This is a genomic window from Roseinatronobacter ekhonensis (genome assembly GCF_900499075.1).
Lineage (GTDB): Bacteria > Pseudomonadota > Alphaproteobacteria > Rhodobacterales > Rhodobacteraceae > Roseinatronobacter > Roseinatronobacter ekhonensis.
Genome location: NZ_UIHC01000006.1, coordinates 1 through 56146, shown reverse-complemented (window position 1 = coordinate 56146; position 56146 = coordinate 1). Strand labels below are relative to the sequence as shown.

Genomic DNA, 56146 nt, shown 5'->3' with positions numbered 1-56146 from the left:
AACGCACAGAGCGTTGTCGCGGTAGAGGCGATAACCGGCCAGAACATGCGCTGCGCGGCGCGTACATAGGATTGCATCGGCCCGTCACCGGCCGCGATACGCTTGTCGGCGTATTCGGTAACAACCACCGCGCCATCGACCAGAACCCCGACCGCAAGAATTAGCCCGAACATCACGATGTTCGATACGGCGACGCCCATCACACCCAGCAAGATGAAGCACAGCAGGAACGATGCCGGAATGGCAAAACCCACCAACAGCGCCGACCGGGTGCCAAGCGCCGCAAGCACCACGATCATAACCAGCACGATGGCGGTCAGAACGGACCCTTCCAACTGGCGCACCATCTCGTCAACCTGCACGGATTGGTCCAGCGCGGTGGTGATATGGACGGAATTGCGCAATTCCGCATCCCAGCTTGCCTGCTCTGCTTCGATCGCTGTGCGCACGGCCGCGACCGTGTCGATCGCGTTGAACCCCTTGCGCTTGACCACCTGAATGGCAAGGTTTTCCTCGCCGTTGAACCGCGCGGTCCCTTCACGATCGGCAAAGGTCATCCGAATTTCAGCCAGATCGCCCAGCGTCACAACCGAATCGCCGTTCACCTTGATCGGCAGGCGGTAGATATCGCGCGTATCTTCGAAGGTGGACGGCACCGTTACGGAAAACGCCCCGCTTGCGGTTTCAACCTGCCCTGCGGCGACAAGCTGGTTATTGGCCCCGACCGTCTGGATCAACTCTCCAGCTGTGACGTTATACGCCTCCAGCTTCAGTGGGTCGATCAGCACCTCGACCATTTCATCGCGCGACCCCGCGATCTCGGCCTCCAGCACGGAATCGAGCGCCTCTATCCGGGTTTGCAGGCTGCGCGTGGCCGTAAGCAGGGTCCGCTCGGACACGTCGCCCGACAATGCCACAATGACGATGGGAAATTCGGAGAAGTTGATTTCCGTTATGGTATAATTCTGCGCACCACTGGGAAATTGCGCTTCGGCGCGGGTCATCGCATCGCGAATATCCGCCATGGTTTCCGACTTGTTCCAGCCGAATTCAAACTCCAGCACCGCAGCGCCGATACCGTCGGCGGAAAACGCGCCCAGCTTTTTCAGCCCGTCCAGCCCAGCAAGCTCGGTTTCCATCGGCTTGACGATGGCATCCTCGGAATCGACCGCGTTAACGCCGGGAAACGGCACTGTAATGATGACGGCAGGCACCTCGATATCCGGCTCGCCCTCTTTGGGCAGACCAAAATAGGCGGCAGCACCGGCACCCAATGTCATGACAATCAGGGCAAGCACCATCCGCGCATGGGTCGCGGCCCATGAAACGATACCGATCATTGTGCAGCCCCCTCGGGCGCGTCCTGCCCGTCACGCCATGTCACATCGACCATGGCACCCTCTCGGGTAAATTCCTGGCCGACGATAATAGCGCCGATTTCTTCGGGCAGTCCCGCAAGCCAGATGCCATCGTCGGTATCGCGCAACACGGTGGCCGGCGAAAAGGTGACATGGCCCGCGTCATCAACCAGCCGCAAACCAAGTGCGCCCGCGTCATTCAGCGTCAGCGCAGAGGCGGGTATCAGATGCCCTTCGCGGCCATCCGCCTCTATCATGATGTCGGCGCTTTGCCCGTCGCGGATACTATTGTCGGGGTTGGGCACGGTAACTTCGACCCGGAAGGTGCGGGTCTGCGGGTCAGCAGACCGCGCAATGAAACTGACTTGTCCGAACACCTCTCGCCCACCTGCCAGACGCGCGCCTGCGCGCGCCCCCTCGCTCAGCCGCGCGACCTGCAATTCCGTGGCAAAGCCCACCATTTTCATGGGGTCAAGCTGGATCAGCGTGGCGCAGAGCGCACCGGGTTGCAAAAGGCTACCCAGTTCGGCCGTGTCGGTTTCCAGCAAACCGTCAAACGGCGCATGCATCACCAGCCGCGCCATGTCTTCTACTGCGCGGTCAAGTCCGGCCTGCGCGGCCTGCAGTGCCGCTTTTGCAGAGGCCACGCGCGTTTCGGGAGCAAAGCCACCCTCGCGCAGCCCTTCGGCGGCGCGGAAATTGATCTCAGCCTCTGCCAGACGGGCGCGCGCCTCGTCCAGCGCGGCACGGCGCACGCCGGGGGCAACCTCGCATAGCGGATCACCGGCTTCGACACTGGCGCCACGGCGCAGCGGTTCGGAGATAATCAGACCAGAGGTTTCGGCGCGCACTTCGACAGAACGGGGCGCTTCTGTCCGCCCGCGCAGGATAACACTGCTGTCGACCGATTGGGCGACCGACCGCATGGCAACGACTTTCACCCGTGGCTGTGCGCCCTCGTCTTCGGTCTGCGCGCTGGCTTCGGTGACAACACCGGCGAAGCTCAGCAAGGCCGAGCGCTCCATCACCAGCATGTAAACCATGGCAATAACGGTCAAAGCCGTGATCAGGGGAAAAATGCGCATCGCCGCCTCTTGGTGCTTATACAAGTCGCGTATATAGACCCGATACGCTAGACTGACCAGTTCAGATTTATTTTGCAGGTGCAGAAAATGCCGATTGTGCTTTTTCTTTGCGTGGATATTGCCTGCCGACGAAGGTTTGCGGGGCTTGGCAATCTACCCCGCTTCACGCTAAGACAGCGCAAGACCCCAGCCAAAGGTGCCCCCTGTGAGCAATCCTGAGAGTTTTATCGACGAAGTCAGCGAAGAGCTGCGGCGCGACCGGGCGGTTTATTACCTGCGGAAATACGGCTGGATCGCGCTGCTTGTCGTGGCGTTGATCGTGGGCGGAACCGCATGGAACGAATGGCGCAAGGCCAGCGCACAGGCCAGCGCAGAGGCGTTCGGCGAAGCGGTTCTTGGCGCATTGGAAAACAATGACACGGATGCACGCATCGCCGCCCTGTCCGAGATAGAGGCCACCGGTGCGCAACAAGGCGTGTTGCAACTGCTGCGCGCGGGCGAATTGCTGGAAACCGACCGCGCCGCCGCGCTGGATGCGTTTCAGGCCGCTGCCGAAGACACCAGCCTGCCAGACGCCTACCGCCAGCTTGCCGCGCTCAAGCGGGTTATGGCCGGTGAAGGGGCGCTGCCGCTGTCCGAACGCCAAACCGTGATCGCAGGGCTTGCCCAACCCGGCCAGCCTTTCCGTCCGCTTGCGTTGGAGCAAAGCGCGCTCTTGGCGCTGGAAGCCGGAGAGACGGAAAGAGCGATTGAAATATTGCAGGACTTGCTGGCACAATCAGACGTGTCGCAAGCGTTGCGCCAACGTGTTACGCAGCTATTGACCGGACTGGGTGCGGAAACCGGCGCGGCGTGACGCGCGCAAAGCGAATAGGAGCCTGAGGTGAGATTTTGGACATCCGCAACCTTGCTTGCCATGGCTCTGGCCATTGCCGCCTGCGACCGCGAATTTATCCTTGAGGGTGAACGCTTTCCGCTACGCGCCCCATTTGCCGAAGACGCGGGCGAGGCCGCGGCCAGCCGCGCAGAACCGATCCGCCTACCGGGCACGCAGGTCAACGCGGCATGGACGCACCGTCTGGGTACCCCGAACACGCGGATCGCGCATCCGGCCCTTGGCGGCGCATTGACGCAACAATGGGCGTCCGGCATTGGGCAAGGCGACGGACGCCGTCACCGCATTACCGCCGAACCCGTTGCGGCCAACGGGATTATCTACACCTTGGACAGCCGCGCACAGGTGACGGCAACAAACACCGCAGGCACCACCGTCTGGACGCGCGACCTGACACCAAGCGCCACGCGGAGCGCTGATGGCGCGTCGGGCGGCGGTTTGGCTTTTGCAAACGGGCGCGTATACGTCAGTTCTGCTTTCGGTAGCCTGACCGTGCTGAACGCCAGCAGTGGCGAGGTTGTCTGGTCCAAAGCCTTTGACGCGCCTGTCACAGCGCCTCCGACCATTGCGGGCGACCGCGTGTATGTGGTCGCGGCCGACAGCACCGCTTGGGCACTCGACACGCGCGACGGCAAAACAGACTGGCAATTGCCGGGCACACCTTCGGTGGCTTCGATGGTAGGCGGCGCGGCGCCCGCCGTTGCTGGTGATCTGGTGCTGTTTCCGACCCCTGCGGGAGAGTTGATCGCAGCGGAACGCGACACGGGCATGATTGCCTGGCGCACGAATATTGCCGGCACGCGTTTGGGCGTAGCTTATGCGCGGGTCAAAGACATCACGGGCGATCCGGTCATTTCGGGCGACCGCGTTTTCATCGGCAACCAGTCAGGCCGCGTCATGGCGCTGAGCCTGCGCGACGGCAGCCGCTTGTGGACCGCTGACGAAGCCGCATATGGCCCTGTCTGGCCTGTGGGCGGGTCGGTCTTTCTGATGTCGGACCGCAACCGCCTTGTGCGTCTGGATGCTGCAACGGGCGCGTTCATCTGGGGCCAGCCCTTGCCGTTGCATACAACAGATCGCGAAAGGAAGCGTGCAGAGATCTATGCGCATTTCGGCCCTCTTCTGGCGGGCGGGCGTCTGATTGTCGCGTCCAGCGACGGGATGATCCGAAGTTTTGACCCGGCCAATGGTGCGCTTGTGGAACAGATCGAGCTGCCCTCTGGCGCCACCAGCGCGCCGATCGTGGTCGGCGGCACGCTTTATGTTGTCTCTCGCAACGGTAGCCTGCTGGCCTATCGCTAAGGATTGGTCTATAGGCTGCGCGATCTGACAGGCCCCGCTTGGTGCGGGGCCCTTCTTCGTTTCTCTGGAGGGAAACATGAGCTTCACCCTCGCCATCATCGGGCGGCCCAATGTCGGCAAATCGACCCTGTTCAACCGGCTTGTCGGCAAACGGCTCGCCTTGGTCGATGACCAACCCGGCGTCACCCGCGACCTGCGCGAAGGCGCGGCGCGGCTGGGCGACCTGCGCTTTACGGTCGTTGATACCGCTGGGTTGGAAGATGCCACCGACGACAGCCTGCAAGGCCGGATGCGCCGCCTGACCGAACGCGCGGTAGAGATGGCCGATATCTGCCTGTTCCTGATCGACGCGCGCGCAGGCGTGACCGCCAGCGACGAAGGGCTGGCCGATATCCTGCGCAAGCGCGGCACGCATGTCATTCTGGGCGCGAACAAGGCCGAGGGGCGCGCGGGCGAAGCCGGGTTGCTGGACGCCTATGGGCTGGGTCTGGGCGAACCGCTGCGCCTGTCCGCCGAGCATGGCGAAGGGATGGACGAGCTTTACCACATTCTGCGCCCGCTTGCCGAAGGGTTCGAAGAACGCGCCGAGGCCGACGCCCCCGCCACGGATATTGACGTATCCGAGGACGGCGACGCCCCCGACCACACACCCAGCGCCGCCAAACCCTTGCAAGTGGCCGTGATCGGGCGGCCCAACGCGGGCAAATCCACGCTTATCAACAAAATTCTGGGCGAAGACCGGCTGCTGACCGGGCCAGAGGCCGGGATCACCCGCGATTCGATCTCTCTGACGCTGGATTGGATGGGCACGCCGACGCGGATTTTTGACACGGCTGGCATGCGCAAAAAGGCCCGGGTGGTCGATAAGGTCGAAAAGCTGTCCGTGGCCGACGGGTTACGCGCCGTGCGCTTTGCCGAAGTTGTGGTCGTGCTGCTGGATGCCGCTATCCCCTTCGAGTCGCAAGACCTGCGCATCGCCGATTTCGCCGAAACCGAAGGGCGCGCGGTGGTCGTGGCGGTGAACAAGTGGGATATCGAGGAAGAGAAACAGGACAAGCTGAAAGAGCTGCGCTACAAGTTTGAAAAGCTGTTGCCGCAGTTGCGGGGCGCGCCGATGGTGACAGTCTCTGCCAAAACCGGCAAGGGGCTGGACCGACTGCACGACGCCATCTTGCGCGCGCATGATATCTGGAACCGCCGTGTCGGCACTGCCAAGCTGAACCAATGGCTGGAAGCGATGGTCACGGCGCACCCGCCGCCCGCACCGGGCGGCAAGCGTATCAAGCTGCGCTACATGACACAGGCGAAAATCCGTCCGCCCGGTTTCGTGGTCATGTGCTCGCACCCCGAAGACCTGCCTGCCGCTTATACGCGCTATCTGGTCAACGGACTGCGGGAAGCGTTTGACATGCCCGGCACGCCGATCCGCATGTTCATGCGCAGCCAGAACGACAAGAACCCGTTCAAGGGCCGCAAGAAAGCGCCCCCGTCAAAGCTGCGCAAACATCTGGAAGGCCGGCGGGAGAGTTAGCGCCGTTACGGAGTGGGCAAGTCCACCCGCTCGACCCGTTGCAAGACCTGCGTCACGTCCAGATCATAGGCCGCGGCGCGCACCTGCATGTCGTGGAACGCGATCCAGCCGTCATCCTCCAGCCAGTAGCGCAGGAACATCTGCGCATCTTGCTGCGTGTTGGCAATATAGCGCCCCTCGACCAGTTGGTAGCTTACACCGTCACGGATATCTGTGCTGCACGCAACGTCGTGGCGCGTTTCAGCCTCGGTGCGCAAAACGTCCTGCGCCGCGTCGCGTTGCGCTTGGGTGAAGCGGTTGATCTCTGACCAGCTTTGCCCGCCATCGCTGGACATATACATCACATCGCCGCGCTGCATGGACCATGGCAGCGTCGGCGGCTCGACTGCCTCGCTCAACCAGTCGCCGGTTGAATCGGCGGAATGCCGTGTCACCGTGGGCGGTGCCCCGTTAAAGCTTTGCGTGGCTTCGATGACGACAGGCACCTCGGGGTTGCCGTCGACCAGCAGGCGCAGAAACAGCGCGTCGCAGTCATCGGCCTGAGCGGAAGACGCCAGCAAAAGCAAAGCGGCGGTGGCGTGTCGGATCATGGCAACTCTCCCTTTCCGAAAACGGTAGCGCAGCGCCCGATTCGCGGCAACGGCTAGGACGCGTCGCGCAGATACATCGGCCCGCCTGTCCAGCGCGGAAAGCCGAAGGCGTTGATCATCACCACGTCGATATCCGCCGCACGGGATGCGATCCCTTCACGCAGAATCGCCGCGCCCTCAGCTTGCATGACTGACAGGATGCGCGCCATGATGTCCTCTGCGGTAAAAGGCCGTCGCGCGATGCCTTTGCGCGCGGACTCCGCTGCGATCACACGCTCGACCTCTGGGTCGGGCACGGGTTTTCCGGTGGTGTAGTCATACCAACCGCGTCCCGCCTTGCGGCCAAACCGGCCCGCTTCGCATAAAATATCGGGAATGCGGACGTAGTCTGCCGGGCGCTTGCCCTCTGCGGCGCGGCGCTTGCGCATGGCCCAGGCAATATCCAGCCCCGCCAGATCCTGCATCTGGTAAATGCCCATCGGAAAACCGAAATCGACCATGGCGGCGTCAACCTCCCATGGCGTAGCGCCCGCTTCCAGCATGTGTTCGCACGCGGCGCGATAGGCCGACATGATCCGGTTGGCGATGAACCCGTCGCACACACCGGCGAAGACCATGATCTTGCCCAAGGCTTTGGCCAGCGCGGCACCGGTCGCAAGCGCCGTGTCGGACACCCCATCGGGCACGACAATTTCCAGTAATTTCATCACATGCGCGGGCGAGAAGAAATGCAACCCCACCAGCCGCGACGGGTCGGACATGGTCGCCGCCAAGGCGTTCACATCCAGATAAGAGGTGTTGGTGGCCAGCACACACTCCGGCGGCGTGACGGATTCCAACTGCGCCAGAACCGCTTTCTTGACATCGAAATCCTCGAACACGGCTTCGATGACAAGCTGGGCATCGGCCAAGGCGGTCGGGTCATGCGTGGCGGTGAACTGCGCCACAAGTGCGGCATGGCGGTCGGGAGCAATCACCCCGCGCGACAGACTGTCTTGCAGAATGCCGGTCACGCGGTCCTGTGCGGCCTGCGCGGCGTCTGCCGTCTGTTCCAGCAACGTCACGCGCAGCCCCGCCAGCAGACACGCGCTTGCAATCCCAGCACCCATGGTGCCGCCGCCGACCACGCCCACGCGTTCGGGCGCAGGCACGGCCACCCCTTTCAGCCGGTCCAGCCGCGCGGCACCGCGTTCGGCAAAGAACACATGCGCCAGCGCCTTGGATTGCGGATCGTCGCGCAGGCGCAAAAAGGCTTCGCGCTCGGCCGCCATGGCCTCGGGCGCGGGCAGGGTCAGCGCGCGGCGCAGAGCGGCCACGGCCTCTATTGGCGAGTGCTGGCCGCGCGCACGTTTCGTCAACCTGTCGGCCAACGCGTCGAATGCCGCAGGGTCGGGGTTTTGAACGGGTCGTGCCAACACCGGGCCGGGGTCGCGACGCTTGGCGACAGTTGCCGCGAATTGCACAGCAGCTTCGAGGGCATCCCCGTCGGCCAGATGGTCGATCAGGCCCCACTCTGCCGCCTGCGCGGCGGCGACCGGCTTGCCGCCCGCGACCATCTGCAATGCCTGCGTGGCTGGAACAATCCGTGGCAGCCGCACGGTGCCACCAGCGCCGGGAATCAAGCCCAATGTGACCTCTGGCAAGCCCAGCTTCGCGCCACGCGCCGCCACCCGGTAACGGCACGCCAAGGCAAGCTCCAACCCGCCGCCCAGCGCGGTTCCGTGGATGGCTGCCACCCAAGGCACGCGCGCGCCCTCTATCTGGGCCAGCACATCGGGCAGATGCGGCGGTTCCGGCGGCTTGCCGAATTCGCGTATATCGGCCCCCGCAACAAAGCTACGCCCCGCGCAGTGCAACACCACAGCGCGCAGCCCGTCCATCGCGTTGGTCTGCGCCACAGCGTCCGCGAGCCCTTCGCGCTGCGCCTGTCCAAGTGCGTTCACCGGCGGGTTATCCAGCGTGACGCGGGCGATATCCCCTTCGCGGGCAATCGAAATGCTCATGGCGCGTCCTGTATCATGGCGTTGGTCAAGGGGCTGTCGGGGTCTTCCAAGGCGGCAATCACGTTGAAATGGTGCAACGCGCCGTCAACCACCAGCTTGGTGTGCGGCCATGCCTCTCGAATCAGCGCAGACTGACGCAGGAATTCTGGGCGCTCGTGCCCGCCGACCCACGCCGTCAGGCGGGTGCCATCGCGTGGGGTCAGAAGCGCAGGGCTTTCGTTGCACGCCGTTTGGTCTGTCAGTTGCAAAATGTCGTTCATACGCGTGTACAGCAAGGGGCGCAGATCGTGCAGGCCAGAGATAGAGACAGCCTGCCGCGCCACATCCGGCATATCGGAACACAGCATCCGCGCCACCAGATGACCGCCCGCCGAGTGCCCCGCCAGCCGCACCGGGCCCGGCACCTCTGCGCGGGCCGCAGAAATCGCACGCGCGATCTGCCCGGTCATCTCAGGCAGCCCCGCCTCTGGCGCAAGCGTATAGCTGGGCAACGCCATCGCCCAACCGCGCGCCACCGCGCCATGGGCCAGATGCGACCATGTGGTTTTATCAAAAGCCTTCCAGTAGCCGCCATGCACGAATACGCACAGACCTTTCGGCGCAGTATCGGGCAAGAAAAGGTCGAAGCGTTCGCGCGGGCCTGTGCCATAGGGCAGATCCAGCCGCGCAGTCGCTTGCGTGCGATACTCCAAGGCCCGCGCCTGCCATGCTGCCGGATACGCGGACCCATCGGGAATATGAGCGCCATTCTCGAACGCGGCGTCCCAGTCGATAATCTCTGTCATATACTGCCTCCCCAAGCTATACAGCAGCATATATTTCAAACTTAAAACATCAAGCCCCAAGCCTTTGCACATGCCGGTCAAACTCGGCCCGCGCGCGCGCCCAAACACCGGTGTCGATACCATCCAGCGTTTCAAGATGAGGCAAAAGCTGGGCCGCGAAATCCTCTGACGCCTCTATCGGCAAAAGCGAGGGCAAGTTGTCGATTGCCATCACGTCCAGCACAGGCGCGCCATGCACGCGCAGCACCGGGCGGGTCCAGTCGGTCGCACGGTCGTACACCTTGACGGGAGAGAAATCGGATGACGGATCACAGGCGATATCGCCAATCACCCGCAGCGCACGCGGCGCGGCGACGGCGGATTGCGGGACAAATACCGGCGTGCCCGGCACGGCAAGGATACAGTTCAGGAACACCTCATGCGCAAGAACTTCGGGAAAGGGGCCGCCGGTCGCGGTCTCTGCCTTGTCCCAAGCCGTGACCGGCGCGCCCACAGCCGCGCAAAGATCCACGGCACCTCGCCCCACGCGGCCCAGCGCCCCGATGACCAGAACACTCGGCACCTCCAACCCGTGCAATGCCTGCGCCACGGCATGGACCATGGCATGCTTGTCGGCAAAGCGCGCAACCGGCGCGCAGACACCGCCGCGTGCTTGCGCGGCAAATGCCAGCAGCGACACCGCCGCCCCCGCGAACCCGGCCCAGTAGCCAAACGCGGCAACGCGGCGGCCCTGCGGATCGGTCAGGTATTCCAGATCATACAGCGTGCCGCCGCCCTTGCGGAACCGTTGCAACAGCGCTTGCCCCGCTGGCTGGCCCTTATAGGCGTGGCCAAACATGATATGGCGGTGGCGCAGCGCGTTGCCATCCTCGGGCAGTTCTTTCAGCCCGAAAATGATCGCATCGTCGGGCGCATCGGGCCAGGTGGCATAGTCCGCGCGCGTTGCACCTGCTTTCAAGAACGGCTCGAGAGGAAGCGCGCGTTGCGGACTGTCTTCCATGGTCACGCGAAACCCTTTGGCACGCAGCGCAGCAACCCCGTCGGGCAAGATGCCAACGCGTTCCTCCTGCGGGCGCGTTTCCGCGCGTATCCAAAGATGTGTCATAGTGCCCCCGTGGCGTTGCAGTTTAGTTTGCCTAGCGCGCCCGACACGCTGCCGCAAGCTGGCAAGCTCTTGGTAACACTTTCACGCTAGAGTCGGGTCAAGCGGCCAAGAAAGGACATCTCATGCAAATGGCACTTGGCGAATCGGGCGGTGCGCTTGTGATCGAACTGCGCGAAACCCGGCTGGACGCTGCCGTAGCCATCCGGTTCAAGGATGCGATTCGCAGCGCAACCGTTCATCCCGGAAATCCGGTCATTCTGGACCTGAAAAGGGTCGAATTCATGGATAGCAGCGGTCTTGGCGCGATTGTGGGGGCAATGAAGCTGCTGGGCCCCGAGCGTCCGCTGGAAATAGCCGCGCTGTCGCCTGGTGTGCGCAAGGTATTTCGGCTGACCCGCATGGATACGGTCTTTCGCATCCATCCCGAATCGCCCCAAGCGCAAACCCTTCCTGCCGCCGAATAGCGCGGTGCCAAAGCCGCAAGGGGTTTGCTTCACTTCAGGCACGGGCCACCAAGCACAGGAGCGGACCGCAGAGATGACCTATCGCAACGCCGCCAGTCCAACGGTCTTTACCGCGTGTTGCCACAGCTCTCTGGACGATGTGCGCGCGCTGCTGCTTCAGGTGGATGGTTTCTTGCGCGCCGCGCAAACGCCAGCCGACTGGATCGAGGACATGAACATAATTCTGGCAGAGGTTCTATCGAACATAGCGCGCCACGGGTATTGCGACGATACAGGCAGAATAGATCTGGAAATACGGCTGGCCGATAACGAGTTGCGCTGCCGCGTCAGCGACACAGGGCGCCCGTTCGATCCGAATGCTGTCGGCCACGCGACGCCAGAGCCAGAACTTCTGCGAGAGGGCGGATATGGCTGGTTCCTGATCCGCAGCTTGGCGCGCGCGCTGACCTACCGCCGCGCCATGGGAACAAACAACTTGACCTTTTGGGTTCCGGTCGCGTGCAAGCACCCTTTGGCGGACTTGGTCGGCTGACATCTTTAAGCCTGACCACCGAGCGCGCCTTGCGCCCGAACCTGTCAATTCATCTCGATTTGCAGCGGGTACCGCCCGTTGTTGAACTCGCCGAAAAGCTCATACAGATCCGGGTGGTCGACAGGTTCCCCGGACTCGTCGGGCAACAGGTTCTGCTCTGACACATAGGCAACGTAAAAGCTGTCCTCATTCTCTGCCAGCAGATGATAGAACGGCTGATCCTTGCTGGGACGGCTGTCCTCGGGGATCGCGTGATACCAATCTTCGGTGTTGGCGAATTTCGGGTCGACATCAAAAATCACCCCGCGAAACGGGTGCTTTTTATGCCGGACCACCTGGCCAAGGTGATATTTCGCCCAAGTTTTTTCCATACGTGCCTCTTCGGGCAGACCTAACGCAAGATTAACACAAGAGTCCATGCCACGCGCCCGGTTTCGCAGAAACAGTTTGTGACCCGCACCGTGACAAAAGACGCGTGCAAATCCGTGTTTAACACCTGCGCGGGCAAGCTTGCGAAATATTATTACGCAAACAGGGCAGTTTGGCGCATTGCAAGACCGCTGACCCATGATACAACGCAGCGTGAACCGCTTGAATTAGTCCAAGCACGCGTATCGTCAATGACAGAGGAGCTCTCATGACCAATGTAGTTATCGTTTCCGCAGCCCGCACGGCTGTCGGGTCTTTTGGCGGCGCGTTCGCCAACACCCCCGCGCATGACCTTGGCGCCGCGATCCTTGACGCCGTGGTGGCGCGCGCAGGCATCGATAAGGCAGAGGTTTCGGAAACCATTCTTGGCCAAGTGCTGACCGCCGGACAGGGCCAGAACCCCGCGCGGCAAGCCCATATCAACGCGGGCCTGCCGATCGAGTCGGCGGCGTGGTCGATCAACCAAGTCTGCGGGTCGGGCCTGCGGGCAGTCGCACTCGGTGCACAGCACATCATGCTGGGCGATTCGGGTATCGTGCTGGCGGGCGGTCAGGAAAACATGACGCTCTCACCCCACTGCGCCCACATGCGCGCGGGCACCAAGATGGGCGACATGAAAATGATCGACACCATGATCAAGGACGGGTTGTGGGACGCATTCAACGGCTACCACATGGGACAGACTGCTGAAAACGTTGCCGAAAAATGGCAGATCAGCCGTGACGAGCAGGATAATTTCGCAGTGGCCAGCCAGAACAAGGCCGAGGTCGCCCAGAATGCTGGTAAGTTCAAAGACGAAATCGCGCCCTTCACCGTGAAGACGCGCAAGGGCGATATCGTTGTGGAAAACGACGAATACATCCGCCATGGCGCGACGATTGAATCCCTGCAAAAGCTGCGCCCGGCCTTCACCAAGGACGGGTCCGTCACCGCCGCCAACGCCTCTGGCCTGAACGATGGCGCGGCTGCCGTCATGCTGATGAGCGCGGAAGAAGCCGAAAAACGCGGCCTGACCCCGCTGGCCCGCATTGCCAGCTACGCCACTGCCGGTCTGGACCCGTCGATTATGGGCGTCGGCCCTATCCACGCCAGCCGCAAGGCGCTGGAAAAGGCCGGTTGGAAGCCCGAGGATCTGGACCTGATCGAGGCCAATGAGGCGTTCGCCGCGCAAGCCTGCGCCGTGAACAAGGATATGGGCTGGGATCCGGCGAAAGTGAACGTGAATGGCGGCGCAATCGCTATCGGCCACCCCATCGGCGCTTCTGGCTGCCGCATCCTGAACACCCTGCTGTTCGAAATGCAGCGCTCGGACGCGAAAAAGGGTCTGGCGACCCTGTGCATCGGCGGCGGCATGGGTGTGGCAATGTGCCTCGAACGCTAAAGCGAATTGGGGTGCGCAATAATCTTGCGCACCCGTCGCTTGTTCGTTACCAGATATTACTGACTCAAAAGAACCTTAGGAGGGGGACAGCATGGCTAGAGTGGCATTGGTCACAGGCGGATCGCGCGGGATTGGCGCAGCGATTTCCAAGGAATTGAAGGACAAAGGCTACACCGTTGCCGCAACCTATGCGGGCAATGACGAGGCCGCGGCGAAGTTCACCGCCGAAACTGGCATCAAGACCTACAAGTGGAACGCCGCGGATTATGACGCTTCCAAGGCGGGCATCGCGCAGGTCGAAGCCGACCTTGGCCCCATCGACATCGTAGTGGCGAATGCGGGCATTACCCGTGACGCGCCGTTCCACAAGATGACGCCGGAACAGTGGCGCGAAGTGATCGACACCAACCTGACCGGCGTGTTCAACACGGTTCACCCCATCTGGCCTGGCATGCGCGAGCGTAAATTCGGCCGTGTCGTGGTCATCAGTTCGATCAACGGGCAGAAGGGCCAGTTTGCACAGGTCAACTATGCCGCCACCAAAGCAGGCGATCTGGGCATTGTGAAGTCGCTAGCGCAAGAGGGCGCGCGCTTCAACATTACCGCGAACGCAGTCTGCCCCGGCTATATTGCGACAGAAATGGTCATGGCCGTGCCTGAAAAGGTGCGCGAATCGATCATTGCCGGCATCCCCGCGGGCCGCTTGGGCGAGCCCGAAGAAATCGCCCGTTGCGTGGCATTCCTTGTCGCGGATGATGCGGGCTTTATGAACGGATCCACCGTCAGCGCGAACGGCGCGCAATTCTTCGTCTGACCCTGTCACGATCCCAATAAAAACGGCCCGCGATTCGCGGGCCGTTAGTGTTCAAGTGTGGCCCATCACGCGTGCGACAGGCGCTCGATCTCTTCTTTCAAACGAAGCTTTTGTTTCTTCAATTCCGCAATTTCCCGATCACTGCTTCCGGGACTGCGTTGGATACTGTCAACCTTGTCAGAGAGGTGCGCGTGTTTTTCGCGCAGTGCGGCAAGATGCGAGGTTAATGACATTCAGGTGTCCTCCTACTCTGATTGCGACAGTTTTATTGCAACACAGCTCCGGGCACCTGTCACCAAAAATCGGTGTGACCGCCCGGCGCGTGCGCTGAAATGTGCCGTCATACTTGCCAGAGTGTTTAGACCTGCACCGCCTCTGCCTTTTGTTTGCCCACGCCGAAGACATGCTTGTAGCGCGCAATTTCGCTCTGCGGGCCCATGGCTTTGTTCGGGTTGTCCGACAATTTGACGGTGGCCCGCCCGTCGGCGCTGATGGCCTTGCACACCAAACTGAACGGCGCCAACCCGTCGCCTTCGGCCAAACCCCTGAAATCGTTTGTCAACAATGTGCCCCAACCAAAGCTGACCTTGACCCGGCCTGCAAACTTGCGGTGCAGCGCTTCAATGCGGTCCACGTCCAGCCCGTCAGAGAAGATGACAAGTTTCTGGCGCGGGTCCTGACCATGCGCCTGCCACCAGCGGATTGCGGCTTCGGCGCCGTCCTCTGGCGCACCCGAATCGACACGGATGCCGGTCCATTCGGCCAGCCATTCAGGGGCGCGATCCAGAAAGCCCTGGGTGCCATAGGTGTCGGGCAGAATAATGCGCAGGTTGCCCGAATGCTCGGCCTGCCAATCGGCCAGAACCCGGTATGGCGCTTCCGCCAGTTCTGCGTCGTTCTGGGCAAGCGCAGCATACACCATGGGCAATTCATGCGCGTTGGTGCCAATGGCCTCGACCTCTCGGCGCATGGCGATCAGGCAGTTCGAGGTGCCGATGAAGCGCGGCCCCAACCCTTCCATCATGGCCTGCACGCACCAATCCTGCCACAAAAAGCTGTGACGACGGCGGGTGCCGAAATCTGCAATGCGCAACCCGTCCAACTCTTGCAGGCGTTCGATCTTTTCCCAGACCCTTGTCATGGCGCGGGCGTAAAGCACTTGCAATTCGAACCGTTTCATCCGGCCCAGTACCGCCCGCGAGCGCAGTTCCATCAGCACCGCCAAGGCGGGGATTTCCCACAGCATCGCCTCTGGCCAAGTGCCCTCGAATGTCAGCTCATACTGGTCGCCCACACGTTCCAGATGATAGGGCGGCAGGCGGAAATTCTCGAACCATTCCATGAAATCGGGGCGGAACATCTGGCGTTTGCCGTAAAACGTATTGCCGCGCAGAAAAGTGGATTCCCCGCGCGACAGCGACAGGGTGCGGATATGGTCGAGTTGTTCCCGCAACTCGCCCTCGTCGATCAGCTTGGCCAGCGGCACGTCCTTGGCGCGATTGATAAGGCTGAAGGTCACGCGCGTGTCGGGGCGGTTGGTAAACACCGACTGGCACATCAGCAGTTTGTAAAAATCGGTGTCGATCAGGGACCGCACAATCGGGTCCAGCTTCCAGCGGTGGTTATAGACGCGGGTTGCGATATCCATGGCGGTCAGACCAGCTCAACGCCAGCGGCGCTCATGTCGTCCAGAGCGCGCGCCATGGACCCGTCAAGGTCGATGCCACGGCACAGGCCGGTCAGAACCCGCACCTTGAAGCCCAGCTTGGCGGCGTCAATCGCGGACCATGCCACGCAGAAATCAGTGGCAAGCCCGACGAATTCCAGCTCTGTCAGGTTGCGCGTGCGCAGATACCCTTCCAGCCCCGTGGGGGTGCTCTGGTCATTCTCGAAAAACGCGGAATAGCTGTCGATCTCGCGGCGGAACCCTTTGCGGATGATCAGGTCGGCGCGGTCGGTGGTCAGGGCAGCATGAAACGCGGCGCCCTGCGACCCTTGCACACAATGATCCGGCCACAGCACTTGCGGGCCGTAGGGCATGTCGATCATGCTCATCGGCGCGCGCCCCGCGTGCTGGCTCGCGAAAGAGCTGTGGTCGGCGGGGTGCCAGTCTTGGGTCAGGATGACCGCTTCGGCCTCTGCCATGCGGGCATTCACGTCCGGCACGATCTGGTCGCCTTCGGCCACGGCCAGCGCGCCACCGGGGCAGAAATCGTTTTGCAGGTCGATCACGATCAGGGCATGGGGCATGGTGGCACTCCTTTTGCGATAGGGCTAAGGGGCGCGCGCGGGCGCGTCAATGCCCCGCTATCTTGCGCGGGCGCGCCGCGCGCAGTAAAGGGCGGGCATGTTTACCGTCGCCGCGCTTTACCATTTTACACGTTTCGATGACCCTGCCGCGCTGAAAGCGCCGCTGGCCGCCTTGTGCTGTGCCAAGGGGGTTAAGGGGTCACTTCTGCTGGCGCAAGAGGGGATCAACGGCACCATCGCGGGGCCACGCGAAGGGATCGACTCGTTGCTGGCGCATATCCGCGCGCTGCCAGGTTGCGCGGGGCTGGAGTGGAAGGAAAGCCACGCGCCCGACATGCCCTTTGGCCGTATGAAAGTGCGCCTGAAGCGCGAGATCGTGACAATGGGCCAGCCCGATGTGGACCCGCGCGCGGGCACCGGTCATTATGTTGAAGCGCAGGATTGGAACGATCTGATCAGCGCGCCCGACGTGGCCGTGATCGACACCCGCAACGATTACGAGGTCGCTATCGGGACGTTTGAAGGCGCGATTGATCCGGGCACCAAGGCGTTTGGCGAATTTCCGCAATGGTGGAAAGAAAACCGCCACCGTTTTCACAACAAACGGATTGCCATGTTCTGCACAGGCGGCATCCGGTGCGAAAAATCGACCAATTACTTGCTTGGTCAGGGCGTGACCGATGTCTACCACCTGAAAGGCGGCATCCTGAAATACCTTGAAGAGGTGCCACCCGCGCAAAGCCTTTGGCACGGGGCCTGCTTTGTGTTCGACCAGCGTGTTTCGGTCGAACACGGGCTGAAGCCCGGTCCGCATATCATGTGCCACGCTTGCCGCCGCCCGCTGTGGCCCGAGGACCGGTCGCGCCCAGAATATGAGGAAGGCGTGCAGTGCCACCATTGCGTGGACGAGTTCAGTCCCGAACGCCGCGCGGGGTTCCGCGAACGGCAAAACCAGATCCGGTTGGCAGCGGCGCGCGGCACGGCTCATCTGGGCGGCTAGATGCATCCGGACAGTGTTGGCGATGACATTGGTAAGATTTTTTGTTCACTCCACCATCGCGTTATGCTCTAACACTGCGCACGGGCAGTGGAGTGTCCGATAAAAAAACTCGGGAGGAGAAAAATGGATCGTCGTTCCTTTTTGAAGACATCGGCGCTGGGCGGCTCTGCCGCGGCGGCATCGACCCTTGCCGCACCTGCCGTCGCGCAGGGTAACATCACATGGCGCATGGTCACGACATGGCCACGCAACTTTCCCGGCTTGGGCACAGGCGCCCAGCGCGTGGCTGACCGCATCACCGCCGCCTCTGACGGCTCGCTGACGGTCGAAGTGTTCGCCGCTGGCGAAATGGTGCCCGCGCTGCAATCGCTGGATGCTGTCATCGACGGCTCTGCCGAGATGAGCCACGGCGCGGCCTATTACTGGCAGAACAAGTCCGTTGGCCTGTCGTTCTTCACGGGCGTGCCCTTCGGTATGACCAGCCGCGAACTGGCAGCTTGGGTGCGCTATCTTGGCGGTCAGGAGATCTGGGACGAGGTGTATGACCAGTTCGGCGTTCAGGGCTTCTTGTCGGGCGACACCGGCACGCAGGCAGGCGGTTGGTTCAACGAAGAGCTGACAGGCTTGGATGACATTCAGGGCCTGCGCTTCCGCACCCCCGGCCTTGGCGGTCAGGTCTGGCAGAAGATGGGCGCATCGGTCACGAACCTTGCCGGTGGCGAGATTTTCCAAGCGTTGCAGTCGGGTGCGCTGGATGCCGCCGAATTCGTCGGGCCCTATAATGATCGCGCGCTTGGCTTCCACCAGTTGCGCAAGCACTATTACACCAGTTCGTTCAACGAACCGGGTCTTGCGACAGAGGTTGTCGTGGACAAGGCCAAGTATCAGGCCCTGCCCGCGAACCTGCAGGCCATTGTGCGTGATGTGTGCCAGGCTGAATATGACCAGGTGCCAAGCGAATTCTATGCCAATGATCCGATCGCGCTGAACGACCTGATCGAGAACCAGGGCGTAATCGTGCACAAGGATTGGCCCGAAGACATCTGGCAGGCCGGTGCCGAAAAGGCCAAGGAACTGCTTGGTGAAATTCTGGAAGGCGGCGACGCGCTGACACAGAAAGTCGCCCGCAGCTATGTCGAGAACCTGAACATGCTGCGCACCCGGACGGAGCGGACCGATCTGACCTACGCCATCGCGCGCGAAAAGTATTTCGACATTTCGGACCTTGGCTAAGGCCATCCGCGAAAACCAAACCGAAGGCCCCGGACCCGATCCGGGGCCTTTTGGGCAGGCAGCCAAATGAACACGAGGGCCATGATGACAGCACTCGCCGCAGTGATGAATGCGATCAACACGCTCAACCGCATCGTTGGCAACACCTTCATGTGGTTGTCGGTCGGCATTGTGCTGGTGTGTTTCTGGGTTGTCGTGGAACGCTACCTGTTCTCGACCACGCGGTTGTGGATGCAGGACCTGTATCCGTGGATGAACGGGGTCATGTTCACCGCCGTCGCGGGATATGGGCTGTATCGCAACGACCATGTGCGCGTGGACATCTTTTTCCGCCCCGCCAGCACCCTGCGCAAGGCGTGGATGGACCTGACCGGCGTCTGCGTGTTCCTGATGCCCTTCGCCTATGTGGTGTGGGTCTATTCTTTCACCTTCGTGAACCGCTCTATAGGGCTGCTGGAAGGATCGGCCAACCCCGGCGGCATGCCCGGCCTGTTCGTGCTGAAGAGTTTCATCCTCGTTTTTGCCGCGCTGATCGCGCTGCAAGGGCTGGCTATGGCGATCCGGTCAATCCTAATCATCGCAGACCGCGAAGACCTTGTCCCGCCCGATTATCGCTACCAATACGAGACGGAGAGCGCCTGACATGGATCCGGTTCTGATTGGCGAGATCCTTGCGGGGACAATGTTCCTTGGCGTGATCGGCTTCTTGTTGTTGGGCTTTCCAGTGGCGTTCACGCTGGCGGGCACCTCCATCCTGTTCGCTTTCGCGGGCCTGTATTTCGGCGTGTTCGACATGTCGAACCTGCGCTCTCTGGCTGGGCGCTACACCGGCTACATGCTGAACGAAGTGCTGGTCGCGGTGCCCTTGTTCATCTTCATGGGGGTGATGCTGGAGCGCAGCAATATCGCAGAGCAGTTGTTGTCCACCATGGGCCGCCTGTTCGGCAATATGCGCGGCGGCTTGGGCATTTCAGTCATCCTTGTCGGCGCGCTTCTGGCCGCCAGCACCGGCGTGGTGGGCGCAACCGTGGTCACGATGGGCCTGATTTCCCTGCCCGCCATGATGCGGGCGGGCTATGACCCGAAACTCGCTTGCGGGTCGATCTGCGCCAGCGGCACACTGGGCCAGATTATCCCGCCCTCAACCGTGCTGATCTTCATGGGCGATATGATCGCGGGCATGCACAGCCAGGTGCAAATGAGCATGGGCAATTTCGCACCCACCACGGTTTCGGTGGGCGACCTTTTCGCGGGCGCGTTCATTCCCGGCCTGCTGATGGTCGCGCTTTATATTGGCTACATCCTGTTCAAGGCCGTGGTCGACCCCGAAAGCTGCCCTGCAACCCCCATCCCGCCGGAAGAAAAGGCCGGCCTGGGCCGCGAAATCGTGACCGCGCTGATCCCGCCGCTGCTGCTGATCTTCGCGGTGCTGGGGTCCATCCTTGGTGGCATTGCCACCCCGACAGAGGCCGCGTCAGTCGGCGCGGTTGGCGCGACACTTCTTGCAGGTCTGCGCGGGCGGTTGAAAGCCCAGATCTTTGTCGATGTCGCGCGGCGCACGGCGGTCATCACCTCTATGATCTTTATCATCCTGTTCGGCGCGTCGGTCTTTGCCATCGTGTTCCGGCAGATGGGCGGCGACGATCTTGTTCATGAATTCCTGACCGCCATGCCCGGCGGGGCCATTGGTGCAATGATCACCGTCATGATCCTGATGTTCGTGCTTGGCTTTATCTTGGACACGTTTGAAATCATCTTCATCGTGCTGCCGATTACCGCGCCGACGTTGCTGATGCTGGGCATAGACCCGGTCTGGCTGGGCGTCATGATCGGGGTGAACCTGCAAACCAGCTTCCTGACCCCGCCCTTCGGCTTCGCGCTGTTCTACCTGCGCGGTGTCGCGCCCAATTCTGTCAGCACCGGGATGATCTATAAAGGCGCAATCCCGTTCGTGCTGTTGCAGATCACGGCCATCGTGCTGTTGTTCATGTTCCCGCAACTCGTGCTTTGGCTGCCGGGGTTGCTGTTCTAGCTGGGCGGCTTTGACTTTGGCTAGGGGCGCGCCATTTGCCGCCCTTAGCCAAAGAGGACACCATGACGCAACTTGCCCCGACTCGTGATGCCGCCCTTGCCCGCATCACGGATTTCACGCCGGAAATGGGCGCGCGCTACGCCAAGCGCCGCAATACCGATTATGGGCCGGGGCGGCATGGCGCAGTGTCGCGCTTGTCACCCTATCTGCGCCGCAGGCTGGTGGCAGAGGACGAGGTGATCGCGGCTGCCCTTGCCGCGCATGGCCCCGAAGGCGCGGAGAAGTTCATTCAGGAAGTTGTCTGGCGCAGCTACTTCAAAGGCTGGCTGGAACAGCGCCCAACAACGTGGGACAGCTACCGCGACGGGCTGGAGCGCGACTTCGACATCCTTGGCAAGGACCGCAAACTGCGCGCGCAGGTGCAGGCCGCAACCAATGGGCGCACGGGGTTTGACTGCTTTGACGCTTGGGCTTTGGAGCTTGTGGAAACCGGCTACCTGCACAACCACGCCCGGATGTGGTTCGCGTCGATCTGGATCTTCACCTTCGGTCTGCCATGGCGCGTGGGCGCGGATTTCTTCCTGCGCTACCTGCTGGATGGTGATCCCGCGTCGAACACGCTGGGCTGGCGCTGGGTCGCGGGGCTGCACACGCGCGGCAAGACCTATGCCGCGCAAGCGTGGAATATCGCCAAATTCACCGATGGTCGCTTTGCCCCGCGCGACGCCGATCTGGCCGCCGACGCCCCCGCGCTGGTGAATGAAGAGCCCGACGGCCTGCCCCCGCGCCTTGGCCTGCGCACACCACGCGCCCCCGATCCTGACGCGCCAACGGCACTGCTACTGACCGAAGAGGATTGCGATCCCGCCTTTGCAGGCAAGGGGCTGAACATTGTCGCCAGCGCGACGCTGAAAGCCAGCCATCTGCGGTCGCCGCAGGACGTGGCGGATCATGTCAGCGCATTCGAGCATGCGGCCTTGCGCGATACCGCGACGCGCCTTGGCCAAGAGGTGACGCAGCTGCGTGCGGGCGTGCCGGGTGATTTGGCGAAATGGGCCGCCCGCGCCGGGGCACGGCAGATCGTGACCGCCTATGTCCCGCGCGGGCCGTTGCGTGACTGGCTTGACAGCGCAGAACCCGCGCTGACGACCCAAGGGATTACCCTGACCGAAGTGCAGCGCGATTGGGACAAACTGGTCTGGCCACATGCAACGGCAGGGTTTTTCAAGGTGAAAACCAAGATCCCGCACATTCTGCAAGACGCAGGGCTGACATAACACTCTGGAAAACATGGTGAGCCGGCAGGGGTTCGAACCCTGGACCTACTGATTAAAAGTCAGTTGCTCTACCGGCTGAGCTACCGGCTCACTCTGAAGCCGCTACTTAGAAAAGCCGTGCCACAGGGTCAAGGACAAAAGCCACGCGGACACAATGTTTTCCAGGCGTGCTTGCGCGCGGGACTGGTCAGGCCGCGCGCCCACCGTTATATGGCGCGCATGGATGACACGCCCTTGACCTTTCACAAGATGCACGGCGCAGGCAATGATTTCGTCGTGATCGACTCGCGTCACCGCGCGAGTGGGGTCATGACGGCTGCGCTGGCGCAGGCGATTGGTGATCGTCACCGTGGTGTCGGGTTTGACCAACTGGCGGAATTGCGCAGCGATGATGCGGCTGATCTGGCCTTGGATTTTTGGAACGCCGACGGCTCGCAAGCGGGGGCATGTGGCAATGCCACCCGCTGCGTGGCGGCGATGGTCATGGCACAATGCAAAGCCACCAGCCTGTCCATCCGCACCGCGCGGGGGCTGCTGCGGGCCGAGGACCGGGACGGGCAAATCTGGGTCAATATGGGCGCGCCGGTGCTGGATTGGCAGGGCATTCCGCTGGCGCGCGATTGCGACACGTTGCACCTGCCGCTGTCGGGCGATCCGACTGCAGTGGGAATGGGCAACCCGCATTGCGTGTTCTTCGTACCCGATGCAGAGGCCGCGCCCGTGGCCAGCCAAGGCCCGCTTGTGGAACACGACCCGCTGTTCCCCGAAGCGACCAATGTCGAATTCGCGGCCCTGAGCGCCCCCAACCACCTGCGCCTGCGGGTGTGGGAACGGGGCACGGGGATCACGCTGGCTTGCGGCTCTGGTGCCTGCGCTACCGCCGTTGCCGCGCATTTGCGCGGGCTGACCGGGCGGCAAGTCACCATCACCGCCGATGGCGGCACGCTGATGGTAGATTGGCGCGACGACGGCGTCTGGCTGAGCGGGCCGGTCGCACATGTATTCACGGCCACTTTAGCCGCAGGTTTCGGCGCATGACTGCCCCGCGCTTTACCACGCTTGGCTGTCGCCTGAACGCTTACGAAACCGAAGCGATGAAAGCACTGGCCGAAAATGCGGGCGTGCGCGACGCGCTGGTCGTCAACACCTGCGCGGTCACAGCCGAAGCGGTGCGCAAAGCCCGTCAGGATATCCGCCGCCTGCGCCGCGACAACCCCGATGCGCCGATTATCGTGACCGGCTGCGCGGCGCAGACCGAACCAGACACCTTCGCCGCCATGCCCGAAGTGACCCGCGTGATCGGCAATTCGGAAAAGATGAAACCCGCTACGTGGGCCAGCCTGACCCCCGATCTGATCGGCCAGACCGAACGTGTGATGGTCGATGACATCATGTCGGTGCGCGAGACCGCCAGCCACCTGATTGACGGCTTCGGCACGCGTGCGCGCGCTTATGTTCAGGTGCAAAACGGCTGCGACCATCGCTGTACCTTTTGCATAATTCCCTACGGGCGCGGCAATTCGCGGTCTGTGCCTGCGGGTGTGGTGGTCGAGCAGATCAAACGGCTGGTGGATGAGGGGTATCTGGAGGTCGTTCTGACCGGCGTGGACCTGACAAGCTGGGGCGCGGACCTGCCAGCCCAGCCTCGGCTTGGCGATCTGGTGCGCCGCATTCTACGGTTGGTGCCCGATCTGGCGCGACTGCGGATCTCGTCGATCGACTCAATCGAGGCCGATCCCGCTCTGATGGAGGCCATCGCATCCGAGTCGCGCCTCATGCCGCATCTGCACCTGTCCTTGCAGGCGGGTGACGATATGATCCTGAAACGCATGAAACGCCGCCACCTACGTGACGACGCGATTGCATTCTGCCAAGAAGCGCGGCGTCTGCGCCCCGATATGGCTTTTGGCGCCGATATAATTGCAGGCTTTCCGACAGAGACAGATGCGATGTTCGAGAATTCGCTCAAGCTGGTCGAAGACTGCGGCCTGACATGGCTGCATGTCTTTCCGTTCAGCCCGCGCCAGGGCACACCTGCCGCGCGTATGCCGCAATTGAACGGTGCTTTGGTGCGCGCGCGCGCGGCGCAATTGCGCGCTGCCGGTGATGCTGCAGTCGCGCAGCATCTGGCCGCGCAGGTCGAACAGGTGCACCCGGTGCTGATGGAAAGCACGCGGATGGGCCGCACACCGCAATTTGCCGAAGTGGTGTTCGGGACGGATCAACCCGTCGGGCAGATCGTGCAGGCACGAATTGCTGGGTATGACGGCGGACAACTGAGCGCATAGAGCAGACGCCAAAATAAGGTGAACCGCGCCCCGGGCTTGACCCGGGGCCTTGCGGTTGGCTGACCCAGAGGCCCCGGGTCAAGCCCGGGGCGCGTGGTCCAAGGCTTAGCCGTCGGACGCCATTCCCTTCAACCGATACACCACATCCAGCGCCTCTCGCGGGGACAGCGTATCGGGATTGACCTCTGCCAAAGCGTCCAAAACGGGCAAAGGTTTGGCGGGCGCGGGTGCCGGGGCCTGCACGGCGGAAAACAACGGCAGATCGTCGATCAACGCCTTGGGCGAAGCCCCTCGCGCGCCATCTTCCAGCGCCGCCAGAACCTCGCGCGCCCGCGCGATCACCGGCGCAGGCAGCCCCGCCAGTTTCGCCACTTGCACGCCGTAGCTGCGATCCGCAGCGCCGCGCCGCACCTCATGCAGGAAGACGACATCGCCTTCCCATTCCTTGACAGCGACGGTGGCGTTTTGCACACCGTCCAGCCGGTCCGACAGCGCCGTCATCTCGTGGTAATGCGTGGCAAACAGGGCCCGGGTGCGGTTCACATCGTGCAAATGTTCCAGCGTGGCCCAGGCAATCGACAACCCGTCATAGGTCGCCGTCCCGCGCCCGATTTCGTCCAATATCACCAAGGCGCGGTCATCGGCTTGATGCAGGATCGCCGCTGTTTCGACCATCTCGACCATAAAGGTCGAGCGCCCGCGCGCCAGATCGTCGCTGGCACCCACGCGGCTGAAGACCTGACTGACCATGCCGATCTGCGCCGCACGTGCAGGCACCCAAGCGCCCATCTGCGCCAGAATGGTAATGAGCGCGTTTTGGCGCAGGAAGGTCGATTTACCGGCCATGTTGGGACCGGTCAGCAGCCAGATGGCAGCACCTTGATCCGCCGACAGGTCGCAATCATTGGCAATGAAGGGGCTGCCCGCGCGGGCCAAGGCCGCCTCGACCACCGGGTGACGCCCCCCGTCGACGGCGAAGGCGCGGCTGTCATCGAGTTTGGGCGCGCACCAGTCGCCCGCGCGGGCAAGGTCCGCCAAGGCGCTCGCAAGGTCGATTTCTGCCAAAGCGCGCGCGGCTTGGGCGAGCGGTGCCGCGGCATCCAGCACCTGTGCGCGCAAACGCTCGAACAGCCGTTTTTCAATCTCTAAGGCGCGGCCGCCCGCATTCAGGATGCGGGTCTCTATCTCTGACAGCTCGACAGTCGCGAAGCGCACTTGGTTGGCGGTGGTCTGGCGGTGGATGAAGCGGTCGGACAACGGCGCGGCCAACATCTTTTGTGCATGCGTGCTGGTCACTTCGATGAAATAGCCCAAGACGTTGTTGTGCTTTATTTTCAGCGCCTGAATGCCAGTCTCGCGCGCATAGTCGGCCTGCATCGCGGCAATCACGCTGCGCCCTTCGTCGCGCAAGCGGCGGGCGTCGTCCAGATCGGGATCATGGCCGGGGGCGATAAAGCCGCCATCACGCGCCAGAAGCGGCGGCTCGGCGACAAGCGCCGCGTCGAGTGCATCCAGCAGCGCGTCATGACCCAGCAGCGCCGCGCGGGCATCGGCCAGAAGATCGGGCAGATCGGGGACATTCAGCAAGCCTGCTAACGCCCCCGCTTGCACCAAAGCCTGCCGCACCGCGCCCAAATCGCGGGGGCCGCCCCGGTCCAGCGCCAGCCGCGACAGGGCGCGATCCAGATCGGGCACGGCTTTCAGCGCTTGGCGCAGGTCGGCACAGAGCCGCGACTGACCGTGCAGGAAGGTAACGCACGCCTGCCTTGCCTGCGCCACATCCAGCTTGCGGGCGGGCGCGGACAAGCGCCGTTCTAGAAGGCGCGCACCGGCGGCGGTTACGGTCCGGTCAATCGCCGCCAGAAGCGAGCCGTCGCGCCCGCCAGACAAAGCCTGTGTCAGTTCCAGATTGCGGCGGGTGGCGGCGTCTATCTGGACGGCCGCATCCGCGCTTTCCACCGTCGGGGGTTGCAACAGCGGCAGCTTGCCACGCTGCGTCAGGTCCAGATAATCGACCAGCGCACCCAAAGCCGCGCGTTCGGGGCGGGCAAACTGGCCGAACCCGTCCAGCGTTTGCACGGCATACAGATCGCACAACCGCCGTTCGGCGGCCTGACTGTCGAAACTGGCGGGCGCAAGCGCGGTCAGGGCGGCACCCATATCCTCGATCAAGGGGCGCAAGCCCTCGCTCATCGGGTCCGCCACCAGCACCTCGCGCGGGGCAAGGCGCGCCAGTTCCGGCCCAAGCCGCGCGCGGGTGCAAGGCATGACCCGGACTTGCCCGGTCGAAATATCGGCCCAAGCCAGCGCGCCCGCATCGCGAATCTCTGCATAAGCGGCAAGGAAGTTGTGCCGCCGCGCATCCAGCAGGCTGTCTTCGGTCAGCGTGCCGGGGGTGACAAGGCGAACGACCTCGCGCCGCACAACGGATTTATAGCCGCGCTTCTTGGCCTCTTCCGGGCTTTCCATCTGCTCGGCAATCGCCACGCGAAAACCCTTGCGAATCAGCGTCAGCAGATACCCCTCGGACGCGTGATGCGGCACGCCACACATGGCGATATCCTCGCCCTGATGCTTGCCGCGCTTGGTCAGCGCGATGTCCAGCGCCGCCGCCGCCGCAACAGCATCATCGAAGAACAACTCGTAGAAATCGCCCATGCGGTAGAACAACAGCGCATCGGGGTGCTGGGATTTTACCTCCAGATACTGGGCCATCATGGGGGTGACGGTGTCACTCAAACCTGCGCTCCTGCCAAGGGAATGTCGCAAACCCTAGTGCAGCCCGCGCCCATGCGAAAGAGGGCGCGCGACCGGTTTTCCTTGCCGCGTTTCGGGGGCATGGCTAGGTTGATGCAAACCAAGCAGAGGATGCCATGACAGACACGCCACGCTTCGACAAATCCCGCCTGCCATCGCGGCATGTGACCGAAGGCCCATCGCGCGCGCCGCACCGGTCGTATTTCTACGCCATGGGGCTGACGGAACAGGAAATTCACCAACCATGGGTGGGCGTGGCCACCTGCTGGAACGAAGCGGCGCCGTGCAATATCTCACTCGACCGACAGGCCAAGGTCGTCAAGAAGGGCGTGGCCAAAGGCGGCGGAACCGCGCGCGAGTTCACCACAATCACCGTGACCGACGGGATCGCGATGGGGCATGAGGGGATGAAATCCTCGCTGGCCTCTCGCGAGGCGATTACGGACACGGTGGAATTGACGATGCGCGGGCATTGCTACGACGCGCTGGTCGGGTTGGCAGGGTGCGACAAATCGCTGCCCGGTATGATGATGGCCATGGTGCGGCTGAATGTGCCATCGGTGTTCATCTATGGCGGGTCCATCCTGCCGGGCCGTCTGGATGGCAAGGACGTGACGGTCCAGGACGTGTTCGAGGCCGTGGGAAAGCACCAGGCAGGCAATTATTCCGACGCCGAGCTGGCCATTCTGGAACGCGTGGCATGCCCCAGCGCCGGGGCCTGCGGTGGGCAGTTCACTGCCAATACAATGGCCTGTGTGTCCGAGGCGATCGGGCTTGCGTTGCTGAACAGTTCCGGCGCGCCTGCACCCTACGAGTCGCGCGACCATTATTGCGAGGAATCGGGCCTTGCCGTGATGGACCTCTTGGCCCGCAACCTGCGCCCGCGCGACATTGTCACACGCAAATCACTCGAAAACGCGGCGCGGGTCGTGGCCTGCACCGGCGGGTCCACAAATGCGGGGCTTCACCTGCCCGCCATCGCCCACGAGGCGGGGATTGATTTCGACCTGATGGATGTGTGCGAGATTTTCCGCGACACGCCCTATTTCGTGAACCTGAAACCGGGCGGGCAATATGTGGCCAAGGATCTATACGAGGTCGGTGGCCTGCCCGTGGTTATGAAAGAACTGAGCAAGGCTGGGTTGATCCACGAGGATTGCCTGACCGTGACCGGGCGCAGCATCGGTGAGGAACTGGACCGCATTTCTCTGGAAGCGGATGGGCGGGTGATTCACCCCATCGCGACCCCGATCAGCAAGACCGGCGGCGTGGTCGGGTTGCAAGGCAACCTGGCCCCCGACGGGGCGATCGTGAAGGTCGCGGGCATGGCAGAGGAAGAGCAGGTCTTTACCGGTCCCGCCCGCGTGTTCGAATGCGAGGAAGACGCCTTTGCCGCCGTAAAAGCGCGCGGGTATGAACCCGGCGACGTGATCGTTATTCGCAACGAGGGCCCCGCAGGTGGCCCCGGCATGCGCGAAATGCTGGCGACCACGGCGGCGTTGTCTGGCCAAGGCATGGGCAAAAAGGTCGCGCTGATTACCGACGGCCGTTTTTCGGGCGCAACGCGCGGGTTTTGCGTGGGTCATGTCGGGCCAGAGGCCGCACATGGCGGACCGATCGCCTTGCTGCAAGATGGCGACATGATCACATTGAACGCGCTGACGGGCGAGTTGTCTGTCGCCTTGTCCGATGCCGAATTGTCAGAGCGTCGCAAGGCTTGGGCAGGCCCGCGCCCGACCATCCATTCCAGCGGCGCGCTTTACAAATACGCCCGGCTTGTCGGGTCAACCCGCTTGGGCGCAGTGACGCATCCGGGCGCGAAAGGCGAAGGGCACACTTACGCCGATATTTGACGCAGAAATCCGCGCCCCGGTTCGGGGCGCGGATCGGTCAACACACATCGCGGCGGAGGCGGGGTTCAGGCGGCTGCAATCATCTCGGATTGACGCACGATAACTTCTGCCTGTTTGATGGACGCGATGTCGACAAGACGGCCCTTGTAAACTGTCGCACCTTCGCCTCGGGCCTTGGCTTCTTCCATGGCTGTCAGAATTTCACGCGCCTCCAAAACTGCTGTTTCCGACGGTGTGAACACCTCGTTCGCAAGTGCAACCTGCTTGGGGTGGATCGCCCATTTCCCGACCATTCCCAAGGTCGCGGAACGGCGGGCTTGCGCACGGAATCCCTCATCATCGCTGAAATCGCCAAACGGGCCATCGACCGGCAGCACGCCATGGGTGCGGCAAGCGGCAACAATCGCGGATTGCGCCCAATGCCACGGGTCTGACCAGTATTGCGCACCCTGGTGCAGCATGTAGTAGTTTTCCTGCGTGCCGCCGATGCCGGTGGTGGACATGCCCATCGATGCCGCAAAATCGGCGGCGCCAAGGCTCATCGCGACCATGCGCGGCGAGGCCGCCGCGATTTCCTCGACATGGCTGATACCCGCCGCCGATTCGATGATGACCTCGAAATTGATCCGCTTCTGGCGGCCCTTTGCAGCCTCGATGGAGGATACAAGCGCATCTACCGCGTAGATATCTGCGGCGCAGCCGACCTTGGGGATCATGATCTGGTCCAGCCGTTCTGACCCGCGCTCCAGCAGGTCAACCACGTCGCGATACCAGAACGGCGAATCCAGTCCGTTGATCCGCACGGACAGCGTTTTGCGCCCCCAATCCACATCATGCGTGGCCGCGACGACGTTGTTGCGTGCGCTATCCTTGTCAGAGGGCGCAACCGAATCTTCAAGGTCCAGATTGATGACATCCGCGGCGCTGGCTGCCATCTTCTCGAACAAGGCCACACGCGATCCGGGGCCGAACAATTGGCAACGGTTGGGGCGGGCTGCGGGCGCGGGTTGCAGACGGAAGCTCATGATGTAACCTCTTGGGACAGGATATGTCGGGACAGTGCGGATTTTTGGTATATTGTTGCATACCGTCGCGCAAGGACTTTTCTGCACTTGCAAATAAAATGCCGCAATGCAGCGCAACGCGCGGCAAGACCTTGCATAATTTTAGCCCGATACGACAATTTCTGCGCAAAATTGGCAGTTCAGGGCGCAAAATCACGAAGCTCTCCCCCGATATTCCGCTAAAACAGACCAAACCCGACCCCACACGATGGAGGCCCGCATGATCCAGACCCCGTACCTGTTGTTTCTGGGCGACGCGCCCGACCCACTGGCCGCCAAGGTCGCACAAGGCATAAAGGACTGGCGGCCCGATTTCGCGCTGGGCCAGTTTCGCATGGACGGCTGCCGCGCCGATATGGGCCTGCCAGATATGACACTGGCAGAGGCCAAGGCCGCAGGCGCGAAAACACTGGTGATTGGCGTGGCCAACCGGGGCGGTGTGATTTCTGCGGCATGGAAAAAGGTGCTGATCGCAGCGCTGGAAGAGGGGTTCGACCTGGCGTCGGGCCTGCACAACCTGCTGCGCGATGAGCCGGACCTGAAAGCGGTGGCAGAGGCCACAGGGCGCAGCCTGCATGACGTTCGCGTGCCCTCGGTGCAATACCCCATCGCCAATGGCGAGAAACGCAGCGGCAAACGCTGTCTGGCGGTCGGCACGGATTGTTCGGTGGGCAAGATGTATACCGCGCTGTGCATGGAGCGCGAGATGGTCGCGCGTGGCATGAACGCCAGTTTCCGCGCCACGGGCCAGACCGGCATCCTGATCACCGGGGATGGCGTGCCGCTGGATGCGGTTATCGCCGATTTCATGGCAGGGTCGGTCGAATGGCTGACGCCCGACAATGATCCCGACCATTGGGATTTGATCGAAGGGCAAGGATCACTGTTCCATGTATCCTATTCCGGCGTGACCATGGCGCTGATCCATGGCGGCCAGCCCGATGCGCTGATCATGAGCCACGAGCCGACACGCTCGCATATGCGCGGGTTGCCGGGCTATGAACTGCCGTCGCTAGAGGTTCTGCGCGACACGGCGCTGGCACTTGCGCGCGTCGCAAACCCGGCGTGCCAAATGGTGGGAATATCGGTCAACACGGCCGCGCTGGATGACACGGCCGCGCGCGACTGCTACGCAGAGATCGAAGCGCGGATGGGCCTGCCAGCAGTGGACCCATTCCGTCATGGGGCGGCACGGTTGGTCGATGCATTGGCATCTGTGTAAGGGGCGTTGCCCCTCTGGGGCCTGCGGCCCCATTCACCCCAGGATATTTAGGCAAGGATGAAAGAGGACAGCGTGTTCGGAATTTACGAAGATCGCTTCGCCTTGGCAGAGGTGTTCACCATCGCACGCGGGTCACGCACCCATGCGGATGTGTTGCGCGTGGACGTCGCGCGCGGCGGGTCTGCCGGGCAGGGCGAATGCGTGCCTTATGCGCGCTACGGCGAGACGATGGCATCCGTGCGCGCGCAGATTGAAGGGCTGCCGGACGGCATAGAGCGGGCTGCCCTGCAATCGGCCTTGCCAGCGGGGGCTGCGCGCAATGCGGTTGATTGCGCGCTCTGGGACTTGCAGGCAAAGCGCACAGGACGGTCGGTCTGGGACATGGCCGGGTTGGCAGCACCGGCACCGGTCCAGACCGCGTTCACCTTGTCCCTGGAGACGCCCGACAAAATGGAAGCCGCCGCGCGCAAGCATGCAATGCGGCCGCTTCTGAAAATCAAGCTAGGCACGCCGGAGGACATGCCGCGTCTGGAAGCGGTGCGGCGTGGCGCGCCGCGCACGCGCATCATCATCGACGCGAATGAAGGCTGGGATGCCGAGGTTTATGCCGATCTTGCCCCGCATCTGCTGCGGCTGGGCGTGGAAATGGTCGAGCAACCGCTGCCCGCCGGAGCCGATGACATGCTGGCAGAGATCGCGCGCCCCCTGCCCGTTTGCGCCGACGAGTCGTGCCATGACCGCGCCAGCCTGCCCGCGCTGCGGGGCAAGTATGACATGGTCAACATAAAGCTGGACAAGACCGGCGGGTTGACCGAGGCGCTGGCACTGCGCGATGCGGCGCGCTCCGAGGGCTATGGCGTGATGGTCGGTTGCATGGTCGGGTCTTCGTTGGCCATGGCACCGGCCGTTCTGGTGGCGCAGGGCGCCGATATTGTCGATCTGGACGGCCCGCTGTTGCTGGCCGAAGACCGCGATCCGGCCTTGCAATACGACGATGCTGGCATGCACCCCCCGCTGCCGGCGCTATGGGGTTGACGGCTCTTTCCCAAACCGCGCGCATAGGCTAATGCAAGCCCGTATCCCCGGAGGAGAGCCAAATGCCCAGATATCGTTCCCGCACCACAACCCATGGCCGCAACATGGCGGGCGCACGCGGCCTGTGGCGCGCCACAGGCATGACCGATGGTGATTGGGACAAGCCGATCATTGCCATCGTCAACAGCTTTACCCAGTTCGTGCCGGGCCATGTTCATCTGAAGGATCTGGGCCAACTGGTGGCCCGCGAGGTCGAAAAAGCGGGCGGCGTGGCCAAGGAGTTTAACACCATTGCGGTGGATGACGGCATTGCCATGGGACATGACGGGATGCTGTATTCCCTGCCCTCTCGCGAGGTGATCGCGGATTCGACCGAATACATGGTAAATGCCCATTGCGCCGATGCGATGGTCTGCATTTCCAACTGCGACAAGATCACGCCGGGGATGCTGATGGCCGCGATGCGGCTGAACATTCCGTGCGTCTTTGTGTCGGGCGGGCCGATGGAAGCGGGCAAGATAGAGGTCGAAGGCGTCGATAAGGCGCTGGACCTTGTCGATGCGATGGTCGTCGCGGCAGATGACAAATATACCGACGCGCAGGTGCAGGCGATCGAGGAAGCCGCCTGCCCGACCTGCGGGTCGTGCTCGGGCATGTTCACCGCCAATTCCATGAATTGCCTGACCGAGGCGCTGGGGCTGTCGCTGCCCGGCAATGGGTCCACGCTTGCCACCCATGCCGACCGCGAAAAGCTGTTCACGCGCGCGGGCCACCTGATCGTGGAAAACGCCAAACGGTATTACGAGCAGGATGACGAGAGCGTTCTGCCGCGCAACATCGCGAGCTTTGAAGCATTCGAAAACGCCATGTCGCTGGATATTTCCATGGGCGGGTCCACCAACACGGTGTTGCACCTGCTGGCCGCCGCGTATGAGGGCGGGATCGACTTCAGCATGGCCGATATCGACCGCCTGTCACGCCGCGTGCCCTGCCTGTGCAAGGTCGCGCCCGCCAAGGACGATGTGCATATGGAAGACGTGCATCGCGCAGGCGGTATCATGTCCATCCTTGGACAGTTGGACCGCGCGGGCCTGCTGCACAGCGATTTGCCGACCGTGCACAGCCCGACCATGGGCATGGCACTGGATATGTGGGATGTGACACGCACAGATGACCCCGATGTGCAGGAATTCTACCGCGCCGCCCCCGGTGGCGTGCGCACCACGCAGGCGTTTTCGCAGGCGAACCGCTATAAAACGCTGGACACCGACCGCGAGAAAGGCGTGATCCGTACCAAGGAACATGCGTTTAGCCAGGATGGCGGTTTGGCCGTTCTGTTCGGCAATCTGGCGGAACAAGGTTGCATTGTGAAAACCGCCGGGGTGGATGACAGCATTCTGAAATTCAGCGGCCCCGCGCGGGTGTTCGAATCGCAAGACGACGCCGTCAGCGGCATTCTGACCGGCATGGTCACGGTGGGCGAGGTCGTCATCATCCGCTACGAGGGGCCGCGCGGTGGACCGGGGATGCAGGAAATGCTGTATCCCACCAGCTACCTGAAATCCAAAGGCTTGGGCGCGGCCTGTGCGCTGGTCACCGATGGGCGGTTCTCAGGCGGCACGTCGGGCCTGTCCATCGGGCATGTGTCGCCAGAGGCGGACGAGGGCGGCCTGATCGGGATTGTCGAGAATGGCGACCTGATCGAGATTGATATCCCCGAACGCCGGATCGAATTGATGGTGGATGAAGCAACACTGGCCGCGCGCCGTGCCGTGCAGGACGAAAAGGGCTGGAAACCGGCCAAACCGCGCCCGCGCAAAGTCTCTACCGCGCTGCGCGCCTATGCAGCCCTGACCACATCGGCGGCCATGGGGGCCGTCCGCAAACTGCCAGAGGGGATGTAACTTGACCCGCATCGTTTATGTGAATGGCGATTACCTGCCCGAGACCGAGGCGAAAGTGTCGATCTTTGACCGCGGCTTTCTGATGGCCGATGGTGTCTACGAGGTCACGACCGTTATCGACGGCAAGCTAATCGACTTCGACGGGCATTTCACCCGTCTGGAACGGTCGCTGAATGAGTTGGACATCGCCAACCCGATGGACCGCGACGCATGGCTGGACGTTCATCGCGAGCTTGTTGCCCAGAACGGGATCGAGCTTGGTATGGTCTATCTGCAAGTGACCCGCGGGGCGCCCGGCGACCGCGATTTCATCTTTCCCGACCCCGAGACAACAACGCCCACGGTGGTCCTGTTTACCCAGTCGAACGCGGCGCTGGTCGAGAGCCCGAAGGCCAAGAAGGGCATAAAGGTTGTCACCATAGACGATCTGCGCTGGGGTCGGCGTGACATCAAGACGGTCCAACTGCTGTATCCCAGCATGGGAAAGATGATGGCCCTCAAGCAAGGCGCGGATGATGCATGGATGGTGCAAGACGGGGCAATCACCGAAGGCACCTCGAACAACGCCTATATCATCAAGGACGGCAAGATCGTGACCCGCGCGCTGTCGAACGACATCCTGCACGGGATCACCCGCGCCGCTGTTCTGCGCTTTGCGCGCGAGGCACAGATGCAGGTCGAAGAACGCAATTTCACCGTCGAAGAGGCGAAATCGGCGGATGAGGCCTTTGTCACCTCTGCCAGCACCTTCGTTATGCCGGTGGTGGCGATTGACGGGGCGGATCTGGGCAGCGGTACGCCCGGCCCCTTGGCCACGCGATTGCGCGAAATCTACCTAGAAGAAAGCCGCAAGGCCGCGATCTGAGCAGCGGTCTGAAGCGCGCAGTATCCATGGGCACGGGCGGCGTTGACCGCCCCGCCCGCTGGTCAAATCAGCATTATTGCGCCGACCACGTTGATATTCATGCTGGCCAGAACATCGGCCGGGTCCATGTCCTGAAAGCCTTCCAGCTCTGCCATGGCAAGGCCTTTTGCCAGAATAACAACGCCCGACCCGTCGGCACTGCGGGTCGCGCTTAGGGTGACACTGTCATCGAACGGAAGGTCTCCGCGCGCGCCGGATGGCAGATCAAGCTCGGAATTTACGATATCGTCGAACTGCGCCTGAAAGCCGCGCTCAAGGTCGATAATCAGACGGTCTTCGTCTAGATTAAAATCCTGAATAAGCGGCGTGTTCAGCGATGTGCCGGTTATGCTCTGGAAATTCCCGTCCGCATCAAACCCTCCGGGAGAGATGACGAACACGTCATCGCCATCCGCACCGACCATGACCGCGCCGCCGGATGTGACCAGTGTGTCATCGCCCGCGCCACCGTTCAAGACCTGCACGGCGCCGTCCGATGACACTTGATCCGCGATCAGGATGTCATTGCCAGCGCCGCCGAACCCCTGATCGTTGTCAAGCACGACAAGCGTGTCATTCCCGGCACCGCCACGCAGCTCTGTGCTGAATTCGGGCTTTCCGATCAGCGTGTCGTTCCCGCCAAAGCCGTTCAACGTGGGGTCACCTGCGATAGCGACCAGAAAGTCACCGCCCGGGCCACCTTGGCCAGCGGTTTCAGGCGACACATCCACATCACCACCCGGTTCCGTATCGGGTTCGGGTTCTGTCGGCAGCCCTGTTTCCGTGTCGGCAGGCCCATCTGCGGGCGGTTCATCCGTGGCAGGGTCGTCGTCGCCATCGGGGGCCGCGCCCGTGTCATCGCCCCCGTCGATCAATCCAAATGCACCAAACGCCAATAGCAGCGCGAGCAGACCGAATCCCGCCATGATTTTTTCCAATTTTCGCCAGATTGTTAAAACTAATAGCGGCAAAAGTGATTCGGTTAACGATTCTGATAGAAACAGACTGTTTCCAAAGTCTTAGGAAGCTCAGTGCTGGTTACTTGAGCGCCAAGCAGCCGTTGCTGACCTGCGCGCCGAACAATTCGGCAATCCGTTCAGGCTGTTCGAAATTTGCGCAGACCTGTGTTTCAGAGATGGTGAACGGCTCTTGCGTAAACCGATCGGTCTGGCGTGGCTGCGTCCCGCAGTGCGCCTGGGGGGCTTCGCGTGCGTCACATATCAAATATGCCGCCAGGTTTTGCAGGTCTTGCATGCGCCTGTCATCTCGCTGCTCCATCCGGGCCTGCCCCGGTCCGCCGACCTGCCACAGGCCCGCCGCGATCATCAACAGCGTGAACGGCACCAACAGCTTGGAAGTGAAGCGCGTCATCCCGCCTCCTCCAGAAAATCGCGGAACCATGCAATGACAAGCGCCGCAATCGTGACGACAAGCGCCACCTTGGCCGTGAACTGGGCAGTTACGACGCCCATAAGTCCGGCATAGACAACGGCAACCGCCGCACCCAACAGTGCGAGCGCCGCCAGAAACAAGGTCAGCACCCCGAATTTGCGGCGCAAAGGTGCGCGGCGCTGGCCCGGATCTTTGCCAAGTGCACGGGCCGCGCGGCGGTCCAGCCACAAGAACAGCGGCAGTGCCACGACCAAAAGCGCAACAGACCACCGCATCGACTGGGTCGCGCCGAAATATGGACGATCTTGCAGCGGGTCGGGCAGCCATATTGCGATCAGGTCAAAACCCAGATCGACAAGATTATAGGTCACGGCCAGCAGGGCCACGAACATCAGCCCGTATAAAACCGCATCCTGCCCGTTGGCTTGCGTTTGCGGGCGCGGCACTGGCAGGCCAAGCCCATGATCTGACCAACCGTCCAACGCGGCGGACACCTCGGCTTGCGACCAGCCCTCGGCCAAAAGCGCCGCGCGCAACACATCGGCCTTATGGCCAGCGCGCAACCCGTCCTGCACGAAGGCGGCAAGCTGTTCTTGGGGTTTCACCCGTCAGTCCTTGGTGCCGACATTTTCGGCAAAAGATTTGTCGAAAGCTGCTTTTTGCGCATCATCGGCTTCGGTCTGGTGCTTGGCCTTCCAGTCCTCGTAGGGCATGCCGTAGACCACCTCGCGCGCGGCGTCCTTGGACATGTCCAGCCCGCGCTCCTGCGCGGCTTCCATGTACCAGCGGGACAGGCAGTTGCGGCAGAACCCGGTCAGGTTCATCATGTCGATGTTCTGCACGTCGCTGCGTTTGTCCAGATGCGCCAGCAAGGTGCGAAAGGCGGCGGCTTCAAGCTCTGTCCGGGTGGTGCTGTCCATTGCATATCCTCTGTTTGTGGGTCTTAGGTGCGCATTCGACAGTGGCAGGTCAAGCGCGGCGGGCTTGCATTTCTGCACATAATCGGTAGGTGTTTGCGCTAACGAATTCATCCTGACACGCTGGGCTGTCATACCTATATCATAGACGCCCTCAGGACGCACAACACCAGAGAGGACACCACATGACGCCATTGCGCCGTCACCGTATGATCAAGATCGTGGCCACGCTTGGCCCGGCCTCTTCCGACTATGACACGATCCGCGCCCTGTTCGAAGCCGGCGCAGATGTGTTCCGCCTGAACATGAGCCACGGCACCCATGACGATATCGCCGCGCGCCACGCAATTATCCGCAAGATAGAGGCCGATCTTGGCCGCCCGATTGCCATTTTGGCCGACCTGCAAGGGCCGAAGCTGCGCGTGGGTATTTTCGCGAACGACTCTGAGGAACTGGAAGAAGGCGCCGCTTTCCGGCTGGACCTGACCGACAAGCCGGGTGACGCAACGCGTGTGACCCTGCCCCATCCCGAGATTTTCGAGGCACTGGAACCGGGTGCGAACCTGCTGGTCAATGACGGCAAAATCCGCCTGAAGGTGAATGACTGCGGCAAGGATTTTGCCGATTGCACCGTGGTCGTGGGCGGCACCATTTCCAACCGCAAGGGCGTTAACGTGCCCGACGTGGTGTTGCCCGTCGCCGCATTGTCGGACAAGGACCGCAAGGATCTGGAATTCGTCTGCCGTCTGGGCGTGGACTGGCTGGCGCTGTCATTCGTGCAGCGCGCCGCCGATGTGTCCGAGGCCCGCACGCTAGCGCAGGGCCGCGCCGCGATCCTGTCGAAGATCGAAAAACCCGCCGCGGTCGATGCGTTTGACGAAATCCTCGCAGTATCTGACGGGATCATGGTGGCCCGTGGTGATCTGGGCGTGGAACTGCCGGTGCAGAACGTGCCGCCCATCCAGAAACGGTTGGTGCGTCGCGCGCGTGCTGCCGCCAAGCCGGTAATCGTGGCCACCCAGATGCTGGAATCCATGATCGACAGCCCCATGCCCACGCGGGCCGAAGTTTCGGACGTGGCCACCGCCATTTATGAGGGAGCGGATGCGATCATGCTGTCGGCGGAGTCGGCCGCGGGCGATTACCCGATCGAGGCCGTCAGCACGATGGACAATGTCGCGCGCGAAGTCGAAAACGACCCGACCTATATCGAGATCATCGACGCGTCGCGCAAGGTCAAGCACAGCTCCATCGCCGATGGGATTGTCGCCGCCGCGCGCGAACTGGCCGAGAAAACCGACATAGCCGCGATTTGCTGTTTCACCGAATCGGGCACGACCGCGCTGCTGGTCGCACGCGAGCGCCCGCATGTGCCCATTCTGGCGCTGACCCCGATCACCAAGACGGCACGCCGCCTGCAACTGATCTGGGGCGTGCATTGCGAAGAGGTGGCAGAGGTCGAACGCTTCAAGAAAGCCGTTATCAACGCCGTGCGCGTGACGCGGAAATACGGGTTCGGCACCGAAAAGGACCAGATCCTTGTGACCGCCGGGATTCCGTTCAACCAGCCGGGCACGACCAACATCTTGCGGGTCGCACCCTGCGCAGAACACTTGATCGTATCAGGCGAACCCGAGTAACCTTGCACCTTTGGAAAGGGGCGGCATGGATACCGGGATCATCTTCCTGCTAGGGGTCTATTTTGTGCCGCTTGCCTTGGTCAGCGCAATCGCCGCTTGGGCGGATGGTCGCCGCCCCTACATGGCGCTGGGGCTTGCGTCGGTCGCTCTGGGATTGGTCCTTCTGGCCTCGGTCCTGCGCCCCGACGGCAGTTACGGGCTGCGCGACATCCCGCTTCTGAGTGTGGAGTATCTTGTGCGGATCTGGCAGGCGTTCTGAGCCTTGCACGCATCTGCAATCTGGTTTACTGCGCAGGTTCTATCTGAAGGGGCGTCCGGCCATTGTGGCATGCCGAGTCGCCCCCCTGACCGAAGAAGGAGTCGGAAATGCCCAAGATGAAGACCAAATCGGGCGCGAAAAAGCGCTTCTCCATGACCGCAACCGGCAAGGTAAAGGCCGGGCAAGCGGGCAAGCGGCACGGCATGATCAAGCGGACGAAGAAATTCATCCGCGACGCACGCGGCACCACCCTGCTGTCCGAGCAGGATGCCCGTATCGTCAAGTCCTACATGCCCTATAACCGGTAAGGAGAGCGGAACATGTCACGCGTTAAATCCGGAACAGTCACCCACGCCCGCCACCGCAAGGTCATCAAGGCCGCCGCTGGCTATTATGGCGCGCGCTCGCGCAACTTCCGCACGGCCACGCAGGCGGTGGACAAGGCCAACCAATACGCCACCCGCGACCGTAAGGTGCGCAAGCGCAATTTCCGCGCGCTGTGGATTCAGCGTATCAACGCCGCTGTGCGCGCGCTGGACCCGAACCTGTCCTATTCGCGCTTCATCAACGCACTGACCTTGGCTGGCATCGAAGTGGACCGCAAGGTTCTGGCCGATCTTGCCGTGCACGAGCCCGAGGCGTTCAGCCAGATCGTGGACAAGGCCAAGGCTGCAATGGCCTAAACGGCCCCAGTTACACCCTTGAAACCCCGCCCGGCCCAGCGCCCGGCGGGGTTTTTCTTTGATCTAGCCGCGCCCGACATAGGGCATCGCCGTAGCCATGACGGTCATGAACTGAACATTCGCCTGTAGCGGCAGGCTGGCCATGTGCAACACCGAATCCGCCACATGCTGCACATCCATCACCGGTTCAGCGCGCAGGCTGCCATCGGCCTGCGGCACGCCTTTGGTAAACGCCTCTGTCATCTCTGACGCGGCATTGCCGATATCTATCTGCCCGCAGGCAATATTGTGCTTGCGCCCGTCCAGCGACAGCGTCCGGGTCAGACCTGTGATTGCGTGCTTCGTGGCCGTGTAGGGCACCGAGCCGACCCGCGGCACATGCGCCGAAATAGAGCCGTTATTGATGATGCGCCCGCCCTTGGGATCCTGGGCGCGCATCATGGCGTAAGCACCGCGCGCGATCAGGAAGGCCCCATCCAGATTGACCGAGGCCACACGCCGCCAGTCCTGCCATGAAATATCGGCTATTTCCGTCGCGGGCAGACCCAGGCCCGCATTGTTGAAGGCTACGTCCAGCCGCCCGAACCTGTCACGGATCGCGGCAAACAGCGCGTCAACCTCTTCGGGATCTGACACATCGCAGGGCCGCGCCACCATGCGGTCGGGGGCGGTTGCGGCCAATGCGTCCAGCTTGTCGGCAGATCGCGCAACCAGCACCACCTTGTGCCCAGCCTGCGCGAAGGCCACTGCACAGGCGCGGCCTATCCCTTGGCTGGCGCCGGTTATCAGAACGATCTTGGGGTTTGTCATGTTACGGGCCCTGCTTGCCACAACCGCACAAACCCTCTGGTCAGCGCTCGCGCTTGTTAACCTCTGCCGTAATGTTGAACAAGCCCGCCGACAGGTCGCCCCCGAAACGCATATTGCCAAGGATGACAGTGGTTTCCGCCCCTGTATCATCGCGGATGACCCATTGACGCAGCTCTGTCGGATTGGCGGAAAACACCAGCCGGATAGAGCCGTATTGCGGGTTTTCAGGGTCCTGCGCAATGACGGTCGTAGTGGTGCCGTCATCGGTATGGCCCACCACCATCCGCCGGTTGCCGAAATCGACATTGCGTTCGAGAATCAGGTTCAGCGGTGTCCGGCGAAGCGGATACTGGCTTGGCCCCTGATTGGAGCGAGCATCGAAAATCGCAACCTGCCCACCGCCCGCCATGACCAAAGAGTCCTCTGGTGGGTCATACTCGAACCGCACACGTCCCGGCCTGCGGATATAAATACGCCCCGTCGACAGGCTGCCGTCGGGATTGATCTGGGTAAATTCGCCTTCCGCGGTACTAAACCCGTTGAAATAGCGCGAAATTTCACCCAGCGGGATACGTTCAGCGTAAGCGGGACGGACCAGTGCAAGGACTGGCAGGGACATAAACAGGGAACGACGTGTAATACTCATATCGAGTAATTAGCCTGTTTCGCAAACGCCGCAAAGCGCGATCACCTCACGCGGCGGACACAAGGCAGAGAGTTGCCGATATGACAGGCGTACAGGGCAAGCGTCGGGGTCAATCCGCTTCGCGATCTCCCGCGTTGCCTGTTCTTTTGCAGATTGGCAACCTGCAAGACTTCATGCAACCAACCTAAAGCGGTCAATCAATTCTGCGTGTCAGCCAATGCGGTGGGGTATCAGGCGCAAGACCCGTGACCGCCGCTTCGACACAATCTTTGAGACCAGCCAGACACGCGTGCCGCCCCGACAAACCATGGGCGTAATGCGCGTATTTCCCGGAATTCGTCATCAAGCCCTCTGTTTCTGGCGGGAAGATAGGTTCAATGATCGAGCACCAGCATAGATCCGGAATGAGCCGCACCCCTGCGTTTTGAAGTCGATTGGCAGTGCCATCAAGTTGCGCAGCGCTCAGAACATCCCTTCCGATCGTGATGATCATCTGGGTGGACGCGGCACAGACACGGTCTTGGAAAATATCCGCGACCTTTTGGGCTTCGGACAACGACGCGTGCGGGCTGCCGATTGCGACAAGGTCGATCTTGCGCGCACCGCGATTAAGTTCGCGCCACGCGTTCATGATGTCCGCGGGACCGACGCGAAGCCGTGTCGAATCCGCAGCCGGTTCAAGATGTGCCTCGGGTGTGTGCCCTGCGACATGCAGCATCGGCGCTCCGGACGTGGTCCCGAACGCGGCGCAAAGGGCCTTCAGGTCATCGCGCGATGGGCTGAACGATTCCAGCCCGGTCAGAAGGGGAATTCTATCGGAAGAAAGGCGCCCGGCCAGCCAGCCAATCAGGGGCCAGAGCAGGTCGTCATGCCCGTCAAAGGATATGTCGAACTCAATCACCGTTCCGGGGACACGACCCTGTGTCATATAGACACCGGCGGCCGGGGCCCGGCCTGTAATGGCGATGAAAAGATCAAGATAGTCGGGGTGTTTGGGGCTGCGAGCGCCCAGAACACTGTTGGCGTAGATGACCGCGTTGGATTCCGACCAGCCGATCACCTCGCCGGGTTCGGGCGCTTCTTCCAGCAGATACGGTGCGCAGGTAAAAACGGGCTTTGCGCCCATTTTGACATAGGCATCTGCAAGACGGCTGGCGCGGGTGCCGAACCCGGTTGGCACATTCTGGGTGTGCCAGTTTTCACGATCGACCGAAATTGCATTGATCGTGGTCGGGATCGTGACCTGTGCACCCATGTCGGCCAGTTTTTCCGCAAAGATCAAGTTGGCGGAATGCGCAAGGATACAGCCGTCGATATGCCCTCTGGTCACATCGATCAGGCTATGTGTGCCTTCGCGCGCGGCCATGAGACAGATGATTTCCATCGCCATCTCTGTTGCAGGTCCGGCGTCACCACGCAGGTAGGCCCAATCTTTTGCGGAAAGCTGCACATCATCCGCTTTGGCCGCCACGAGTTCGACATCGACGTTGTCGGCATGCAAACGTCCTGCGGTTATGGCCGCCGCCGGGCACTGGGCCAATTGCCGATAATGTGCCCGCGACAACGAGACAACTGGAAGCGGGCGCCCGAAAATCCGGTCCGAAACCAGAGCGCCGAGTGTCAGCACTTCTTCATGCTCGCAAAACACAAGGGCGGCTGGGGCAAGCCCATTCAGCGACAATTCCAGCAAGACGCCGCTACCACTGCAAGACCCGCGCGAGGTCGGCATCATCAAAATTTTTCCGGCAACCGAAGCCCCATGATCGGGATGGTGCACATCTATGATTGTTCCTGTTTCAGGGTCGACACCGCCCCAGAAACTGAGGCCTTCGACACAGGCAAGAACCTCGCCTTGCGCGTCCCCGTCGATCAGAATGCGGCCGGACATTTCGGTCGCGCGTGATGATATGGTCACAGGGCCTCCGGGCGGGTTGGGCCGGCGCTATTTGCGCACAGCGGGACTCGGGAAATGTTCCAGAAGCGAAAACTTCGCCCCGATGATGTGATCGCGCAGCAACAAGCTTGCGCGATCACCGTCACCATCTTCGCAGGCTTCAAGAATGGCCAGGTGCTCTCTGTCGGCGCGGGCCATGCCGTCGCTCATCAACAACTGGGCGCGGATATAGCGTTCGACCCGGTCCATGGCATTTTCGGCCACTTCCTTGAAATACTTCAGATTACTCGCCGAATAGAGCGTTTTGTGGAAGTCACGGTTCAAGTCGCCCCATTCCATCGGCTTGGGTGAGTTTGAAAACGCTTGGCACTGTTCCCGTGCCTTTTGCAGGCAGTCTTTCGGCATTCTGGTCATGGCATCGCGCAGGATCTCTGGCTCCAGCAAGGCGCGCAGGTCAAACACCTCGGCAGCTTCGTCGGCGGACAATCCGGCAACCACGGCCCCCTTGTAGCGCTGTGTCTTTACCAGACCCAACTCTTCCAGACGCGAAATCGCTTCGCGCACAGGGATGCGACTGGTGCTGAACATGTTTGCAATCTCGTCCTGCCGCAGGGGCGCACCCTCGACCAGCTCTCCCTCGATAATGGCTTTTCGCAACACATCGAACACGATGCTCGACGCGGATGCGGTCCTTGAAATGTCTACCGCCTTGAAATTCATCGCCTGCCACCTTCGAAACCAGATGCGGTCTTAGGACATCACCGCCTTCAGGGGAAGCCTTGGAATATATCTTGGACATTGTATCCAATATAAGATATTTAAGAATTATTCAATATAGCACCCAACAACCAACATGGAGGACAACAATGCTGAAAACGCTTTTCGGGATCGCAGCGGCATCGCTGCTCGTAACCGCCCCCGCCACGGCCGATACGCTGGATGACGTCATCGACCGCGGCACTTTGCGCTGCGGTGTCGTGCTGGACTTCCCGCCCATCGGCTACCGCGACGAGAACAACGATCCGGCCGGTTTCGATGTCGAGTATTGCAACGATCTGGCGGCCGCGCTGGAAGTTGATGTCGAAATCATGCCCCTCACATGGTCCGAGCGTTTGCCGGTGATCGTGACGGGCCGCGCAGATGTGGTGTTCGGCGCGACATCGGACAGCCTTGCCCGCGCACGCACAGTCGGGTTTTCCATCCCTTACGCGATTTATTACGCACAAGGCGTGGTGAATTCCGAAAGCGGCATCGAGTCCTTCGAGGACATTCGCGGCAAGCGCGTTGCAGCCGGTGTCGGCACCGTTCCGGAACAGGAATGGCTGAAGATCGCTGCCGAATGGGGCGAAGAAGACCTGTATCAGGGCTATCAGTCAGAGAACGAGGTGTTCCTGGCCGTAGCGCAGGGCAAAGCGGATATCGGGATCACCACCAACACCGCAGTGAAGCCGATTACCGACCAGTATGACAATGTTGATCCCGGCCCGCGCATGCCTTGGACCACGGACTACACGTCGGTCGTGGCCAAGCGGACCGATGTCAGCTGGCTGAACTACCTGAACCTGTTTGTCACGCATCAGGTGCGGTCCGGTCGCTATCAGGAATTGTGGGGCACGTATGTCGGGGGCGAAGCGCCCGAACTGCGCATCCCCGGCGTGATGTACTAATCCGCCACCGTCAGAGCTACCCCTGCCCGGCCTGTCCGGGCGGGGATTTTTTTGGGATCATCGCGATGTTCGACTATAATTTTCACTGGCGTCCGGTGATTCGCAGCCTGCCGGAGTTGCTGGAAGCAAGTCTTGTGACGCTTCAGGTGGCAACGCTGTCCATGGTGATCGGTATTGTTGTCGGTCTGGGATTGTCCGTTATCCGCCTAAGACTGCGTGGCCCGCTTTACTGGCTGGCAACGGCATGGGTGGAACTGGCGCGCAACACGCCTGCGCTGTTCCAGTTGTTCTTCTTCGGGTTCGGGCTGGGGGCCTTTGGCTGGCATCTGACGCCTTACATGATTGTGCTGGTCGGACTCAGCTTCAATAACGCGGGCTACCTTTCCGAGAATTTCCGCGGCGGCTTTCAGGCGGTGCCAGATACACAGATGCGCGCCGCACGCAGCCTTGGGATGAACCTTTGGCAAACCTACACGCGGATCCTTGTGCCGCAGGTCTTGCGTATCGTGTATTACCCGATGACGAACCAACTTGTCTGGGCCGTTCTTATGTCGTCGCTCGGAATGCTGGTCGGGTTTCGCGAATTGTCGGGCGAGACCCAGTTCTTCGCCAGCCGCACATACCGCATCTTTGAATATTTCGCCGTCACCGCCGTAATCTATTACGTCATGGTCAAATTCATCTTGCTTGCGTCCCGGCTGCTTGCGACGCGGCTGTTTCGGTATTGAGGGGCGCAAATGGAACCAACCATCAGCTTCTTCAGCGGCTTTGGGCGCCAGGACATTCTCTTTATGGCCGAAGCCGCATGGCGGACACTTCTGATTTCGACGATCTCAATCGCGATCGGAACCATCCTCGGCACGATATTCGGCTGGTTGCTGTATGAGGGTCGTATCTGGGCCACGCTGTTCCTGGCCCCTGTGCTGGACGCGTTTCGGTCGGTCCCGCTGATCATCCAACTGGTCCTGTTCTATAATTTTGTGCCGATCATCGGCCTGAGCCTTGATGCCTTCCAATCGGGGCTGGTGATCCTGACGATTTACACGGCCTCGCTTGTGGCAAATGTCGCACGCGGCGGAATCGAATCCGTCGGCAAACCAATGCGCCGCGCCGCGCGCTCGCTCGGAATGAGCTACTGGCAGGACTTGCGCTATGTTGTGCTGCCCATCGGCACGCGCGCCGTGTTCCCGTCTTGGGTCGGTGTCGCCTTGGGCGTTCTGAAAGATAGCGCGCTGGTGTCGGTGCTCGGCTACGTCGAATTGCTGCGCGCAAGCCAGATCCTGATGACCCGCACGCAGGAACCGCTTTTGATTATCTCGATCGCGGGCGCGTTTTACTTCGCGCTGTCCTATCCGATCTCGCGCTATTCGGCCAAACTTGAAAAGAGGTGGTCCCAATGATCGAAATTTCCGGTCTGCACAAATATTTCGGCACGCTGCATGTGTTGCGCGGGATCGACCTGACGGTGCAGAAGGGCGAAGTGCTGTCCGTGATCGGAGCATCGGGCTCCGGCAAATCTACGCTACTATATTGCATAAACGGGCTAGAGCCGATTCAGAAGGGCCGCGTCGTTGTCGATGGCACCGACGTTCATGCCAAACAGACCGACCTCAACACGTTGCGCCAGCGGATGGGAATGGTGTTCCAGCAATGGAACAGTTTTCCGCACCTGACCGCGCTGGAGAATGTCGCGCTGGCACCGCGTATCGTGAAAAAGAAATCGCAATCCGAGGCACGCGAGATCGCCAAACGGCAGCTTGAACATGTCGGCCTTGGTGACAAGCTGAAAGCCTATCCCAGCGCCCTGTCGGGCGGCCAGCAGCAACGTCTGGCGATTGCAAGGGCGCTGGCGATGGATCCGCAATACATGCTGTTCGACGAAGCGACATCGGCGCTGGACCCCGAGCTTGTCGGCGAAGTTCTCGATACGATGCGCATTCTTGCCGAGGAGGGCATGACCATGATCTGCGTCACCCACGAGATGGGTTTCGCAAGGGATGTCTCGGACCGGGTTGCCTATTTCCATGACGGCTTGCTGGAAGAGATTGGCCCTCCCGAACAGATTTTCGGCGCGGCAGAATCCGAGCAAACCCGCAAGTTTCTGGCCAAGGTGCGCTGACCGGACCCGGATTTTCCAGCCGGGGCCAGCAAAAAAATTGAACACAATTGGCGCAAACGCCTTCGAGACGGAAAGAGGAGATCACCAATGTCGAAAGAAGTGTTTTCGGGATGCATGCCTGCCCTGATGACTCCATGTGGGGCGGATAGAAAACCCGATTTCGCTGCGCTTGTCCGCAAGGGGCAAGAGTTGATCGATGCCGGCATGTCGGCGGTCATCTACTGTGGTTCCATGGGTGATTGGCCCTTGCTGACGGATGACGAGCGGATGGACGGCGTCGAACACCTTGTCAAAGCCGGTGTGCCGGTGGTTGTCGGCACCGGTGCGGTCAATACGCAAATGGCCGTTGCCCACGCCGCCCATGCCGCGCGCGTCGGCGCGGTAGGGTTGATGGTGATCCCGCGCGTCCTTTCGCGCGGTTCGTCGTCCGAAGCGCAGCGCAACCACTTCAAGTCTATCCTGTCAGCCGCGCCCAAATTGCCGGCGGTGATCTACAACAGCCCCTATTACGGCTTTGCCACCAAGGCAGACCTCTTCTTTTCACTCCGTGCCGAGCACTCCAATCTTGTCGGCTTCAAGGAATTCGGAGGCATTGCCGATTTGCGCTACGCCGCCGAAAACATCACCTCGCGCGATGAGAACGTGACACTCATGATCGGTGTGGATACCGCCGTTTACCATGGCTTCGTCAACTGCGGCGCCACCGGTGCGATCACGGGTATCGGAAATGCCCTGCCCAAAGAAGTGCTGCTGCTGATGAAGCTCTGCGAGGCAGCCGCGAAGGGCGATGCACTGGCACGCCGACGCGCGCAGGAACTCGAAGAGGCACTGGGCGTGCTGTCCAGCTTTGATGAAGGGCCCGACCTCGTCCTCTATTACAAACACCTGATGGTCCTGAACGGTGAGGATGAGTACCGCCTGCACTTCAACGAAACAGATTTCCTTTCAGACTCGCAGCGCCATTACATCGAGGCTCAATACAAGCTGTTCCGGACATGGTTCGACAATTGGGCCCGCCAAGAGGGGCTCTGACCGCATGCGGGTGATCGACAGCCATACCGCCGGGGAGCCGACACGTGTGATCCTCGAAGGGGCCATTGACCTCGGTGCCGGGTCGCTCGCCGAACGTGCGGCGCGGCTGGAAAGCGATCATAGTGATTTTTGTGCAGCGGCGCTTTGTGAACCGCGCGGTCATGACGCCATGGTCGGCGCGCTTCTGGTGGAGCCATCGCACTCCGATTGCGCAACGGGTGTCATATTCTTCAATACCTTGCAAAACCTCGGGATGTGCGGGCATGCGGCAATTGGGGTCGCCGTGACCTTGGCGCATCTTGGCCGCATACAGCCCGGAACCCACCGGCTTGAAACCCCCGTCGGCGTGGTCGAGGTCGCGCTACACGACCCACATACCGTGTCGGTCGTCAATGTGGAAAGCTACCGCCATCTGAAAGGCGTTAAAGTCGCTGTTGAAAACTGGGGCGAAGTGACCGGCGATGTCGCATGGGGCGGAAACTGGTTTTTTCTGGTCAAGGACTCTCCCGTTGCAATAGAGGCCGCGAATATCCGCGCTTTGACAGAAATGTCCCTGGCTACACGGGACGCGCTTGAACGAGACGGCATCACCGGGCGGGACGGTGCGTGGATAGACCATATAGAGTTTTTCGGGCCGCCAACTGTCGCGGGCGCGCATAGCAGGAACTTTGTCCTCTGTCCGGGTGGTGCCTATGACAGGTCTCCTTGCGGCACGGGTTGCTCTGCCAAATTGGCATGTCTGGCGGCAGACGGTGATTGGCCCGCCGGAGCAGAGTGGATGCAGCAAAGTGTGATCGGCAGCACCTATGTGATCAGCTATCAGCCGGGGCACGACATGGGGATCATACCCAAGATTACAGGGCAGGCATTCGTGACATCGCACGCCACTCTCATCTTTGACCCGACCGATCCCTACGCCAAAGGCATACGCTGCTGATCGCCCGCCAGGGAACCGACACACACTCCAACGTCAGGAAAGCGACGGACCATGCGAAGCACGAAGACGATACATGTCATATCTTGCCACGCCGAGGGCGAGGTGGGCGACGTGATCGTGGGGGGTGTGGCACCCCCAAAAGGCAAAACACTCTGGGAGCAAAGAAGCTTCATTGCGAGGGACGAGACCCTGCGGAATTTTGTTCTGAACGAACCGCGCGGCGGTGTGTTTCGCCATGTAAACCTGCTTGTTCCGCCGATCCATCCGGACGCAGACGCTGCCTTTATCATCATGGAGCCCGAAGACACCCCACCTATGTCGGGTTCGAATTCCATTTGTGTGGCCACGGTGCTTCTGGATTCCGGGATCCTCCCGATGACGGAACCCGTGACCGAAATCATGCTAGAGGCACCCGGCGGCCTTGTCCGCGTTCGCGCGGCGTGTCGCAACGGCAAGGCCGAAGAAATCAGTGTCCGCAACGTGCCCAGCTTCGCCGACAAGCTCGGTGCTGCGCTAGAAATCGAGGGGCTGGGCACAATTTGCGTCGACACCGCCTATGGGGGCGACAGTTTCGTTGTCGTCGATGCCCAAGCGCTCGGCTTTGATCTGGTCGAGGATGAAGCGAGCGAACTGGCGCGCTTGGGGGTCAGGATAACGCAGGCGGCGAATGAACAGCTGGGGTTTTCGCATCCTGAAAATCCTGAATGGGATCATATTTCATTCTGCGCCTTCTGCGGCCCTCTGACACCCACCGCGACCGGCATGCGCGGGCAATCCGCCGTTGCGATCCGCCCCGGCAAGATCGACCGCTCGCCGACTGGAACGGCGGTCTCTGCGCGGATGGCCCTGATGGCCGCCCGCAATCAGTTGACGGTTGGCCAGACCTTCGAAGCCGTTTCGATCATCAACTCTACCTTCACCGGGCGAATTGTCGGTGAAGCGCAGGTCGCAGGCCGCCCCGCGATCCTGCCCGAGATCACCGGACGCGGCTGGATCACGGGCATCCATCAACACATGCTCGATCCCGATGACCCATGGCCGCAAGGCTACCGTCTGAAGGATACTTGGGGCGTCTGAGCTTGCGCAGGCCAAAGCCAGACTCCCGAGATCGCAGGATCGGGCGAAACAAGAAACACTCTTTGAGGAAAGGAAACCATCATGATTGGCAAACACCTTATCGCGGGCAACTTGGTCGGCAATAACGAGACCTTTGCGAACATGCCGGTCGATGGCAACGCCGACCATTTCGCCATCGGGACTGCAGGGCATATCGATCAGGCGGCACTGGCCGCAGAACAGGCATTTGCATCCTATGCACAGATTTCTCGCACGGACCGCGCCGGGTTTCTGCGTTCCATCGCAGACGAGATCGACAAGCAAGGGGACCGGATTACCGAACTCGGCACACGAGAGACGGGGCTACCCGCTGCCCGGCTTGAAGGTGAACGCGGCCGGACCGTCGGACAAATCCGGCTTTTCGCCGATCATATCGAAAAGGGCGACTATCTGGACCGCCGCCATGATCCCGCCATGCCAGACCGTCAGCCCGCACCCCGTCCCGACCTGCGCATGATGCAGCGTCCGATCGGACCGGTGGCGATTTTCGGGGCGTCCAATTTTCCGTTGGCGTTTTCCACCGCCGGGGGCGACACGGCAAGCGCGCTGGCTGCTGGTTGCCCGGTCATCGTCAAGGGCCACGACGCGCATCCCGGAACGGCAGAGATCGTGGCAGAGGCCATTCTGGCGGCGATCAAGGCACATGATCTTCATCCGGGTGTCTTTTCATTGGTGCAGGGAGGCAGCCGCGACGTGGGCCAAGCGCTGGTGCGCCACCCACTGATCCGTGCTGTCGGCTTTACCGGCAGCCTTGCCGGTGGCCGCGCGCTCTTTGATCTCTGCATGAACCGGCCGGACCCGATCCCGTTCTTCGGCGAACTGGGCTCCGTCAACCCGATGTTCTTGTTGCCCGAAGCCGTGAAGGCGCGTGGCCGTGACATTGCGGGCGGCTGGGCAGCCTCGCTAACGATGGGTGCGGGACAGTTCTGCACCAATCCCGGCATCGCTGTGGTGATCGAAGGCGCGGATGCCGATGCGTTCACCAAGGCAGCAAAGGCAGCGCTTGATCAGCAGGCAGAGCAGCTGATGCTGACCGACGGCATTGCGCAGGCCTACCGAACCGGGCGCGACCGGATCGCTGCAACCGCCGGTGTGCAAGACCTTCTGACCTCTGCCTGCAACAAGCGGAATGCCGCGCCCGACCTGTTTGCGACGACTGGCAAGACATGGTTAACCAACCAAGCATTGGGCGAAGAAGTGTTCGGCCCACTGGGTCTTGTCGTGCAGGTCGCGGATGCCGACGAAATGCGAGAGGTCGCGCAAGAATTGCAGGGCCAGCTTACCGCGACCCTACATATGAATGAGGGCGATCTTGAAATGGCCCGCGGGCTTCTGGCCGTTCTGGAACGCAAAGCCGGGCGTCTGCTGGCCAACGCGTTCCCAACCGGTGTCGAGGTCTGCGAAAGCATGGTGCACGGTGGGCCCTATCCGGCCAGCACGAATTTCGGCCATACGTCGGTCGGCACGCTGGCTATAAGACGTTTTCTGAGGCCGGTCTGCTATCAGGACATTCCCCAAGCGCTTCTGCCTGACGATCTGAAATAGTCGGGCAGAAATACTGGCCACGCCACCACCACGGCTTCATCCCCAAGCTGACACGGACAAAGCATCGGCTTTGCCCGTCAACGCCACGCGTGATCTGCGGAAACAGAACTCGAATCGCAAACCGCTGAAGCAGGAAGGCCGAGGCAAATATAGTCCCATAATGGCCGCGAAGGTCGGCCTGGAGGTTGATCAATACCAGTCCTGATGCGCGTGCGGGCGCCCCAAGTCGCAGCCGTTTGCGACGGCCCGCCTGCTGGCCAGCAAATCCGGCTCGTTCGCGTCCTGATACCGTCCGAGCTTTTGAAAACGACAATTCTGCATTCAGCTCTAGCAGGCTGCGGATGTGCGCCTTGCCGCACAGACCAAAGCCGCAATCGCGGCGGAGGCCGTGCGCGTTCTGTCATCGTCGGCCCGACTCGTCAGGATGATCGGCACCCGGGCACCAAGCACGATGCCTGCTGCCTCTGCACCGGCCAGATACATCAACTGTTTGGCAATCATGTTGGCGGCCTCCAGGTCGGGGGCCACAAGCACATCAGCCTGTCCCGCCACGGGCGATGTGATGTTCTTGGTCACCACAGCGCGCATCGAGATCGCATTGTCAAAAGCCAGCGGTCCATCCAGAACTCCGCCAGTGATCTGCCCACGGTCCGCCATCTTGCAAAGCGCGCCCGCGTCCACCGTTGATTTCAATCGCGGTGTGATCGTCTCAACGGCAGAGAGCAGTGCAACTTTGGGTGCGTCGATGCCGATGGCAAGAGCCAGATCAATCGCGTTCTGGATGATGTCGGCCTTCGTTGCCAGATCGGGGTCAATATTGATGGCCGCATCCGTCATGATCAACGGCTTGGGATAGGTCGGGACATCCATGACGTAAACATGGCTCATCCGACGTTCCGTGCGCAATCCATCGGACTTTGACACAACGGCCGACATGATCTCTTCGGTATGCAAAGCGCCTTTCATCAAGGCCTGCACTTTGCCGTCCCGTGCCAGCGACACCGCTAATTCGGCGGAGGCATGGCTGTGCGGCGCATCAACGATTTCGAGCTGGCTGATATCAAGAGTGTTTTGCTCTGCCACAGCCTCGATTCGGTCTCTTGGACCCACAAGCAAAGGTGTAATCAGGCCGAGTTCATACGCATGCAAAGCGCCCACCAGCGATGGTTTGTCACAGGGATGGACCACAGCAACCGGAATCGCGCCCAATGCCGTTGCGCGGGCGAGCAGGTCACCATGCACCTGCCCGTGCCGGTGTAGGACTAGATCGGGCATCGTGACACGCGGCCTGCGAATTTTCCGGTCGGGCGCGATCACATGGGCTTGCCCGACAATCGCAGGCTTTCCGTCGCCATTGGTGCAGGTGCAATCAAGGGTGAGCCGCTTCTTTTCGGCATTCCTTTCGACAACTGTCACACGGACCGTCACCGTATCGCCAACCCCTACCGGTTTGAGAAACTTTAGCGATTGTTCCAGATAGATGGTCCCCGGACCAGGCAATTGCGTGCCCAACACGTTCGAAATCAACGCGGCGCCCCACATTCCGTGGGCAATCACTTTGTGAAAGATGTCGCCTTCGGCAAACTCTGTGTCCACATGTGCGGGGTTCACATCGCCGGACACCACGGCGAAAGCGTCGATATCGCGGGCCGTCAAAGTCCGAACCAATTCAGCGAACTGCCCCAGTTCAATCTCATCAAAAGGGCAGTTTTCAATGAATTCCAATGCCGGGTCAGATTCAGACAACATGGTGGCCCCCGTCAATATAGGCGGTATTGCCACTGACAGAACGGGCAAAATCGGTCACGAGGCAGGCCGCCATCGCGCCGACCTCGTCTATTGTGGTCAGGCGGTGCAACGGCGCGCGCGCCTTGGCGTCATCAATCAACGTATCGAAGTGGTCGATCCCAGAGGCAGCCCGCGTTTGCAGCGGTCCCGGTGACAGCGCATTCACACGAATGTTCTTGTGGCCCAATTCAACCGACAAGTACCGCGTGGTTGCTTCCAGTGCAGCCTTGACCGGGCCCATGATGTTGTAATGGTCAACAACCCTTTCGGCCCCGTGATAAGAGACCGTCAGGATGGTGCCGCCATCTTTCATCAAGGGCTCTGCCTTGTTGGCGAGGCGGATCAGCGAGTGGACAGAAACGTCCATCGCCAAAGCAAAGCCCTTTTGGGAACAGTCCACGACCCGCCCATGCAGGTCGTCCTTCGGGCAGAACGCGATCGAGTGCAAAAGAAAATCCAGTTTGCCCCATGTCTTTTCGATCTCGGCGAACACCGCCTCAGTCTGATCATGATCGGTGACATCCAACGGCAGGAACATCTCTGCGCCGACCTCATTGGCAACGGGTTCCACGAATTTGCGGGCCTTGTCATTTTGGTATGTGATGCAAAGATCGGCCCCCGATACACGAAAGGCCGCCGCACATCCCGCGCCGATGGAATGACGGTTGGCGATCCCAACGATCAGCCCCTTCTTGCCCTTCAACAGTTCATTCTGTGATAGCATTGCTACTCCATCATGACGTAAGTGCCCGGCGCAGGCGCCAGCGATTTCGTGATCTTGGGGGCCGGGGCAGGTACGCCAGACAGACCAGCCAGCCAAGCCGTCCATTCGGGCCACCAACTGCCCTCTTGCTGTGTCGCGGTCGCGACCCAGTCATCTGGGTCCATGGTCTTGTCGGCATCGCGCGTTGTGTGGATGTGGAAATGGCGGCGCTTGTGGCCCGGCTCTGACAGGATGCCAGCGTTGTGCCCGCCGTTCGTCAGCGTGAATGTCACATCGGCATGGCACAGGTTGTGGATCTTGAAGACCGACTTCCAAGGAGCGATATGATCGGTCTCGGTTCCCACGCCGAAGACCGGCACGCGAATATCGCGCAGTGAAACCGTATGGCCGTCGACGCTATAGCGCCCGCCCGCCAGATCATTGTGCAAAAACATATGGCGCAGGTATTCAGCATGCATCTTGGCAGGCATGCGCGTGCTGTCCGCGTTCCACGCCATCAGATCATTCATCGGGATTTCATCGTCATCCAGCAGGTAGCTGCGGATCATCTGTGACCAGATCAGATCGTTCGAGCGCATCATCTGAAATGCGCTCATCATCTGTTCGGCATCCAGATAGCCCTGTGCCTGCATGACGTCCTCAAGGAAGGACACCTGACTTTCGTTTATAAAGAGGCTGAGTTCACCCGGTTCGCTGAAATCGGTCTGGGCAGCAAGCAGGGTCATGCTGGCCAAACGGTCGTCGCCATCGCGGGCCATCGCCGCAGCGGTCATCGACAACAACGTGCCACCAAGGCAATAGCCCGCTGTATGGATTTTCCCGGCACCCGTAGAGGCGGCGATGTAGTCAAACGCCGCGCGCGGCCCTTGATCAAGGTAGTCTTGCATCCCCAACGCCGCATCCCCGGAATCGGGGTTTCGCCATGAGATCATAAAGACCGTGAACCCGTTCTCTGTCAGATAGCGCACCAGCGAATTGGCCGGACTCAGGTCAAGGATATAGTATTTCATGATCCATGCCGGGACGATCAGGATCGGTTCGGGGTACACCATATCGGTCGTTGGCGCATATTGAATCAACTCAATCAGATGGTTGCGAAAGACAACCTCTCCCGGCGTGGTGGCAACATCGGTGCCAACCCGCGCGGTATTGGTCGTTTGTCTTTTTGCCTGCTGATCACGTAGCCAGCGGGTAAAACCGTGCTGCAAATTCGCTCCGCCGGTCTGGACAGTGCGCGCCAGAACCTCGGGGTTGGTTGCCACAAAATTCGACGGTGCCACCGAATCAAGCAGTTGCCGCATCACAAAAGTCATTGCCCGATCATGCGCGGGGTCCAATCCCGGCACATCCGTCGTGGCCTTGTCCCAAAAATCCTCGGCCAGCAAGAAGCCTTGGGCCAGTGCGGCAAAGGGGGACTTTTCCCAGCTTTCGTCACGAAATCGACGGTCAGTTTTTTGGGGCAAGATCGGAAGCGTGTCGGGATGTTCTGGGCAGCCCTGCATCACGTAGGTCATCCAACCGAGCCAATGATCTCTCGCTGTCTGTGCCAGCGCCAGTTGTTTGTCGGGCGCCATCGCCAAATGGACGCTCCAATCCGTCCACATCGCCAGCAAAGATGCAGGCGAGCTGCCACCAGTCATTCTGGCAAGGCTCTGACGCAGAGGGCGTTTAGCAAAAATTAAGGGCTTGTCGGCATCTTGCCGCATCTTACTGCCAGTCATCAGCAACCCTTCCGCCAATCAAGCCTTCAAGTGGGTTATACTCCGAGTCCTGCAGAAGCCGAATTTGTTGACTTGACTGCTGGGTTTGGAACGATTCAGCTATTGCTTATGATCCGCCCTGACTTTCTTTCCTCACCAGCCCGCCTCGAGCTTGAGGCTTGCG

General features: G+C 61.4%; 55 protein-coding genes and 1 tRNA gene (1 of these 56 cut by a window edge). 32 read left to right on the top strand and 24 right to left on the bottom strand.

The genetic code is table 11. The annotated features are described in order from the left end of the window. Both ROE7235_RS04445 and ROE7235_RS04440 read right to left on the bottom strand, forming a co-directional pair. A protein-coding gene (locus tag ROE7235_RS04445) for an efflux RND transporter permease subunit (RefSeq protein ID WP_121093472.1) crosses the window boundary here: on the bottom strand, positions 1-1340 show its 5' portion. Its footprint begins 2359 nt before the window's first position; 1340 of the gene's 3699 nt are visible here — the first part of the coding sequence; its start codon is at positions 1338-1340; its stop codon lies beyond the left edge, outside the window. Beyond that, entirely contained in the window at positions 1337-2443 is a 1107-nt protein-coding gene (locus tag ROE7235_RS04440) for an efflux RND transporter periplasmic adaptor subunit (protein ID WP_121093471.1), read from the bottom strand. The genes ROE7235_RS04445 and ROE7235_RS04440 overlap by 4 nt, the downstream gene beginning before the upstream one ends. 205 nt (positions 2444-2648) lie before the next feature. Between ROE7235_RS04440 and ROE7235_RS04435 the strand changes: the two genes are divergently transcribed. From ROE7235_RS04435 to der, 3 genes are all read left to right on the top strand, one after another. Further along, complete coding sequence (locus tag ROE7235_RS04435) at positions 2649-3299, top strand: tetratricopeptide repeat protein (protein ID WP_121093470.1); 651 nt, start codon at positions 2649-2651, stop codon at positions 3297-3299. Positions 3300-3326: 27 nt separating this feature from the next. Further along, positions 3327-4640, top strand: a complete 1314-nt coding sequence (locus tag ROE7235_RS04430) for a PQQ-like beta-propeller repeat protein (protein WP_245963875.1) — start codon at positions 3327-3329, stop codon at positions 4638-4640. Between the two features lie 76 nt (positions 4641-4716). Then, complete coding sequence (gene der / locus ROE7235_RS04425) at positions 4717-6171, top strand: ribosome biogenesis GTPase Der (protein ID WP_121093468.1); 1455 nt, start codon at positions 4717-4719, stop codon at positions 6169-6171. A 5-nt stretch (positions 6172-6176) separates the two neighbouring features. Here the strand turns inward: der and ROE7235_RS04420 are convergent, their stop codons facing one another. Genes ROE7235_RS04420 through ROE7235_RS04405 form a run of 4 tightly spaced genes read right to left on the bottom strand, consistent with a single transcriptional unit; the run spans position 6177 to position 10654 of the window. Then, positions 6177-6761, bottom strand: a complete 585-nt coding sequence (locus ROE7235_RS04420) for a hypothetical protein (RefSeq protein WP_121093467.1) — start codon at positions 6759-6761, stop codon at positions 6177-6179. 53 nt (positions 6762-6814) lie between these two features. Beyond that, positions 6815-8764, bottom strand: a complete 1950-nt coding sequence (locus tag ROE7235_RS04415) for an FAD-dependent oxidoreductase (protein ID WP_121093466.1) — start codon at positions 8762-8764, stop codon at positions 6815-6817. Continuing rightward, a complete protein-coding gene (locus ROE7235_RS04410) occupies positions 8761-9549 on the bottom strand; it encodes a hormone-sensitive lipase (RefSeq protein WP_245963874.1) in 789 nt (262 codons plus the stop codon). The genes ROE7235_RS04415 and ROE7235_RS04410 overlap by 4 nt, the downstream gene beginning before the upstream one ends. Before the next feature lie 49 nt (positions 9550-9598). Further along, positions 9599-10654 (bottom strand): saccharopine dehydrogenase, encoded by a 1056-nt coding sequence (locus ROE7235_RS04405; protein WP_121093465.1) that lies wholly within the window; start codon positions 10652-10654, stop codon positions 9599-9601. A gap of 122 nt (positions 10655-10776) precedes the next feature. Here ROE7235_RS04405 and ROE7235_RS04400 point away from each other — a divergent pair, with 122 nt between their 5' ends. Further along, the gene (locus ROE7235_RS04400; protein WP_121093464.1) at positions 10777-11118 is read left to right on the top strand and encodes an STAS domain-containing protein; all 342 of its coding nucleotides are present in this window, start codon (positions 10777-10779) and stop codon (positions 11116-11118) included. 73 nt (positions 11119-11191) lie between these two features. Next, positions 11192-11650 (top strand): ATP-binding protein, encoded by a 459-nt coding sequence (locus ROE7235_RS04395; RefSeq protein WP_121093463.1) that lies wholly within the window; start codon positions 11192-11194, stop codon positions 11648-11650. Positions 11651-11694: 44 nt separating this feature from the next. Here the strand turns inward: ROE7235_RS04395 and hspQ are convergent, their stop codons facing one another. Beyond that, positions 11695-12021: a heat shock protein HspQ gene (gene hspQ, locus ROE7235_RS04390; RefSeq protein ID WP_121093462.1), complete on the bottom strand. Its 327-nt coding sequence runs from the start codon at positions 12019-12021 to the stop codon at positions 11695-11697. A 266-nt stretch (positions 12022-12287) separates the two neighbouring features. On the opposite strand from hspQ, the gene ROE7235_RS04385 reads away from it, so the two are divergent. Together ROE7235_RS04385 and phbB are read left to right on the top strand one after the other, a co-directional pair. Beyond that, positions 12288-13460 carry an acetyl-CoA C-acetyltransferase gene (locus tag ROE7235_RS04385; protein ID WP_121093461.1) on the top strand — a complete coding sequence of 391 codons (1173 nt, stop codon included), beginning with the start codon at positions 12288-12290 and terminating at the stop codon, positions 13458-13460. A 91-nt stretch (positions 13461-13551) separates the two neighbouring features. Then, positions 13552-14274, top strand: coding sequence for an acetoacetyl-CoA reductase (gene phbB / locus ROE7235_RS04380; RefSeq protein ID WP_121093460.1), 723 nt, complete (start codon positions 13552-13554; stop codon positions 14272-14274). 65 nt (positions 14275-14339) lie between these two features. On the opposite strand, the gene ROE7235_RS04375 is transcribed toward phbB, so the two are convergent. The 3 genes from ROE7235_RS04375 to pncA form a co-directional block, all read right to left on the bottom strand. Next, positions 14340-14507 carry a YdcH family protein gene (locus ROE7235_RS04375; RefSeq protein ID WP_121093459.1) on the bottom strand — a complete coding sequence of 56 codons (168 nt, stop codon included), beginning with the start codon at positions 14505-14507 and terminating at the stop codon, positions 14340-14342. Positions 14508-14632: 125 nt separating this feature from the next. Further along, on the bottom strand, positions 14633-15922 hold the full coding sequence (gene pncB / locus ROE7235_RS04370) for a nicotinate phosphoribosyltransferase (RefSeq protein ID WP_121093458.1): 1290 nt from the start codon (positions 15920-15922) through the stop codon (positions 14633-14635). 5 nt (positions 15923-15927) lie between these two features. After that, positions 15928-16524: a bifunctional nicotinamidase/pyrazinamidase gene (gene pncA, locus ROE7235_RS04365; RefSeq protein ID WP_121093457.1), complete on the bottom strand. Its 597-nt coding sequence runs from the start codon at positions 16522-16524 to the stop codon at positions 15928-15930. 97 nt (positions 16525-16621) lie between these two features. Between pncA and trhO the strand changes: the two genes are divergently transcribed. The 5 genes from trhO (at position 16622) to ROE7235_RS04340 (ending at position 22066) form a co-directional block, all read left to right on the top strand. Further along, complete coding sequence (trhO, locus tag ROE7235_RS04360) at positions 16622-17524, top strand: oxygen-dependent tRNA uridine(34) hydroxylase TrhO (protein ID WP_121093456.1); 903 nt, start codon at positions 16622-16624, stop codon at positions 17522-17524. Positions 17525-17647: 123 nt separating this feature from the next. After that, entirely contained in the window at positions 17648-18757 is a 1110-nt protein-coding gene (locus tag ROE7235_RS04355; RefSeq protein ID WP_121093455.1) for a TRAP transporter substrate-binding protein, read from the top strand. Positions 18758-18838: 81 nt separating this feature from the next. Further along, positions 18839-19399 (top strand): TRAP transporter small permease subunit, encoded by a 561-nt coding sequence (locus tag ROE7235_RS04350; protein WP_306418851.1) that lies wholly within the window; start codon positions 18839-18841, stop codon positions 19397-19399. 1 nt (position 19400) lies between these two features. Further along, entirely contained in the window at positions 19401-20789 is a 1389-nt protein-coding gene (locus ROE7235_RS04345) for a TRAP transporter large permease (protein WP_121093454.1), read from the top strand. A gap of 62 nt (positions 20790-20851) precedes the next feature. Continuing rightward, positions 20852-22066: an FAD-binding domain-containing protein gene (locus tag ROE7235_RS04340; RefSeq protein ID WP_121093453.1), complete on the top strand. Its 1215-nt coding sequence runs from the start codon at positions 20852-20854 to the stop codon at positions 22064-22066. A 14-nt stretch (positions 22067-22080) separates the two neighbouring features. On the opposite strand, the gene ROE7235_RS04335 is transcribed toward ROE7235_RS04340, so the two are convergent. Continuing rightward, positions 22081-22156: transfer RNA gene (locus ROE7235_RS04335), tRNA-Lys, on the bottom strand. 129 nt (positions 22157-22285) lie between these two features. On the opposite strand from ROE7235_RS04335, the gene dapF reads away from it, so the two are divergent. Both dapF and mtaB read left to right on the top strand, forming a co-directional pair. Further along, complete coding sequence (gene dapF / locus ROE7235_RS04330) at positions 22286-23104, top strand: diaminopimelate epimerase (RefSeq protein ID WP_183073320.1); 819 nt, start codon at positions 22286-22288, stop codon at positions 23102-23104. Continuing rightward, positions 23101-24354, top strand: a complete 1254-nt coding sequence (gene mtaB, locus ROE7235_RS04325; RefSeq protein ID WP_121093451.1) for a tRNA (N(6)-L-threonylcarbamoyladenosine(37)-C(2))-methylthiotransferase MtaB — start codon at positions 23101-23103, stop codon at positions 24352-24354. The genes dapF and mtaB overlap by 4 nt, the downstream gene beginning before the upstream one ends. A gap of 105 nt (positions 24355-24459) precedes the next feature. Here mtaB and mutS read toward each other — a convergent pair whose 3' ends face one another. Next, a complete protein-coding gene (mutS, locus tag ROE7235_RS04320; protein ID WP_121093450.1) occupies positions 24460-27072 on the bottom strand; it encodes a DNA mismatch repair protein MutS in 2613 nt (870 codons plus the stop codon). A gap of 155 nt (positions 27073-27227) precedes the next feature. Between mutS and ilvD (ROE7235_RS04315) the strand changes: the two genes are divergently transcribed. Next, on the top strand, positions 27228-28964 hold the full coding sequence (gene ilvD, locus ROE7235_RS04315) for a dihydroxy-acid dehydratase (RefSeq protein WP_121093449.1): 1737 nt from the start codon (positions 27228-27230) through the stop codon (positions 28962-28964). Between the two features lie 65 nt (positions 28965-29029). Here the strand turns inward: ilvD (ROE7235_RS04315) and ROE7235_RS04310 are convergent, their stop codons facing one another. Beyond that, positions 29030-29989, bottom strand: coding sequence for an L-malyl-CoA/beta-methylmalyl-CoA lyase (locus ROE7235_RS04310; RefSeq protein WP_121093448.1), 960 nt, complete (start codon positions 29987-29989; stop codon positions 29030-29032). Positions 29990-30248: 259 nt separating this feature from the next. On the opposite strand from ROE7235_RS04310, the gene dgcN reads away from it, so the two are divergent. The 4 genes from dgcN to ROE7235_RS04290 all read left to right on the top strand — a co-directional run bounded on the left by dgcN (position 30249) and on the right by ROE7235_RS04290 (position 35054). After that, the gene (gene dgcN, locus ROE7235_RS04305; protein ID WP_121093538.1) at positions 30249-31250 is read left to right on the top strand and encodes an N-acetyltransferase DgcN; all 1002 of its coding nucleotides are present in this window, start codon (positions 30249-30251) and stop codon (positions 31248-31250) included. 57 nt (positions 31251-31307) lie between these two features. Next, complete coding sequence (dgcA, locus tag ROE7235_RS04300; RefSeq protein WP_121093447.1) at positions 31308-32285, top strand: N-acetyl-D-Glu racemase DgcA; 978 nt, start codon at positions 31308-31310, stop codon at positions 32283-32285. A gap of 62 nt (positions 32286-32347) precedes the next feature. Further along, positions 32348-34189: a dihydroxy-acid dehydratase gene (ilvD, locus tag ROE7235_RS04295; RefSeq protein ID WP_121093446.1), complete on the top strand. Its 1842-nt coding sequence runs from the start codon at positions 32348-32350 to the stop codon at positions 34187-34189. Position 34190: 1 nt separating this feature from the next. Next, positions 34191-35054 (top strand): D-amino-acid transaminase, encoded by an 864-nt coding sequence (locus ROE7235_RS04290; protein WP_121093445.1) that lies wholly within the window; start codon positions 34191-34193, stop codon positions 35052-35054. Between the two features lie 62 nt (positions 35055-35116). Here the strand turns inward: ROE7235_RS04290 and ROE7235_RS04285 are convergent, their stop codons facing one another. From ROE7235_RS04285 to ROE7235_RS04270, 4 genes are all read right to left on the bottom strand, one after another. Further along, a complete protein-coding gene (locus tag ROE7235_RS04285; protein WP_147434167.1) occupies positions 35117-36019 on the bottom strand; it encodes a calcium-binding protein in 903 nt (300 codons plus the stop codon). A 112-nt stretch (positions 36020-36131) separates the two neighbouring features. Further along, positions 36132-36464 carry a hypothetical protein gene (locus tag ROE7235_RS04280; protein WP_121093443.1) on the bottom strand — a complete coding sequence of 111 codons (333 nt, stop codon included), beginning with the start codon at positions 36462-36464 and terminating at the stop codon, positions 36132-36134. Continuing rightward, positions 36461-37090 (bottom strand): DUF5671 domain-containing protein, encoded by a 630-nt coding sequence (locus ROE7235_RS04275; RefSeq protein ID WP_121093442.1) that lies wholly within the window; start codon positions 37088-37090, stop codon positions 36461-36463. Before ROE7235_RS04275 ends, ROE7235_RS04280 begins: the two co-directional genes overlap by 4 nt. A gap of 3 nt (positions 37091-37093) precedes the next feature. Beyond that, positions 37094-37405 carry a DUF1244 domain-containing protein gene (locus tag ROE7235_RS04270; protein WP_121093441.1) on the bottom strand — a complete coding sequence of 104 codons (312 nt, stop codon included), beginning with the start codon at positions 37403-37405 and terminating at the stop codon, positions 37094-37096. A 191-nt stretch (positions 37406-37596) separates the two neighbouring features. Between ROE7235_RS04270 and pyk the strand changes: the two genes are divergently transcribed. The 4 genes from pyk to rplT all read left to right on the top strand — a co-directional run bounded on the left by pyk (position 37597) and on the right by rplT (position 39984). Then, a complete protein-coding gene (gene pyk / locus ROE7235_RS04265) occupies positions 37597-39042 on the top strand; it encodes a pyruvate kinase (RefSeq protein ID WP_121093537.1) in 1446 nt (481 codons plus the stop codon). A gap of 25 nt (positions 39043-39067) precedes the next feature. Beyond that, entirely contained in the window at positions 39068-39301 is a 234-nt protein-coding gene (locus ROE7235_RS04260; protein ID WP_121093440.1) for a hypothetical protein, read from the top strand. Positions 39302-39408: 107 nt separating this feature from the next. Then, positions 39409-39609 (top strand): 50S ribosomal protein L35, encoded by a 201-nt coding sequence (rpmI, locus tag ROE7235_RS04255; protein WP_121093439.1) that lies wholly within the window; start codon positions 39409-39411, stop codon positions 39607-39609. A 12-nt stretch (positions 39610-39621) separates the two neighbouring features. After that, positions 39622-39984, top strand: coding sequence for a 50S ribosomal protein L20 (gene rplT, locus ROE7235_RS04250; protein WP_121093438.1), 363 nt, complete (start codon positions 39622-39624; stop codon positions 39982-39984). 63 nt (positions 39985-40047) lie between these two features. On the opposite strand, the gene ROE7235_RS04245 is transcribed toward rplT, so the two are convergent. The 4 genes from ROE7235_RS04245 to ROE7235_RS04230 form a co-directional block, all read right to left on the bottom strand. Beyond that, a complete protein-coding gene (locus ROE7235_RS04245; RefSeq protein ID WP_121093437.1) occupies positions 40048-40794 on the bottom strand; it encodes an SDR family oxidoreductase in 747 nt (248 codons plus the stop codon). Between the two features lie 40 nt (positions 40795-40834). After that, complete coding sequence (locus tag ROE7235_RS04240) at positions 40835-41440, bottom strand: LolA family protein (RefSeq protein ID WP_121093436.1); 606 nt, start codon at positions 41438-41440, stop codon at positions 40835-40837. Positions 41441-41633: 193 nt separating this feature from the next. Continuing rightward, positions 41634-43355 carry a cis-3-hydroxy-L-proline dehydratase gene (gene lhpI, locus ROE7235_RS04235; protein WP_306418850.1) on the bottom strand — a complete coding sequence of 574 codons (1722 nt, stop codon included), beginning with the start codon at positions 43353-43355 and terminating at the stop codon, positions 41634-41636. A 27-nt stretch (positions 43356-43382) separates the two neighbouring features. Next, on the bottom strand, positions 43383-44054 hold the full coding sequence (locus ROE7235_RS04230) for a GntR family transcriptional regulator (protein ID WP_121093434.1): 672 nt from the start codon (positions 44052-44054) through the stop codon (positions 43383-43385). Positions 44055-44200: 146 nt separating this feature from the next. On the opposite strand from ROE7235_RS04230, the gene ROE7235_RS04225 reads away from it, so the two are divergent. The 8 genes from ROE7235_RS04225 (at position 44201) to ROE7235_RS04190 (ending at position 51750) form a co-directional block, all read left to right on the top strand. Next, positions 44201-45001: a transporter substrate-binding domain-containing protein gene (locus tag ROE7235_RS04225; protein ID WP_121093433.1), complete on the top strand. Its 801-nt coding sequence runs from the start codon at positions 44201-44203 to the stop codon at positions 44999-45001. Positions 45002-45066: 65 nt separating this feature from the next. Then, complete coding sequence (locus ROE7235_RS04220) at positions 45067-45729, top strand: amino acid ABC transporter permease (RefSeq protein ID WP_121093432.1); 663 nt, start codon at positions 45067-45069, stop codon at positions 45727-45729. A gap of 9 nt (positions 45730-45738) precedes the next feature. Beyond that, positions 45739-46401, top strand: coding sequence for an amino acid ABC transporter permease (locus ROE7235_RS04215; protein WP_121093431.1), 663 nt, complete (start codon positions 45739-45741; stop codon positions 46399-46401). Continuing rightward, complete coding sequence (locus ROE7235_RS04210; protein WP_121093430.1) at positions 46398-47120, top strand: amino acid ABC transporter ATP-binding protein; 723 nt, start codon at positions 46398-46400, stop codon at positions 47118-47120. The genes ROE7235_RS04215 and ROE7235_RS04210 overlap by 4 nt, the downstream gene beginning before the upstream one ends. Positions 47121-47207: 87 nt before the next feature. Then, positions 47208-48152 (top strand): dihydrodipicolinate synthase family protein, encoded by a 945-nt coding sequence (locus ROE7235_RS04205; RefSeq protein ID WP_121093429.1) that lies wholly within the window; start codon positions 47208-47210, stop codon positions 48150-48152. Positions 48153-48156: 4 nt separating this feature from the next. Then, on the top strand, positions 48157-49089 hold the full coding sequence (locus tag ROE7235_RS04200; protein WP_121093428.1) for a 4-hydroxyproline epimerase: 933 nt from the start codon (positions 48157-48159) through the stop codon (positions 49087-49089). Between the two features lie 51 nt (positions 49090-49140). After that, positions 49141-50166: a trans-3-hydroxy-L-proline dehydratase gene (locus ROE7235_RS04195; RefSeq protein ID WP_121093427.1), complete on the top strand. Its 1026-nt coding sequence runs from the start codon at positions 49141-49143 to the stop codon at positions 50164-50166. Between the two features lie 81 nt (positions 50167-50247). Next, positions 50248-51750, top strand: a complete 1503-nt coding sequence (locus ROE7235_RS04190) for an aldehyde dehydrogenase (NADP(+)) (protein WP_121093426.1) — start codon at positions 50248-50250, stop codon at positions 51748-51750. A 327-nt stretch (positions 51751-52077) separates the two neighbouring features. Here the strand turns inward: ROE7235_RS04190 and ROE7235_RS04185 are convergent, their stop codons facing one another. Genes ROE7235_RS04185 through ROE7235_RS04175 form a run of 3 tightly spaced genes read right to left on the bottom strand, consistent with a single transcriptional unit; the run spans position 52078 to position 55968 of the window. Continuing rightward, positions 52078-53499 (bottom strand): bifunctional enoyl-CoA hydratase/phosphate acetyltransferase, encoded by a 1422-nt coding sequence (locus ROE7235_RS04185; RefSeq protein WP_121093425.1) that lies wholly within the window; start codon positions 53497-53499, stop codon positions 52078-52080. Further along, on the bottom strand, positions 53489-54244 hold the full coding sequence (fabI, locus tag ROE7235_RS04180; protein ID WP_183073327.1) for an enoyl-ACP reductase FabI: 756 nt from the start codon (positions 54242-54244) through the stop codon (positions 53489-53491). The genes ROE7235_RS04185 and fabI overlap by 11 nt, the downstream gene beginning before the upstream one ends. Before the next feature lie 20 nt (positions 54245-54264). Next, positions 54265-55968 carry a PHA/PHB synthase family protein gene (locus tag ROE7235_RS04175; RefSeq protein ID WP_121093423.1) on the bottom strand — a complete coding sequence of 568 codons (1704 nt, stop codon included), beginning with the start codon at positions 55966-55968 and terminating at the stop codon, positions 54265-54267. On the opposite strand from ROE7235_RS04175, the gene ROE7235_RS20360 reads away from it, so the two are divergent. Continuing rightward, positions 55960-56146, top strand: a 187-nt coding sequence (locus ROE7235_RS20360) for a hypothetical protein (RefSeq protein ID WP_220669536.1), incomplete at its 3' end; no start/stop codon positions are given. The two genes, ROE7235_RS04175 and ROE7235_RS20360, sit on opposite strands and share 9 nt — an antisense overlap.

What these genes read in the sequence shown, in the direction of transcription:
- ROE7235_RS04440 (WP_121093471.1), bottom strand. Translation starts at nt 2,443, where the DNA reads ATGCGCATTTTTCCCCTGATCACGGCTTTGACCGTTATTGCCATGGTT.
- der (WP_121093468.1), top strand. Translation starts at nt 4,717, where the DNA reads ATGAGCTTCACCCTCGCCATCATCGGGCGGCCCAATGTCGGCAAATCG.
- ROE7235_RS04420 (WP_121093467.1), bottom strand. Translation starts at nt 6,761, where the DNA reads ATGATCCGACACGCCACCGCCGCTTTGCTTTTGCTGGCGTCTTCCGCT.
- ROE7235_RS04415 (WP_121093466.1), bottom strand. Translation starts at nt 8,764, where the DNA reads ATGAGCATTTCGATTGCCCGCGAAGGGGATATCGCCCGCGTCACGCTG.
- ROE7235_RS04410 (WP_245963874.1), bottom strand. Translation starts at nt 9,549, where the DNA reads ATGACAGAGATTATCGACTGGGACGCCGCGTTCGAGAATGGCGCTCAT.
- ROE7235_RS04405 (WP_121093465.1), bottom strand. Translation starts at nt 10,654, where the DNA reads ATGACACATCTTTGGATACGCGCGGAAACGCGCCCGCAGGAGGAACGC.
- ROE7235_RS04400 (WP_121093464.1), top strand. Translation starts at nt 10,777, where the DNA reads ATGCAAATGGCACTTGGCGAATCGGGCGGTGCGCTTGTGATCGAACTG.
- ROE7235_RS04395 (WP_121093463.1), top strand. Translation starts at nt 11,192, where the DNA reads ATGACCTATCGCAACGCCGCCAGTCCAACGGTCTTTACCGCGTGTTGC.
- hspQ (WP_121093462.1), bottom strand. Translation starts at nt 12,021, where the DNA reads ATGGAAAAAACTTGGGCGAAATATCACCTTGGCCAGGTGGTCCGGCAT.
- ROE7235_RS04385 (WP_121093461.1), top strand. Translation starts at nt 12,288, where the DNA reads ATGACCAATGTAGTTATCGTTTCCGCAGCCCGCACGGCTGTCGGGTCT.
- phbB (WP_121093460.1), top strand. Translation starts at nt 13,552, where the DNA reads ATGGCTAGAGTGGCATTGGTCACAGGCGGATCGCGCGGGATTGGCGCA.
- ROE7235_RS04375 (WP_121093459.1), bottom strand. Translation starts at nt 14,507, where the DNA reads ATGTCATTAACCTCGCATCTTGCCGCACTGCGCGAAAAACACGCGCAC.
- pncB (WP_121093458.1), bottom strand. Translation starts at nt 15,922, where the DNA reads ATGGATATCGCAACCCGCGTCTATAACCACCGCTGGAAGCTGGACCCG.
- pncA (WP_121093457.1), bottom strand. Translation starts at nt 16,524, where the DNA reads ATGCCCCATGCCCTGATCGTGATCGACCTGCAAAACGATTTCTGCCCC.
- trhO (WP_121093456.1), top strand. Translation starts at nt 16,622, where the DNA reads ATGTTTACCGTCGCCGCGCTTTACCATTTTACACGTTTCGATGACCCT.
- ROE7235_RS04355 (WP_121093455.1), top strand. Translation starts at nt 17,648, where the DNA reads ATGGATCGTCGTTCCTTTTTGAAGACATCGGCGCTGGGCGGCTCTGCC.
- ROE7235_RS04350 (WP_306418851.1), top strand. Translation starts at nt 18,839, where the DNA reads ATGATGACAGCACTCGCCGCAGTGATGAATGCGATCAACACGCTCAAC.
- ROE7235_RS04345 (WP_121093454.1), top strand. Translation starts at nt 19,401, where the DNA reads ATGGATCCGGTTCTGATTGGCGAGATCCTTGCGGGGACAATGTTCCTT.
- ROE7235_RS04340 (WP_121093453.1), top strand. Translation starts at nt 20,852, where the DNA reads ATGACGCAACTTGCCCCGACTCGTGATGCCGCCCTTGCCCGCATCACG.
- dapF (WP_183073320.1), top strand. Translation starts at nt 22,286, where the DNA reads ATGGATGACACGCCCTTGACCTTTCACAAGATGCACGGCGCAGGCAAT.
- mtaB (WP_121093451.1), top strand. Translation starts at nt 23,101, where the DNA reads ATGACTGCCCCGCGCTTTACCACGCTTGGCTGTCGCCTGAACGCTTAC.
- mutS (WP_121093450.1), bottom strand. Translation starts at nt 27,072, where the DNA reads ATGATGGCCCAGTATCTGGAGGTAAAATCCCAGCACCCCGATGCGCTG.
- ilvD (WP_121093449.1), top strand. Translation starts at nt 27,228, where the DNA reads ATGACAGACACGCCACGCTTCGACAAATCCCGCCTGCCATCGCGGCAT.
- ROE7235_RS04310 (WP_121093448.1), bottom strand. Translation starts at nt 29,989, where the DNA reads ATGAGCTTCCGTCTGCAACCCGCGCCCGCAGCCCGCCCCAACCGTTGC.
- dgcN (WP_121093538.1), top strand. Translation starts at nt 30,249, where the DNA reads ATGATCCAGACCCCGTACCTGTTGTTTCTGGGCGACGCGCCCGACCCA.
- dgcA (WP_121093447.1), top strand. Translation starts at nt 31,308, where the DNA reads ATGAAAGAGGACAGCGTGTTCGGAATTTACGAAGATCGCTTCGCCTTG.
- ilvD (WP_121093446.1), top strand. Translation starts at nt 32,348, where the DNA reads ATGCCCAGATATCGTTCCCGCACCACAACCCATGGCCGCAACATGGCG.
- ROE7235_RS04285 (WP_147434167.1), bottom strand. Translation starts at nt 36,019, where the DNA reads ATGGCGGGATTCGGTCTGCTCGCGCTGCTATTGGCGTTTGGTGCATTT.
- ROE7235_RS04280 (WP_121093443.1), bottom strand. Translation starts at nt 36,464, where the DNA reads ATGACGCGCTTCACTTCCAAGCTGTTGGTGCCGTTCACGCTGTTGATG.
- ROE7235_RS04270 (WP_121093441.1), bottom strand. Translation starts at nt 37,405, where the DNA reads ATGGACAGCACCACCCGGACAGAGCTTGAAGCCGCCGCCTTTCGCACC.
- ROE7235_RS04260 (WP_121093440.1), top strand. Translation starts at nt 39,068, where the DNA reads ATGGATACCGGGATCATCTTCCTGCTAGGGGTCTATTTTGTGCCGCTT.
- rpmI (WP_121093439.1), top strand. Translation starts at nt 39,409, where the DNA reads ATGCCCAAGATGAAGACCAAATCGGGCGCGAAAAAGCGCTTCTCCATG.
- rplT (WP_121093438.1), top strand. Translation starts at nt 39,622, where the DNA reads ATGTCACGCGTTAAATCCGGAACAGTCACCCACGCCCGCCACCGCAAG.
- ROE7235_RS04245 (WP_121093437.1), bottom strand. Translation starts at nt 40,794, where the DNA reads ATGACAAACCCCAAGATCGTTCTGATAACCGGCGCCAGCCAAGGGATA.
- ROE7235_RS04240 (WP_121093436.1), bottom strand. Translation starts at nt 41,440, where the DNA reads ATGAGTATTACACGTCGTTCCCTGTTTATGTCCCTGCCAGTCCTTGCA.
- ROE7235_RS04230 (WP_121093434.1), bottom strand. Translation starts at nt 44,054, where the DNA reads ATGAATTTCAAGGCGGTAGACATTTCAAGGACCGCATCCGCGTCGAGC.
- ROE7235_RS04225 (WP_121093433.1), top strand. Translation starts at nt 44,201, where the DNA reads ATGCTGAAAACGCTTTTCGGGATCGCAGCGGCATCGCTGCTCGTAACC.
- ROE7235_RS04220 (WP_121093432.1), top strand. Translation starts at nt 45,067, where the DNA reads ATGTTCGACTATAATTTTCACTGGCGTCCGGTGATTCGCAGCCTGCCG.
- ROE7235_RS04215 (WP_121093431.1), top strand. Translation starts at nt 45,739, where the DNA reads ATGGAACCAACCATCAGCTTCTTCAGCGGCTTTGGGCGCCAGGACATT.
- ROE7235_RS04210 (WP_121093430.1), top strand. Translation starts at nt 46,398, where the DNA reads ATGATCGAAATTTCCGGTCTGCACAAATATTTCGGCACGCTGCATGTG.
- ROE7235_RS04205 (WP_121093429.1), top strand. Translation starts at nt 47,208, where the DNA reads ATGTCGAAAGAAGTGTTTTCGGGATGCATGCCTGCCCTGATGACTCCA.
- ROE7235_RS04200 (WP_121093428.1), top strand. Translation starts at nt 48,157, where the DNA reads ATGCGGGTGATCGACAGCCATACCGCCGGGGAGCCGACACGTGTGATC.
- ROE7235_RS04195 (WP_121093427.1), top strand. Translation starts at nt 49,141, where the DNA reads ATGCGAAGCACGAAGACGATACATGTCATATCTTGCCACGCCGAGGGC.
- ROE7235_RS04190 (WP_121093426.1), top strand. Translation starts at nt 50,248, where the DNA reads ATGATTGGCAAACACCTTATCGCGGGCAACTTGGTCGGCAATAACGAG.
- ROE7235_RS04185 (WP_121093425.1), bottom strand. Translation starts at nt 53,499, where the DNA reads ATGTTGTCTGAATCTGACCCGGCATTGGAATTCATTGAAAACTGCCCT.
- ROE7235_RS04175 (WP_121093423.1), bottom strand. Translation starts at nt 55,968, where the DNA reads ATGCGGCAAGATGCCGACAAGCCCTTAATTTTTGCTAAACGCCCTCTG.